The sequence below is a fragment of the Streptomyces sp. NPDC028910 genome, assembly GCF_055564955.1.
This window is the reverse complement of the sequence record NZ_JBVHVF010000003.1, coordinates 282,714-339,378: the sequence shown is the minus strand read 5'-3', so window position 1 is coordinate 339,378 and position 56,665 is coordinate 282,714. Positions and strand designations below refer to the sequence as shown.

The 56,665-nt window shown below is 72.1% G+C and carries 50 protein-coding genes and 1 tRNA gene (1 of these 51 running past the window's edge); 30 read left to right on the top strand and 21 right to left on the bottom strand.

The window, feature by feature from the left end; all coding sequences use genetic code 11:
- From ACZ4TV_RS06405 to ACZ4TV_RS06385, 5 genes are all read left to right on the top strand, one after another.
- Positions 1–48, top strand: the final stretch of a protein-coding gene (locus ACZ4TV_RS06405) for an amino acid adenylation domain-containing protein (RefSeq protein WP_468131275.1). Its footprint begins 3,801 nt before the window's first position; only the last 48 of its 3,849 coding nucleotides appear in the window; its start codon lies beyond the left edge, outside the window; its stop codon occupies positions 46–48.
- Positions 45–785 carry a 4'-phosphopantetheinyl transferase family protein gene (locus tag ACZ4TV_RS06400; protein ID WP_468131273.1) on the top strand — a complete coding sequence of 247 codons (741 nt, stop codon included), beginning with the start codon at positions 45–47 and terminating at the stop codon, positions 783–785. Before ACZ4TV_RS06405 ends, ACZ4TV_RS06400 begins: the two co-directional genes overlap by 4 nt.
- Before the next feature lie 67 nt (positions 786–852).
- Complete coding sequence (locus tag ACZ4TV_RS06395; RefSeq protein ID WP_468131271.1) at positions 853–1,236, top strand: VOC family protein; 384 nt, start codon at positions 853–855, stop codon at positions 1,234–1,236.
- An 83-nt stretch (positions 1,237–1,319) separates the two neighbouring features.
- On the top strand, positions 1,320–2,525 hold the full coding sequence (locus tag ACZ4TV_RS06390) for a DUF1266 domain-containing protein (RefSeq protein WP_468131269.1): 1,206 nt from the start codon (positions 1,320–1,322) through the stop codon (positions 2,523–2,525).
- 88 nt (positions 2,526–2,613) lie between these two features.
- On the top strand, positions 2,614–3,033 hold the full coding sequence (locus tag ACZ4TV_RS06385; RefSeq protein ID WP_468131267.1) for a PPOX class F420-dependent oxidoreductase: 420 nt from the start codon (positions 2,614–2,616) through the stop codon (positions 3,031–3,033).
- Between the two features lie 92 nt (positions 3,034–3,125).
- Here the strand turns inward: ACZ4TV_RS06385 and ACZ4TV_RS06380 are convergent, their stop codons facing one another.
- The 6 genes from ACZ4TV_RS06380 to pdhA (ACZ4TV_RS06355) form a co-directional block, all read right to left on the bottom strand.
- On the bottom strand, positions 3,126–5,888 hold the full coding sequence (locus ACZ4TV_RS06380) for a PKD domain-containing protein (RefSeq protein ID WP_468131265.1): 2,763 nt from the start codon (positions 5,886–5,888) through the stop codon (positions 3,126–3,128).
- A gap of 166 nt (positions 5,889–6,054) precedes the next feature.
- Positions 6,055–6,819, bottom strand: coding sequence for a hypothetical protein (locus tag ACZ4TV_RS06375; RefSeq protein WP_468131263.1), 765 nt, complete (start codon positions 6,817–6,819; stop codon positions 6,055–6,057).
- A gap of 63 nt (positions 6,820–6,882) precedes the next feature.
- Positions 6,883–7,821, bottom strand: a complete 939-nt coding sequence (locus ACZ4TV_RS06370) for a GNAT family N-acetyltransferase (protein ID WP_468131260.1) — start codon at positions 7,819–7,821, stop codon at positions 6,883–6,885.
- Positions 7,822–7,988: 167 nt separating this feature from the next.
- Positions 7,989–9,401 carry a dihydrolipoamide acetyltransferase family protein gene (locus ACZ4TV_RS06365; RefSeq protein ID WP_468131469.1) on the bottom strand — a complete coding sequence of 471 codons (1,413 nt, stop codon included), beginning with the start codon at positions 9,399–9,401 and terminating at the stop codon, positions 7,989–7,991.
- A 31-nt stretch (positions 9,402–9,432) separates the two neighbouring features.
- A complete protein-coding gene (locus ACZ4TV_RS06360; protein WP_468131258.1) occupies positions 9,433–10,413 on the bottom strand; it encodes an alpha-ketoacid dehydrogenase subunit beta in 981 nt (326 codons plus the stop codon).
- Positions 10,413–11,621, bottom strand: a complete 1,209-nt coding sequence (pdhA, locus tag ACZ4TV_RS06355; protein WP_468131256.1) for a pyruvate dehydrogenase (acetyl-transferring) E1 component subunit alpha — start codon at positions 11,619–11,621, stop codon at positions 10,413–10,415. The genes ACZ4TV_RS06360 and pdhA (ACZ4TV_RS06355) overlap by 1 nt, the downstream gene beginning before the upstream one ends.
- A gap of 326 nt (positions 11,622–11,947) precedes the next feature.
- Between pdhA (ACZ4TV_RS06355) and ACZ4TV_RS06350 the strand changes: the two genes are divergently transcribed.
- Positions 11,948–12,607 (top strand): response regulator, encoded by a 660-nt coding sequence (locus ACZ4TV_RS06350; RefSeq protein ID WP_468131254.1) that lies wholly within the window; start codon positions 11,948–11,950, stop codon positions 12,605–12,607.
- A gap of 69 nt (positions 12,608–12,676) precedes the next feature.
- Here ACZ4TV_RS06350 and ACZ4TV_RS06345 read toward each other — a convergent pair whose 3' ends face one another.
- Positions 12,677–14,266 carry a protein kinase domain-containing protein gene (locus ACZ4TV_RS06345; protein ID WP_468131252.1) on the bottom strand — a complete coding sequence of 530 codons (1,590 nt, stop codon included), beginning with the start codon at positions 14,264–14,266 and terminating at the stop codon, positions 12,677–12,679.
- A 230-nt stretch (positions 14,267–14,496) separates the two neighbouring features.
- On the opposite strand from ACZ4TV_RS06345, the gene ACZ4TV_RS06340 reads away from it, so the two are divergent.
- From ACZ4TV_RS06340 to ACZ4TV_RS06295, 10 genes are all read left to right on the top strand, one after another.
- Positions 14,497–16,146 (top strand): protein kinase domain-containing protein, encoded by a 1,650-nt coding sequence (locus ACZ4TV_RS06340; protein WP_468131250.1) that lies wholly within the window; start codon positions 14,497–14,499, stop codon positions 16,144–16,146.
- Between the two features lie 165 nt (positions 16,147–16,311).
- Positions 16,312–16,776 carry a hypothetical protein gene (locus ACZ4TV_RS06335; protein ID WP_468131248.1) on the top strand — a complete coding sequence of 155 codons (465 nt, stop codon included), beginning with the start codon at positions 16,312–16,314 and terminating at the stop codon, positions 16,774–16,776.
- Between the two features lie 85 nt (positions 16,777–16,861).
- Positions 16,862–17,560 (top strand): PadR family transcriptional regulator, encoded by a 699-nt coding sequence (locus ACZ4TV_RS06330; protein ID WP_468131246.1) that lies wholly within the window; start codon positions 16,862–16,864, stop codon positions 17,558–17,560.
- Between the two features lie 25 nt (positions 17,561–17,585).
- A complete protein-coding gene (locus tag ACZ4TV_RS06325; RefSeq protein ID WP_468131244.1) occupies positions 17,586–18,350 on the top strand; it encodes an ABC transporter ATP-binding protein in 765 nt (254 codons plus the stop codon).
- Positions 18,351–18,451: 101 nt separating this feature from the next.
- Positions 18,452–21,208, top strand: coding sequence for an ABC transporter permease (locus ACZ4TV_RS06320; protein ID WP_468131467.1), 2,757 nt, complete (start codon positions 18,452–18,454; stop codon positions 21,206–21,208).
- Positions 21,209–21,300: 92 nt separating this feature from the next.
- On the top strand, positions 21,301–21,840 hold the full coding sequence (locus ACZ4TV_RS06315; protein WP_468131242.1) for a bacterial proteasome activator family protein: 540 nt from the start codon (positions 21,301–21,303) through the stop codon (positions 21,838–21,840).
- A 301-nt stretch (positions 21,841–22,141) separates the two neighbouring features.
- A complete protein-coding gene (locus tag ACZ4TV_RS06310) occupies positions 22,142–23,035 on the top strand; it encodes an NTP transferase domain-containing protein (RefSeq protein ID WP_468131240.1) in 894 nt (297 codons plus the stop codon).
- The gene (locus tag ACZ4TV_RS06305; protein ID WP_468131238.1) at positions 23,032–24,342 is read left to right on the top strand and encodes a molybdopterin molybdotransferase MoeA; all 1,311 of its coding nucleotides are present in this window, start codon (positions 23,032–23,034) and stop codon (positions 24,340–24,342) included. Before ACZ4TV_RS06310 ends, ACZ4TV_RS06305 begins: the two co-directional genes overlap by 4 nt.
- Positions 24,330–25,430 (top strand): potassium channel family protein, encoded by a 1,101-nt coding sequence (locus ACZ4TV_RS06300; protein ID WP_468131236.1) that lies wholly within the window; start codon positions 24,330–24,332, stop codon positions 25,428–25,430. The genes ACZ4TV_RS06305 and ACZ4TV_RS06300 overlap by 13 nt, the downstream gene beginning before the upstream one ends.
- Before the next feature lie 26 nt (positions 25,431–25,456).
- Positions 25,457–26,434, top strand: coding sequence for an NAD(P)H-quinone oxidoreductase (locus ACZ4TV_RS06295; protein ID WP_468131233.1), 978 nt, complete (start codon positions 25,457–25,459; stop codon positions 26,432–26,434).
- Positions 26,435–26,554: 120 nt separating this feature from the next.
- Here the strand turns inward: ACZ4TV_RS06295 and ACZ4TV_RS06290 are convergent, their stop codons facing one another.
- From ACZ4TV_RS06290 to pdhA (ACZ4TV_RS06280), 3 genes are read right to left on the bottom strand one after another with little or no spacing between them, the layout of a single operon-like run.
- Positions 26,555–27,865: a dihydrolipoamide acetyltransferase family protein gene (locus ACZ4TV_RS06290; RefSeq protein WP_468131231.1), complete on the bottom strand. Its 1,311-nt coding sequence runs from the start codon at positions 27,863–27,865 to the stop codon at positions 26,555–26,557.
- Positions 27,865–28,833 (bottom strand): alpha-ketoacid dehydrogenase subunit beta, encoded by a 969-nt coding sequence (locus ACZ4TV_RS06285; RefSeq protein WP_468131466.1) that lies wholly within the window; start codon positions 28,831–28,833, stop codon positions 27,865–27,867. The genes ACZ4TV_RS06290 and ACZ4TV_RS06285 overlap by 1 nt, the downstream gene beginning before the upstream one ends.
- A gap of 47 nt (positions 28,834–28,880) precedes the next feature.
- Positions 28,881–30,017 carry a pyruvate dehydrogenase (acetyl-transferring) E1 component subunit alpha gene (pdhA, locus tag ACZ4TV_RS06280; protein WP_468131229.1) on the bottom strand — a complete coding sequence of 379 codons (1,137 nt, stop codon included), beginning with the start codon at positions 30,015–30,017 and terminating at the stop codon, positions 28,881–28,883.
- Between the two features lie 178 nt (positions 30,018–30,195).
- Between pdhA (ACZ4TV_RS06280) and ACZ4TV_RS06275 the strand changes: the two genes are divergently transcribed.
- Positions 30,196–30,765 (top strand): Lrp/AsnC family transcriptional regulator, encoded by a 570-nt coding sequence (locus ACZ4TV_RS06275; RefSeq protein WP_468131227.1) that lies wholly within the window; start codon positions 30,196–30,198, stop codon positions 30,763–30,765.
- A 55-nt stretch (positions 30,766–30,820) separates the two neighbouring features.
- Here ACZ4TV_RS06275 and ACZ4TV_RS06270 read toward each other — a convergent pair whose 3' ends face one another.
- Positions 30,821–31,408 (bottom strand): TetR/AcrR family transcriptional regulator, encoded by a 588-nt coding sequence (locus tag ACZ4TV_RS06270; protein WP_468131225.1) that lies wholly within the window; start codon positions 31,406–31,408, stop codon positions 30,821–30,823.
- The gene (locus ACZ4TV_RS06265) at positions 31,405–32,916 is read right to left on the bottom strand and encodes a 3-hydroxyacyl-CoA dehydrogenase (RefSeq protein ID WP_468131223.1); all 1,512 of its coding nucleotides are present in this window, start codon (positions 32,914–32,916) and stop codon (positions 31,405–31,407) included. Before ACZ4TV_RS06265 ends, ACZ4TV_RS06270 begins: the two co-directional genes overlap by 4 nt.
- Before the next feature lie 124 nt (positions 32,917–33,040).
- Between ACZ4TV_RS06265 and paaN the strand changes: the two genes are divergently transcribed.
- Positions 33,041–34,723, top strand: a complete 1,683-nt coding sequence (paaN, locus tag ACZ4TV_RS06260) for a phenylacetic acid degradation protein PaaN (protein WP_468131221.1) — start codon at positions 33,041–33,043, stop codon at positions 34,721–34,723.
- Positions 34,724–34,796: 73 nt separating this feature from the next.
- On the opposite strand, the gene ACZ4TV_RS06255 is transcribed toward paaN, so the two are convergent.
- The 3 genes from ACZ4TV_RS06255 to ACZ4TV_RS06245 all read right to left on the bottom strand — a co-directional run bounded on the left by ACZ4TV_RS06255 (position 34,797) and on the right by ACZ4TV_RS06245 (position 37,601).
- A complete protein-coding gene (locus ACZ4TV_RS06255) occupies positions 34,797–35,588 on the bottom strand; it encodes a TrmH family RNA methyltransferase (protein ID WP_468131219.1) in 792 nt (263 codons plus the stop codon).
- Between the two features lie 124 nt (positions 35,589–35,712).
- Entirely contained in the window at positions 35,713–36,915 is a 1,203-nt protein-coding gene (locus ACZ4TV_RS06250; protein ID WP_468131217.1) for an HTTM domain-containing protein, read from the bottom strand.
- Positions 36,903–37,601: a DUF5819 family protein gene (locus ACZ4TV_RS06245; protein WP_468131215.1), complete on the bottom strand. Its 699-nt coding sequence runs from the start codon at positions 37,599–37,601 to the stop codon at positions 36,903–36,905. The genes ACZ4TV_RS06250 and ACZ4TV_RS06245 overlap by 13 nt, the downstream gene beginning before the upstream one ends.
- Positions 37,602–37,737: 136 nt before the next feature.
- Between ACZ4TV_RS06245 and paaA the strand changes: the two genes are divergently transcribed.
- The 6 genes from paaA to ACZ4TV_RS06215 all read left to right on the top strand — a co-directional run bounded on the left by paaA (position 37,738) and on the right by ACZ4TV_RS06215 (position 42,629).
- Positions 37,738–38,787 (top strand): 1,2-phenylacetyl-CoA epoxidase subunit PaaA, encoded by a 1,050-nt coding sequence (paaA, locus tag ACZ4TV_RS06240; protein ID WP_468131213.1) that lies wholly within the window; start codon positions 37,738–37,740, stop codon positions 38,785–38,787.
- Positions 38,784–39,068: a 1,2-phenylacetyl-CoA epoxidase subunit PaaB gene (gene paaB / locus ACZ4TV_RS06235; RefSeq protein ID WP_030009045.1), complete on the top strand. Its 285-nt coding sequence runs from the start codon at positions 38,784–38,786 to the stop codon at positions 39,066–39,068. Before paaA ends, paaB begins: the two co-directional genes overlap by 4 nt.
- Positions 39,065–39,793, top strand: coding sequence for a 1,2-phenylacetyl-CoA epoxidase subunit PaaC (gene paaC, locus ACZ4TV_RS06230; RefSeq protein ID WP_468131211.1), 729 nt, complete (start codon positions 39,065–39,067; stop codon positions 39,791–39,793). Before paaB ends, paaC begins: the two co-directional genes overlap by 4 nt.
- On the top strand, positions 39,787–40,293 hold the full coding sequence (gene paaD / locus ACZ4TV_RS06225) for a 1,2-phenylacetyl-CoA epoxidase subunit PaaD (RefSeq protein WP_468131209.1): 507 nt from the start codon (positions 39,787–39,789) through the stop codon (positions 40,291–40,293). The genes paaC and paaD overlap by 7 nt, the downstream gene beginning before the upstream one ends.
- Positions 40,294–41,397: a 2Fe-2S iron-sulfur cluster-binding protein gene (locus tag ACZ4TV_RS06220; RefSeq protein ID WP_468131207.1), complete on the top strand. Its 1,104-nt coding sequence runs from the start codon at positions 40,294–40,296 to the stop codon at positions 41,395–41,397.
- 89 nt (positions 41,398–41,486) lie between these two features.
- Entirely contained in the window at positions 41,487–42,629 is a 1,143-nt protein-coding gene (locus ACZ4TV_RS06215; protein WP_468131464.1) for an acyl-CoA dehydrogenase family protein, read from the top strand.
- A 6-nt stretch (positions 42,630–42,635) separates the two neighbouring features.
- Here ACZ4TV_RS06215 and ACZ4TV_RS06210 read toward each other — a convergent pair whose 3' ends face one another.
- From ACZ4TV_RS06210 to ACZ4TV_RS06185, 6 genes are all read right to left on the bottom strand, one after another.
- Entirely contained in the window at positions 42,636–42,980 is a 345-nt protein-coding gene (locus ACZ4TV_RS06210; RefSeq protein WP_468131205.1) for a rhodanese-like domain-containing protein, read from the bottom strand.
- 140 nt (positions 42,981–43,120) lie between these two features.
- Positions 43,121–43,882 carry a hypothetical protein gene (locus tag ACZ4TV_RS06205; RefSeq protein ID WP_468131462.1) on the bottom strand — a complete coding sequence of 254 codons (762 nt, stop codon included), beginning with the start codon at positions 43,880–43,882 and terminating at the stop codon, positions 43,121–43,123.
- A 168-nt stretch (positions 43,883–44,050) separates the two neighbouring features.
- Positions 44,051–45,451: a DUF2252 domain-containing protein gene (locus ACZ4TV_RS06200; protein ID WP_468131203.1), complete on the bottom strand. Its 1,401-nt coding sequence runs from the start codon at positions 45,449–45,451 to the stop codon at positions 44,051–44,053.
- A 53-nt stretch (positions 45,452–45,504) separates the two neighbouring features.
- A complete protein-coding gene (locus tag ACZ4TV_RS06195) occupies positions 45,505–46,164 on the bottom strand; it encodes a response regulator (RefSeq protein ID WP_468131201.1) in 660 nt (219 codons plus the stop codon).
- A gap of 8 nt (positions 46,165–46,172) precedes the next feature.
- On the bottom strand, positions 46,173–47,864 hold the full coding sequence (locus ACZ4TV_RS06190) for a sensor histidine kinase (protein ID WP_468131199.1): 1,692 nt from the start codon (positions 47,862–47,864) through the stop codon (positions 46,173–46,175).
- A 249-nt stretch (positions 47,865–48,113) separates the two neighbouring features.
- A tRNA-Leu gene (locus ACZ4TV_RS06185) sits at positions 48,114–48,196 on the bottom strand.
- A 293-nt stretch (positions 48,197–48,489) separates the two neighbouring features.
- On the opposite strand from ACZ4TV_RS06185, the gene ACZ4TV_RS06180 reads away from it, so the two are divergent.
- The 6 genes from ACZ4TV_RS06180 (at position 48,490) to pknB (ending at position 56,590) form a co-directional block, all read left to right on the top strand.
- Positions 48,490–49,332, top strand: coding sequence for an FhaA domain-containing protein (locus tag ACZ4TV_RS06180; protein ID WP_468131197.1), 843 nt, complete (start codon positions 48,490–48,492; stop codon positions 49,330–49,332).
- Positions 49,333–49,342: 10 nt separating this feature from the next.
- Positions 49,343–49,840 carry an FHA domain-containing protein FhaB/FipA gene (locus ACZ4TV_RS06175; protein WP_327415068.1) on the top strand — a complete coding sequence of 166 codons (498 nt, stop codon included), beginning with the start codon at positions 49,343–49,345 and terminating at the stop codon, positions 49,838–49,840.
- Between the two features lie 93 nt (positions 49,841–49,933).
- Positions 49,934–51,448, top strand: a complete 1,515-nt coding sequence (locus ACZ4TV_RS06170; protein WP_468131194.1) for a PP2C family protein-serine/threonine phosphatase — start codon at positions 49,934–49,936, stop codon at positions 51,446–51,448.
- Positions 51,449–51,482: 34 nt separating this feature from the next.
- On the top strand, positions 51,483–52,907 hold the full coding sequence (locus ACZ4TV_RS06165; RefSeq protein ID WP_468131192.1) for an FtsW/RodA/SpoVE family cell cycle protein: 1,425 nt from the start codon (positions 51,483–51,485) through the stop codon (positions 52,905–52,907).
- Positions 52,904–54,367, top strand: coding sequence for a peptidoglycan D,D-transpeptidase FtsI family protein (locus ACZ4TV_RS06160; RefSeq protein ID WP_468131190.1), 1,464 nt, complete (start codon positions 52,904–52,906; stop codon positions 54,365–54,367). Before ACZ4TV_RS06165 ends, ACZ4TV_RS06160 begins: the two co-directional genes overlap by 4 nt.
- A 195-nt stretch (positions 54,368–54,562) precedes the next feature.
- Positions 54,563–56,590, top strand: coding sequence for a Stk1 family PASTA domain-containing Ser/Thr kinase (gene pknB / locus ACZ4TV_RS06155; protein WP_468131188.1), 2,028 nt, complete (start codon positions 54,563–54,565; stop codon positions 56,588–56,590).
- The last annotated feature ends 75 nt before the right edge of the window (positions 56,591–56,665 follow it).

Below are 56,665 nucleotides of genomic sequence, written 5' to 3'. Positions count from 1 at the left end.
GACCGCATCCGGCCCGTCATGGGCCACTGGAGTGAAGGACGCAAGTGAGCACCAGCATCCCGATCTCCACCGCCCATGACGGGCACCGGCTCGCTGCCCCCCGCGTCCCCGGACTGATCACCGTGATGGGCCGGGCACACCTCCCGGACGGCGCGGACGCACCCGCCGAGGACACCTGGCGGGCCGTGATGTCACGCGGCGAACTGCGGCGGGCCGACGCCTTCCGCTTCGACAGGGACCGCTGGCAGTTCCAGTACGCCCGGTGGATGCTGCGCACCGAGCTCTCCCGGCTCGTCCACGTCGCGCCGCAGGACTGGGAGTTCGTCCCCTCACGCAGCGGCAAGCCCGCGATCCATCCCCGGTTCGGGCTCGATGTCGAGTTCAGCCTTTCCCACTCGGGCGGTGTGTGCCTGATCGGCCTCGCCCACGGCCGGCCGGTCGGCGTCGACATCCAGATCTGCGACGCCTTGGACGAACCGGAGAGTGTCAGACGTCTCGTCACGAGGTGCCTCTCACCGGAGGAACGCGCCGACGTAGAGCAACTGGCCGGCCGGAAGCGGCGGGACGCCGTCGTGCAGCTGTGGACGCTGAAGGAGGCCTACGCCAAGGCAGTGGGGCTCGGCGTGCGCCTGCCGTTCGCCCAGGTCGCCTTCCGCCCGGACGGCCACGGAGGGATCGCGCTGCGGCGAACCGCCCAGGTCCCCGACCCCAGCCGGTGGGACTGCCACGCACCCCAGGCACCGACGGGCTTCCGCATCGGGGTCTGCGTGGCCCGTCGGGCCTGAGCTGTGTGCGCGTACGGTGAGCGCAGCTCGGTGGCGTCCGGAGTGGAAGTCAGGAAGGCTGGGGCGCATGGTTTCGGTATTGCAGAACGTGGCGATTGACTGTGCGGATGCCTACGAGCTGGCCCGGTTCTGGAGCAGTGTGACGGGCCGTCCGATGCATCCGGATGTCAGACCGGGTGACCGGGAGACTCAAGTGCTGCTGGCGGAAGGCCCAGTGCTGTACTTCAACCAGGTGCCCGAAGCCAAGACGATCAAAAATCGCATCCATCTGTGTCTGCGCCCTGAGACCTCGCGCGATCAGGAGGTGGACCGGCTGCTGGGCCTCGGTGCCACCTTTGTCGCTGATCACCGGGATCCTGATGGCTCGGGCTGGGCAATCCTCGCTGATCCCGAAGGCAACGAATTCTGCGTTCTGCGCGGCGACTCCGACCGAGCCGCCATGAATACCTGACGCTGACGCGCCGTCCTGACCGGGTCGTCGGGAAGACCGTATGGGCCGAGCTGGGCGTCGGGGCGCCCGTATAGGGTCCCCGTATGGGGATCTGGATCGCGCCGAGCGTCATCGAGAGAGAGCTGTACGAGGCCAAGACCGCCGGCGACTGGGCCGCGTACTTCGACGTACTCGCCCGCGCCCAGCTGTACGTGGCGCAGCCCCGCGTCCAGTCCGACGCGCACCCGGACTCGATCTACTTCCACGCCACCCCGGACCGCATGCTCGTCGTCCACACCGCCGGCATGCTGCCCGCGCCCACCCCCGAGACGGTCTTCGAGTCGCGGAGCCTGGGCTGGTTCGCCAAGGTCTGGGCCCCCGAGGACCCCGCCTTCCTCGCCGTGAATCCGGGCTCCCCCGCCGAGGCCTACCTCACCACCACCCCCGCCGACCTGGCCCGCTGGCGGGCGCACGCCGACGCGGCCCCCTCGTACGGCCTGCCCGAGGGCAAGGTCCACGCCCTCTTCGCCGGCGGCCCGCTGCACGGGCCCATCGCCCACGGACTCGCCGTCGGCTGCCATCTCGCCGTGACTAACGGGGAGTTCTGGAACGCCCTCGCCTACCACGGCAGCGGCTACCAGCACGAGCGCCGCCGCGTCGCGAAGAGCTGGAGCATCACCGACCGGCACGACTGGCTCTCCACCCTGGAGCAGCTGCTGAACGCCGGGATGGTCAGCCCCGTCTGGGAGTACGCGCTGCGCGTCCGCCGCGTCCTCGCCTCCGACTTCGCCGGACCCGTCGACGTGGAGCACTGGCGGCACGCGGCCGAGGCCAGCCTGCGCCGCAGCGCCGAACGATCTGCCGAGCCGCAGCTCACCCCCGAGGGCGTCACCGTCGCCCAGCCGCGCCCCACCGCCGAGGTGGAGGGCGAGATCGCCGGCGTCAAGCGCCTCATCGGCCGGATCGCCCGCTACGAGCAGCGCTTCCGGGCCGACGGGCTGCTTCCCGAGGACGGCTGGGTCCGCTCGGTGGAGGGCTGGGACATAGGCCGGGCCTCGCAGATGGCCCGCTGGGGCGTCGGCTGCCGCTACGGCACCCTCCACGAGGCCGAGAAGGCGGTGCTGCGCGCCGGGGAGGCCGCGCGCGGGACCTACCGCTCGTGGGAGGAGTTCTCCGCCGGGTACGTCCTCGGGCGGTGCCTGCACTTCGACGAGGAGGAGTTCGGCACCTGGTACACGAGCGCCCTCGCCGCTCACGTCGCGCTGACGACCGACCCGGCCAGCCCGTGGCGCAACATCCCCTGGAACTGACGTCCGGAACCGACCGACCTCCGGTAGTCGGCGATCGTGGCCGGAATCCGGCGGCAGCCCCGTCGGCACCCCGACTAGCCTCGCCGCCATGACTGTTGAGATGAACGAGACCGTGCGCGGGCTGCTCGACGCGCCGCACCCCGCGGTCCTGTCGACCATCAACCCCGACGGAAGTCCGCAGAGCTCGGTGATCTGGGTGACCCGCGACGGGAGCGACCTGCTGATCTCCACCGAGCAGGGCCGGCGCAAGGAGCGGAACATCGTCCGGGACGGGCGGGTCGGCCTCACCGTCTTCGACCTGGCCAATCCCTTCCTCTACGCCGAGATCCGCGGCACGGCCACCGTCACCGAGGACATCGGCCGGAAGGTGGCCGTCCGTATCGCCGAGGAGTACCTCGGCCCGGGCGCCGGCAAGGAGTACCAGGAGGCCCCGGCCGAGGACGTCCGCGTGGTCGTCCGCATCACCCCGACCAAGGTCCTCGGCAACGCCGCCCGGACGGACGGCTGAGGCAGGCGGCGGCGGACGTCCCCGAGCACGCCGGGAGCCCCGGCCTCCGCTCTGCGCGGCGGCCGGGGCTCCGTGGTGTCCTCGGGGTGTGATCAGCCCTGGGTGAAGTAGCCCAGGAGATCGGTGATCACGTGGGTCGAGCCGCCCCAGGGGCCGTTGAAGACGCTGATCCTGCCGTCCCCGACCGGGGTCGTCACGTGGTTCGGGACCGTGGTCCCCGGGAGCGTGTTCAGGCTGCTCGCGTCCGGACGGGCCGCCCCGAAGCCGTACGCGGTCAGGTAGCCGGCACCGGTGGACTCGGTCGCCGTCAGGTTCACCACCGCACCCACCGCGCCGGCCGGCACACCGGCCGCCGTCGTGGTGGCGCCCGCGGCGACCTTCCCCGTCAGCCGAGTGTCACCGAGACGCTTCGGCACCACCGGCGTGAAGAGGGCCTTGCCCTCCTTGCCGTAGTAGCCCACCGCGTCCACGACCAGGTGCGTGGAACCCCAGTGGTTGTAGAGCGTGATCGTCCCGTTCGGGCCGACCGGCACGATGACCTGGTTGGCCTTGGCCCTACCGGGCTCCGGGTTCAGGTTGGAGGCCACGGGCCGCTTCGCCGGGTCCGGGTAGGCGACCACGTACGAGTGGGTCGTCGTGTCCGTGCTGGTCAGGTTCAGCGCGACCGCCGAGGCGTCCGCCGGGACACCGGCGACGCCCGCGACCTTGACCGTACGCGTCTGGCCGCCGGCCAGCGCGCCGCCCGCCGTACGGGTGTCGGCGAGGCGGGTCGGGCTGATCGGGCTGAACTTCTGCCCGACGTTCGGCTGGTAGTAGCCGACGAAGTCCACGACCAGGTCGGCCTGGCCCGCGTTGAGCAGGAACCACGCCTGTCCGAGGGCGCTGACGGGGACGGTGACCGTGTTGGACACGGTGCCGCCCGCCCGGACGTTGAGGTTCGAGGTCGACGGACGTTCCTGGGCGTACGGCGTCACCGCGAGGAAGGCGTCCTGGGTGGCGTTGGTGACGGTCACGTTGAGGACCACCGAGGCCATGCTGCCGGACATGACGTGCTCCGGCACGTTGAGGCCGACCGGCAGGACCGCCGACGCGGGGACGCCCCCGCGCAGAGGGGCGCCGGTGGTGCGGGTGTCCAGCAGACGGAACGGCTCCGACGCCACGTACCCGGACGCCGCGTAGTCGACCCGGACGTTCCGGCTGACCTTGGACGTGGCGCCCTTCTGGTCATAGAGGGTGAACGTCACCTTGTAGTCGCCGGGCTGGCCGTAGGTGTGCTGGTAGGCCTGGTCCATGTGGTCGCTGTGGGCGGAGGTGCCGTCACCGAAGTCCACGTACACGTCCGTCACCGGCCACGGCGCCGCGGTGGCGGGCCGGGGGTCGACCGACATGGTCAGCGGCGCGATGCGTTCGATCGGATTGTCCGAGGTCGGCAGGAGCGGCGTGGCCGTGAAGCCCGCCGTCAGCGGGCCGGGGGCGGTCACCTTGGTCGTCTGCTCGGTGGAGACCTTCTGGCCGACACCGTTGACCGCCGTCACCTTGACCAGGTAGTCGCCCGGCTTGCTGTAGGCGTGCGCGGCGCTGCGCTCCTTGGTGACGACCGGAGCCGTCCCGTCACCGAAGTCGTAGTGGTAGGTCAGGGCGGCGGACCACTTGCTGACCGGGAAGGCCTTGGCCGTCACCGTGGTGCCGACCGGAGCCCAGACCGGTTCGAGCTGCATCGAGACGCTGCGCAGGTCGTCCTGGGTCTCGCGGGCACCGCGGTCGATGAAACCGCCGTCCTTGCCCGTGTTGGGCACGCGCGGGTCGTCCGCGGTCGGGAAGCCCCGGTTGTCCGTGGGCAACACGCCCGGCGCCGTCAGGTCACCGGAGTCGACGGCCAGGGAGCCGTCCTCCCCATGAATGGCGCCGGGGGCCGACGGGGTCACGATGTCGTGCGCGCCCTGCCCGGTCGCTGCCCGGAACGCCGCGGCGGTCTCGTAGGCGGCGCCTGCCCAGTTGTAGGCGTTCAGCGCGCTCTTGGGGCCGTCGACCAGGAGGTTGGAGTCGGCGCGCGTACCCGCGGCGGCGCTTTCCGAAACCACGATGCCGGTGTGCGCACTGCCGGACGGACAGGGGGTGAAGTCGAGCGGGTAGATCACGTTGTTGAACACCGCGGACCCGGTGGACGCGCCACTGAGCGAAAGGGCTGTCACGCAGTCGAAGAGGAAGGTGTTGTTGGTGACCACCGTGCCGGGTGCGTCCACCGCGGTGACCAGCGCCGCGCCGTAGCCGCGGATGAAGTTGCGGCCGAGGAGGGTGCCCCGGGCACCGCCTTCGATCCGGACGCCGTACACGTCGCTCCGGGTGAGGCGCACGTCGGTGCTCGCGTCGCCGATCACGACGTCGTCGTCGCGGCGCACGTTGATCCGGTCGAGTTCGACATCCTTGGAGCCGCCGACCCGGACGGGACCGCTCGTGACCAGCCCGCGGAGCGATACGTGGGAGGCACCACTGACGGTCAGGGAGCCCGCGCCCAGTGATACCTGCGCCGGAAGTCCGGCCTGATCGATGCCTTCGGCGACGAGGGCGATCGGCTTGCCGGGCTCACCGGAGCGGTCGACGGTGACGGTCTCGTCGTACACCTTGCCCGGCTTGATCCGCACGGTCTGGCCGGGCTGCACGCGCTTGGCCGCCGCTGAGATCGTGCAGAAGGGGGCGGCCTGCGTACCGGACGCGGAGTCGGAGCAGTTGGAGCCGTCTTGGTTGTTCACGTAGAGATTGGTCGGGGTCTCGGCGGCGGCCGCGGCTCCGGCCGGAACACCGAGAAAAGTGACGAGACCCGCGGTGAGCAGGACCATCGTGCGAGTGGGACGCACCAGAAGGGTTTCCTTCGTGAAGAGACGACGTGACGTCACGAAGGCTGCTGCGGCGCCGCACGACTGGTAGACGTTTCGTTCCCCCCAGCGTCAGTCGGGCGCACGCGACCCCCCGCGAACGATGTTCATCATCCATGGTCCGAAAGCCGATGTCACCCCCTGTTGACTACGGGAGCAGGGGCCGCACCGCCGCCCAGGCGTCGACCTCCCCCGCCACGGGACCGGCGTCCGGCAGGTGGGCGCGTACGGCCGTCAGCCAGGGGATCAGGCTCTTGATGCGGCGCAGGTGCCGGATGCGGTGGTACGGGAGGTCGCGCCAGCCGCGGGCCAGCGCCACGGCCTGCGCCGGGGACAGGTCGATCAGCGCCAGCAGCTCCCGGCACAGGGCCGCCGGGTCGCCGCCGCGGTCCGGGCCGAACTGGTGGATCAAGTAGCACTGTACGTAGGCCAGTTCGGGCGCCCGCACCAGCTCGGGCACCCCCTCGGCCGCCGCGCAGCGGTAGGTGGCGGCCAGCGCCACCCGCCCCCAGCGCAGGCGGACCTCGTCCGGCAGCCGTTCGTCCCGCATCCGCACCCCGGCCAGCACGCGCAGGGTCCGCGGCTGGGGTTCGTCCAGCAGCGGCGGGCCGGTCGCCAGCCAGGCCTCCAGGTCCTCCAGCGAGTGCCCGTCGGGCGGCACCGAGGTCAGCACCTGCCCCCGGGTCAGCAGCGCGACCATGGCGCCCGTGAGCCGTACCTTCGCGACGTGTCCGGCGTCGAAGAAGGCGACGGGCCGCCCGTACCGCTCTATGTGGCGCAGGCCCATCCTCGAATCCCCGACGGCATAGACCTGTCCGGTCCGCGCCACCCCGCCGACGCACCGGACCAGGCACACCCCGCCCGTGACGTCGGCCTCCTCGACGCGGTACACCTGCAACTCGGCGATGGACACCCCAACCCCCCTTCCCTGGCGGGGAGATTACCCACCGGGGTGGGGGTGCGGGGCCGGGGCCGCTCATTCCCCGGACGGCTCCTCCAGGACGAGGCGGATCTCGGTGACCTCGTAGCCGGCGCGCTCGAAGGCGGCGGCCATCGGCACGTTGACGGTGTCCGTGGTCGCGGTGATGCGCTCCGCGCCCTCGGCCGCGTGGAAACGGGTGATCTCGCCCAGGATCTCGTCGATCAGGCCCTGACCGCGCTGCTCCGGTACGACGCCCAGGTAGCCGACGTTGCGGTGGTACGGGGTCGCCGAGGGGATGGCCAGGCCCGCGAGCGTGCCGTCCGGGAGGTGGGCGAGGCGCCACCAGGAGCGCTCGCCCGGGCAGTCGAGGTAGAACGCGATGTCCTCGCGCGCCAGCGCCTCGGCGTCCATCGAGCGGAGCTCGGTCTGCGTGTGCAGGTCGAGGCTGCCGGCCGACAGCCGGACGAAGGCGTCCAGGAACTCCTCGTCGGTGCCGTCGCGGAAGACGAGCCGGCCGGTGGGCTCCGCCGTGCCCGCGGCCGGGGTCCACTCGTAGCGCAGGCGCTCGATCGCGCGCGTCAGACCGGTCTTGTACGCCGCCTCCTGGCGCCAGGCGACCGCCTCGGCCAGCTCCGGGTCGGCCCGCCACCCGCGGGGCAGGGAGATGTTGTAGCCCGGCAGCTTGCCGAAGGCGGCGTGGCCGGCCTCCAGCAGCCCGGCGGCCACCGCGGCCGGATCGGCGACACCGGCCCGTACCTGGAGGCAGTCGAGCGCGATGGGCTGCTCGCTGTCGGCGCGGCCCCACCACAGGGCGCGGGCCAGCATCTCCCCGTCCTCGTCCTCGGCGAACCAGATCCACTCGGGGCGGAACTGGTTCCCGGCGAGCTCCTCGCGGATCCTCTCGGCGGTCAGGGCGGGGACGGGACCGTCGGCCGGGTAGGCGACGGCGCGGTCCAGGTCAGCGGGCTCTGCGGTGGCAGCGCGAAAGAACATCCGGCGATGATCACACAAGGCCGACCCGCTGACCACGGCTTTCCTCCGATCAGCGCCGGCTCCGGTGTCACACAGCGCCCTGGAGGCACAGCGGTTGCGCCACGACCGATGGCCGGCCTCCTCGGGGAGACCGGCCATCGGGTGGGGCGTCGTGCGCGGCGCTGCCGCTACGACCAGGTGACGAGGCGGCGGGGGTGTTCCAGTACCGCCGCGATGTCGGCCAGGAAGCGGGAGCCGAGCTCGCCGTCGATGAGGCGGTGGTCGAACGACAGGGCCAGGGTCGTGACCTGGCGCGGCTTCACCTTGCCCTTGTGGACCCACGGCTGGAGCTTGATGGCACCGACCGCGAGGATCGCGGACTCGCCGGGGTTCAGGATGGGCGTACCGGTGTCGACGCCGAAGACGCCGACGTTGGTGATGGTGATGGTGCCGTTCTGCATGTCCGCCGGGGAGGTCTTGCCGTCGCGGGCCGTGGCGACCAGCGAGGACAGGGACTCCGAGAGCTCGGCGAGGGACTTGGCGTGCGCGTCCTTGATGTTCGGGACGATCAGCCCGCGCGGGGTGGCCGCCGCGATGCCCAGGTTGACGTAGTGCTTGAGCACGATCTCCTGGGCCGCCTCGTCCCAGGACGCGTTGACGTCCGGGTTGCGGCGGATGGCCACCAGGACGGCCTTCGCGATGAGGAGCAGCGGGTTGATGCGCAGCCCCGCGAGGTCCGGGTCGTCCTTGAGCTCCTGGACCAGCTTCATCGTGCGGGTCACGTCGAGCGTGATGAACTCGGTGACGTGCGGCGCGGTGAACGCCGAGCCGACCATGGCCTGGGCGGTGACCTTGCGGACGCCCTTGACCGGGATACGGGTCTCCCGCGCCGTGGCCGGCACCTCGGCCTCGGCGGCCGGAGCCTGCGCCGCCACCGGAGCCGGGGCCCCGGTCGGGGCCGCGGCGGGCGCGGCCTGCGGGGCGGTCGCCGCGGCGGCGGCCGCGTGGACGTCCTCCCGGGTCACGACCCCGCCGTCGCCGGTGGGTACCACCGAGGCCAGGTCGATGCCGAGGTCCTTGGCGAGCTTGCGCACCGGCGGCTTGGCCAGCGGCCGCTCGCCGGTCGGCTGGGCCGGGAGCGCGGGGAGCACCGGTGCGGCCGCGGCGGGTGCGGGGGCAGCGGGCGCGGGCGCCGCAGCCGCCGTGCCCGCCGTGCCGTTCTGCGCGGCCGTGCCCGCCGGGGCCTTGCGCGGGCGGCGCTTCGTGGAGGCCGTGGAGACTCCGTAGCCGACCAGGACCGGCTGGCGCGCCTCGGGGGCCGGCTCCTCGGCGGCGGCGGCCGGGGCCGCCTCCTGGACCGGGGCCTCGGCAGCGGCGCCGCCCTCGGTCCGCACCGAGATGATGACCTGGCCGACGTCGACCGTGGTGCCCTCCTCGAAGAGGAGCGCGTGCACGACACCGTCGAAGGGGATCGGCAGTTCCACGGCGGCCTTGGCCGTCTCCACCTCGCAGACGACCTGACCGTCGGTGACCGTGTCACCCGGCTGGACGTACCACTTGAGGATCTCGGCCTCGGTGAGGCCCTCGCCCACATCGGGCATCTTGAATTCGCGGATCGTCACAGGGCTCTCCTCAGTACGCCAGCGAGCGGTCGACGGCGTCGAGCACCCTGTCCAGGCCCGGCAGGTACTCGTCCTCCAGGCGGGCCGGCGGGTACGGGGCGTGGAAACCGCCCACGCGCAGGACCGGCGCCTCCAGGTGGTAGAAGCACCGCTCCGTGATGCGAGCGGCGATCTCCGAGCCCACACCGAGGAACACCGGCGCCTCGTGGACGACCACGAGCCGGCGGGTCTTCTCCACCGACGCCTGGATCCCGTCGAAGTCGACCGGGGACATCGAGCGAAGGTCGATGACCTCCACCGACTTGCCCTCCTCGGCGGCCGCGGCCGCCGCCTCCAGGCAGACCTTCACCATCGGACCGTAGGCGGCCAGGGTGATGTCCGAGCCCTCCCGCGTCACGCGGGCCTTGTGCAGCTCACCGGGGATGGCGTCGACATCGACCTCGCCCTTGTCCCAGTAGCGGCGCTTCGGCTCGAAGAAGATCACCGGGTCGTCGCTGAGGATCGCCTGCTGGAGCATCCAGTACGCGTCGCTCGCGTTCGACGGGGAGACCACCTTGAGGCCCGCGACGTGCGCGAAGAGCGCCTCCGGGGACTCGCTGTGGTGCTCGACCGCGCCGATGCCGCCCGCGTACGGGATGCGCACGACGACGGGCATCTTGATCTTGCCCAGGGCGCGGGCGTGCATCTTCGCGAGCTGCGTGACGATCTGGTCGTACGCGGGGAAGACGAAACCGTCGAACTGGATCTCCACGACCGGCCGGTACCCGCGCAGGGCCAGGCCGATGGCGGTACCGACGATGCCCGACTCGGCGAGCGGGGTGTCGATGACCCGCTCCTCGCCGAAGTCCTTCTGCAGGCCGTCGGTGATCCGGAAGACACCGCCCAGCTTGCCGACGTCCTCACCCATGATCAGGACCTTCGGGTCCTGCTCCAGGGCCTTGCGCAGCGACTCGTTGAGCGCCTTCGCGATCGACATCTTCTCGACAGCCATCAGTGACCCTCCTCGGCCGACTCGAAGGACGCGAGGTAGGCGGCGAACTGCGCGCGCTCCTCGTCGACGAGCGCGTGCCCGTCCGCGTAGACGTTCTCGAAGATCGCCATGGTGTCGGGGTCGGGCATGGCGCGCACGGCCTCGCGCACCCGCTTGCCCAGGGCCTCGCTCTCCGCCTCCAGCTCCGCGAAGAACGCCTCGTCGGCGCCCCCGGTGGCCAGCAGGTGGGCCTTCAGGCGCAGGATCGGGTCCTTCGCCTCCCAGGCCGCCGTCTCCTCGTCCCGCCGGTACTTCGTCGGGTCGTCGGAGGTGGTGTGCGCGCCCATCCGGTACGTGAACGCCTCGACCAGGGTCGGGCCCTCACCGCGGCGCGCCCGGTCCAGTGCCCAGCGGGTCACGGCCAGGCAGGCCAGGACGTCGTTGCCGTCGACGCGGACGCCCGGGAAGCCGAAGCCCTGCGCGCGCTGGTAGAGCGGCACGCGCATCTGGCGCTCGGTCGGCTCGGAGATCGCCCACTGGTTGTTCTGGCAGAAGAACACGACGGGCGAGTTGTAGACGGCCGAGAAGGTGAACGCCTCGGCCACGTCGCCCTGGCTGGACGCGCCGTCGCCGAAGTAGGCGATGACCGCGGAGTCGGCGCCGTCCTTGGCCACACCCATCGCGTAGCCGGTCGCGTGCAGCGTCTGCGAGCCGATGACGATCGTGTAGAGGTGGAAGTTGTTGGTGTTCGGGTCCCAGCCGCCGTGGTTCACACCGCGGAACATCCCGAGCAGGTTGGTCGGGTCGACCCCGCGGCACCAGGCCACACCGTGCTCGCGGTAGGTCGGGAAGACGTAGTCCTCGTCGTTCAGCGCCCGGCCGGAGCCGATCTGCGCCGCCTCCTGGCCGAGGAGCGAGGCCCACAGGCCCAGCTCTCCCTGACGCTGCAGGGCGGTCGCCTCACCGTCGAAACGGCGGGTCATGACCATGTCGCGGTACAGCCCGCGCAGGTCCTCGGTGGTGATGTCCGCGACGAAGGGGGCGAATTCCGCGTTGTCCGCGTTGTCCACCCGGTCTCCCTCGGGCGTCAGCAGCTGTACGAGCTGAGGTTCGGCGTCCTGCGTCTGCGCGGTGGCAGCGGCGGTCTTGCGGGCGCTCGCCGCGCCGGCCTCCCGCTTGGTGCCACTGCTGCGTCGCGGCTTGCGCGCGGCAGTGCTCTCCACGGTCACGTGTGCTCCTCCGTCGGTCCGGCACCCGGGTTCTCCGGGGTCCAGTGCGGCTCACCTGCATCCGTAACGAGCGCACGGGGTGGGTGCGCGTCGCTTTCGGGATTCAGGCGTGACAGGTGCCCCGGCGAGTGCCCTGCGCAATGCACGTTACCCAGTGCGCCGCATAACTGCGAAACCCCGTTTGACCTGCGTTTTTGCTTGGATTTCCAAGTAAATCCGCAGGAGCGGGAACAACCACTGGTCACAGCCTTGCAGGGGCCGGGAACAACGGCACGTTATCCCGGGTAACTCCGGCAGGGAAGGGGTGAGTGTGTGAAACTGACTTCGTGCGCGAAGACGGAAAAATCAAGGTATTCCTCCTGGACGACCACGAAGTGGTACGTCGGGGCGTTCACGAGCTCTTGTCGGTCGAAGAGGACATCGAGATCGTCGGCGAGGCCGGTACGGCCGCGGACGCCCTGGTCCGGATCCCCGCCACCCGCCCTGACGTGGCCGTCCTCGACGTCCGCCTGCCGGACGGCAGCGGCGTGGAGGTGTGCCGCGAGGTCCGTTCCCGGGACGAGGACGTCAAGTGCCTGATGCTGACCTCCTTCGCCGACGACGAGGCGCTGTTCGACGCGATCATGGCCGGCGCCTCGGGCTACGTCCTCAAGGCGATCCGCGGCAACGAGCTGCTCGGCGCCGTACGTGACGTCGCCGCCGGCAAGTCGCTGCTGGACCCGGTCGCCACCGCCCGCGTACTGGAGCGGCTGCGCGACGGCAAGACCGGCAGGGGCGACGACCGCCTCTCGAACCTCACCGACCAGGAGCGGAAGATCCTCGACCTGATCGGCGAGGGCCTGACCAACCGCGTCATCGGCGAGCGGCTGCACCTCGCCGAGAAGACGATCAAGAACTACGTCTCCAGCCTGCTCTCCAAGCTGGGCATGGAACGCCGCTCCCAGGCCGCCGCGTACGTGGCCCGCCTTCAGGCCGAAAAGCGCTAGGCCCGCCCTGTGGTCCACCTACGGAAAGGGCCCGGCGGAATGTGATTCCGCCGGGCCCTTTCCCGTACGTCAGTCCTCGTCCGCGGCATTGCCGCCCGGCGGCGCGGTCTTCGTCGGCGCGGGCGACTGCGTGCCGGTGGGCTTCGTCGCCGACGGCGACGCCGACTTCGTGGCCGAGGCCGAGGCGGACGCCGACTCCGACGCCGACTGCGACACCGACGGCGAGGGGCTGGAGCTCTGCGTCCGGCTGCGGGTCGCCGTGGGCGAGTTGTCGCTGAACGAGGGCGTGTTGTCCGTGGTGTGGTGCGACGGCGAGGCGTCCGGGGAGTGGGACGCGCTCGGCTTGCCGCTGACGGAGCTCCGGGTGGTGTCCGGCGCCTGCTTCTCGTTGCCCTTGCCGCCCACGGAGTTGACGGCGTAGGCCACGCCGCCCGCGATCGCGATGATCGCGAACACCGCGAACAGCCACATCTTCCAGCGGCTGCCGTTGCCGCCGTGGTCGTCGTAGCCGTCGTAGCCGCCGCCGCGGCCGCCCGGGCCGCCGTGGCCGCCGGGGAAGGCCGAGCCGTCGTCCGGGTTCAGCGGCGGCACCATCGGCTGATGGAACTGCGAGGTCGACGCGTGCGAGGGGTACTTCTGCTGCCCGCCGGGCCCGCTCACGGACATGGCCGTGGTGGCGCCGCCGCCGCGCCCGTGCGGCAGGGCCATGGTGACCGGGCCGGTGTTCCAGGTGCCGGTGTTCGGCCCCTGGTCCTGCAGCATCTGGAGCGCGTACTGGACCAGCCCGCGCATCTCCTCGGCGCTCTGGAACCGGTCGTCCGGGTCCTTGGCGAGAGAGCGCATGACCAGGCCGTCGAGCTCCTGCGGGATGTGGTGGCCCTCCGGCAGCTGCGAGGGCGGGACGGGGGCGTCCTGGACGTGCTGGTAGACCACCGACAGCGGGGTCTCGCCGGTGAACGGGGGGCGCAGCGCGAGCAGTTCGTACAGCAGGCAGCCGGTCGCGTACAGGTCGGAGCGGTGGTCGACGGCCTTGCCGAGGGCCTGTTCGGGCGACAGGTACTGCGGGGTGCCCATGACCATGCCGGTCTGGGTCATCGTCGACTGGACGCCGTGCAGGGCGCGGGCGATGCCGAAGTCCATCACCTTCACCGCGCCGGTCTCGGTGATGATGACGTTCGCGGGCTTGATGTCGCGGTGCACGATGCCGTGCTGGTGCGAGTACGCGAGCGCTTCGAGCACGCCCGAGGTGATGATGAGCGCCTGCTCGGGGCCCGGGGCCTCGGCGCTGATCAGCAGGTCGCGGATGGTGCGGCCCTCGACCAGCTCCATGACGATGTACGGGACGGTGTTCGGGCCGACCCGGTCCTCGCCCGAGTCGTACACGGCGACGACGGCGTGGTGGTTGAGCCCGGCGACCGACTGCGCCTCGCGGGTGAAACGGGCCTTGGACACCGGGTCCTCGGCCAGGTCGGCGCGCAGCAGCTTCACGGCGACGGTGCGGCCCAGACGTACGTCCTCGGCGGCGAACACCTCTGCCATGCCGCCGCGGCCCAGCCGGTGCGTCAACCGGTAACGGCCGTCTCCCACCAGGCCGCCGGCGCCCCAGTGCTCAGGACCATCGGTCATCCCGGCGCCGTTTCCCTCGGGTTCGGGTGCCATCAGTCCTCGCCGTCGTATCTCTCGGCCGCCGCTCAGCGGTAGTCCTCTTCTTTGGTGCTCCGATGAACGCTACAGCCTCGGAACCGGTCACCGTTCGGACAAGGCCGCCCTGTGCCCGTGTGGTCACGGAACGGGCACCTGGCTTGACGTGTGCTTGCCCTCGGGCAGACTGGGCGCCATATGCGCCCGGCCAGAGGCGTGGGGACACATCCCGAGGGGAAGCAACAGTCATGAGCCAGGACGGCACTCAGGGCCAGTACGCGGGCGGCTCTCTGGCCGGTGGCCGTTACCAGCTGAGGGACTTGCTGGGCGCGGGCGGCATGGCCTCCGTGTACCTGGCGTACGACTCGGCGCTCGACCGGCAGGTCGCCATCAAGACCCTGCACAGCGATCTGGGCCGCGAGCAGTCCTTCCGCGAGCGGTTCCGCCGCGAGGCCCAGGCTGTAGCGAAACTGTCGCACACGAACATCGTCTCGGTGTTCGACACCGGCGAGGGCGAAGTGACGTTCGCCGGCGGCGCGGGCGACGGCGCGGTGATGCCGTACATCGTCATGGAGTACGTGGAGGGCCAGCCGCTCGGCTCGGTGCTCGATGCGGACATCCGCCAGTACGGTGCCATGCCCGCCGACAAGGCGCTGAAGGTGACGGCCGATGTGCTGGCCGCCCTGGAGACCAGCCACGAGATGGGGCTCGTCCACCGCGACATCAAGCCCGGCAACGTCATGGTGAACAAGCGCGGCGTGGTCAAGGTGATGGACTTCGGCATCGCCCGCGCCATGCAGTCGGGGGTCACCTCGATGACGCAGACCGGCATGGTCGTCGGCACCCCGCAGTACCTCTCGCCCGAGCAGGCGCTGGGGCGCGGGGTCGACGCCCGCTCCGACCTCTACTCGGTCGGCATCATGCTGTTCCAGCTGCTGACCGGGCGGATCCCCTTCGACGCGGACTCGCCGCTGGCCATCGCGTACGCCCACGTGCAGGAGGAGCCGGTCGCTCCGTCCTCCATCAACCGCTCGCTGACCCCGGCGATGGACGCCCTGGTGGCGCGCGCCCTGAAGAAGAACCCGAACGAGCGTTTCCCCACGGCCGCGGCCATGACGGACGAGGTCGCGCGGGTGCTGGGCTCCGGGCAGACCGGAGCGCCGGTCATCGTGCAGGGCCACGGGCCCCTGAGCAGCGGCGCGGGCGTGGCCTCGGCCGTGTTCCCGCCGTTGGACTCCGGGTTCCAGGCGCCGCCGCAGTCGGTGCAGCAGCCGTACCAGGCGCCGCACACCCCGGCCCCGTACGCGCCGACGCCCGCCCCGCAGCCGCACGCACAGGGCGCCTATGCCTATCCGCACACGCCCCCGCCGCAGCAGCAGTACGCGCCGCAGACCCCGCCGCCGTACACGATCTCCCCGGCGAGCACGTCGAGCGCGTCCGCCGCGGCCGGCGACGGCAAGCGGAACACGCCGGTGGTCGTGGGCGCGATCGCGGTGGCACTGCTGGCCGTCGGCGGTCTGATCGCGGCCATCGCGATGAACGGCGACGACGAGAAGGGGGGCACCACGGCGGACCCCGGGACCTCCGCGTCAGCCTCCGCCAAGCCCGGCTTCAAGGGGCCCGACGTCACGCGCACGATCGACCCGAAGAAGTGCTCGGAGCCGGTGAGGCACTACAGCGAGGCCGGCAAGTACTTGGCGCCGGACCTCAAGTACAAGGACCTGCTCTCCGTGAAGGCGTGCATCCAGGCTTCGGGCGGCAAGTACACGATCGTGCCGAAGGACGAGGCCGTCTACGGCAAGGACACGGTGCTGGTCCAGTCGCCGGCCGCGGGCGAGAAGATCAACAAGGAGGGCACGGAGTACACGCTGACCGTGTCCACCGGCAATCCGGAGTGACGGACCGACGCACCGACGCACCGACGCACTGACGCAGCGACACACCGGCATCCCGGGCACCCGATGAGCGCCCGGGATGCCGCTTTTGTTCCACTATGTCAGTCTGAGCCCAGCCCTCTGACTCCCGGAGGGCCTCTCGGTCGCTCGGGACGGGAGGGGCTCCCCGTGATCCAAGGCATCCGCCCGCCGCGCTGGCTGGTCTGTGCCGCACTGGTCGCAGCCGCGCTCGGCCCCGCCGTTCCCGCGTACGGCAGGCCCCTCGCCCCGGCCCCCGGCGCCGCCACACCCGCCCCGGTGGACGACCTCTACGAGGAGCTGGCCGGCAGCGCCGCCGGAGTGGGGCGGGAGCGGCCCGGCAGACCGGCGGGCGAGCCCGCCAACCCGGAGCTGCTGGTGGCCGCCCGGCCGCTGCCGGTACGCCCGCGCGCCGAGCCCACGCCCCCGCCGCGGCCGCCGAGCGTCGCCCCGACCCCGCGAGAGGCGGTCAGCGCGCTCGGCACCGGGCCGAACGACCGGGCCGCCGACCGGGCCGCCGACCTGGCCGCGCACATACTGCCGCTGGGGACCGGCTTCGCCCTGATGGGGCTGGGTCTGGGCTACATGGGGATGCGCCTGCGCCGGGGCAGGTGAGGAGGGCGCCCGCGGGCGGTCCCCCTTCCGGCGTACGCCTCGCGATGGTTGCCGGGACCGAACATACTCGGTATACATACTCGGTATGTCGATCCGTCACGGCCTTCTCGCCCTGCTGGAACGGGGTCCTCGGTACGGCTCCCAGCTGCGCACCGAGTTCGAATCCCGCACCGGCTCCACCTGGCCGCTCAACGTCGGGCAGGTGTACACCACCCTCGCCCGCCTGGAACGCGACGGTCTCGTCGCCCCCGGCGGCGAAGACGCCGCCGGCCACACCCTCTACGCCATCACCGACGCCGGGCGCGCCGAACTGCGCCAGTGGTACGAGCGCCCCGTCGACCGCGCCCACCCTCCCCGTGACGAGCTGTCCATCAAGCTCGCCATGGCCGTGGGCGCGCCCGGCGTGGACATCCGCGCCGTCATCCAGGCCCAGCGGCACGCCACCATCAAGGCGATGCAGGACTACACCCGGCTCAAGGCCACGGCGCTCGCCGCGGTCGAGAGCGGCCGGTCCCGCGAACGCGACGACGTGGCCTGGCTGCTCGTCCTGGAACAGCTGATCTTCCAGACCGAGGCCGAGGCCCGCTGGCTCGACCACTGCGAAGCCCGGCTCGTACGGCTCTCCCTGCCGGCCGACCGGAGAGCCGCGCACCCCGAACCCACGCAGGCCGAACCCACGCAGGCCGAACCACCGCACGCCGGACCACCGGGGGCCGCCGCGGCCGAAGCCCCGGCCCCGACCACCACCGCCCGGCCCCGTACCGCCCGCACGCGGCGTGGCTGAACCACCGTTCCAGGGGGGACCCCTCATGCCCGACCAGCACCAGCACCAGCACCAGCACCAGCACCAGCAGCCCGTCCTGCAGTTGGACCAACTCGTACGCACCCACGGCAGCGGAGCCACCGAGGTGCACGCCCTGCGCGGGATCAACCTCTCCGTCTTCCCCGGCGAACTCGTCGCCGTCATGGGACCCTCCGGCTCCGGCAAGTCCACGCTGCTCACCCTCGCGGGCGGCCTCGACACCCCGAGCAGCGGCCGGGTGATCGTCGAGGGCACCGACATCACCGCGGCGAGCCGCAAGCAGCTGGCCGCGCTGCGCCGCCGCAGCATCGGGTACGTCTTCCAGGACTACAACCTGATCCCGGCCCTCACCGCCGCCGAGAACGTGGCCCTGCCCCGGGAGCTCGACGGGACCTCCGCCCGCAAGGCCCGTGTCTCCGCGCTCGCCGCACTGGAGGAAATGGGCCTGGGCGCGCTCGCCGACCGCTTCCCCGACGAGATGTCAGGCGGCCAGCAGCAGCGCGTGGCCATCGCCCGCGCCCTCGTGGGCGACCGCCGCCTGGTCCTCGCCGACGAGCCCACCGGCGCCCTCGACTCCGAGACCGGCGAGTCCGTCCTCGCCCTGCTGCGCTCCCGCTGCGACGCGGGCGCCGCCGGGATCCTCGTCACTCACGAGCCCCGGTTCGCCGCCTGGGCCGACCGCGTCGTCTTCCTGCGCGACGGCAGTGTGGTCGACGAGACCCTGCGCAGCCAGGCCGACTCCCTCCTCTCCGGGCAGGCGGCCGGCCAGTGACCTCCTCGCTCCAAGGCTGGTACCACTCCTGGGTCGCGGCCCTGCGCATCGCCCGCCGCGACGCCTGGCGCGCCAAGGGCCGCAGTTCCCTCGTCCTCGCGATGATCGCCCTGCCGATCGTCGGGGTGAGCGCCGCCGACCTCACGCTGCGCAGCGCCGAACTCTCCCCGGAGCAGTCCCTTTCCCGCGTGATGGGGACCGCCGACGCCCGGGTGAGCTCCTCTCACATGGGCATGCCCGTCTACCAGAAGCCCGACGGTACGAACTACGCGCCCGTCGGCGGCTTCAAGGACTACGACCCCTCGTCGAGGTCGCGGGAGAACCCGCCGGAGCTGGCGCAATCCGCCCTCCCGGCCGGGACCCAGATCCTCAAGGACTCCGCCGGCTACGGCAAGGTCCGCACCACGCACGGGCTGCTCGATACCCAGCTGCGCGAACTCGACGCGCACAGCCCTCTGGTGGCGGGCATGATCACGCTCGACCGCGGCCGGCTGCCCGAGCGCGCCGGCGAGGTCATGGCCACCACCGCGTTCCTGAAGAACTCCGGCCTCTACGTCGGCTCCTCGGTCACCCCGCGCGGCGCGACCTCCTCGTACAAGATCGTCGGCGCGTACGAGCTGCCGTCCGAACTGAAGCGGGACGAGATCCTCGCCCCGCCGGGGACCCTGATCGCCCCGCTCGACCAGGCACTTCAGGCCCACGGAGGCCGCGAGGTGCAGGCCGATGACGCCTACCTGGTCAAGGTCGGTGGTGATGGTTTCACGTGGAACATGGTCAAGACGGCCAACACCAAGTCCCTGATCGTCATCTCCCGCGCCGTCACCCTCGACCCGCCCGCCGACTCCGAGGTGCCGCTCTACCAGCAGGAGGCCAAGGAGCAGTTCTCCAGAGATGCGGGCAGTGCCATCGAAATGGCCATCCTGGCCACCGTCGTGGGCCTGGCCATGCTGGAGATCTGCCTGCTCGCCGGACCTGCCTTCGCGGTCGGCGCCCGGCGCTCGCGCCGCCAGCTCGGCCTGGTCGGCGCCAACGGCGGCGACCGGCGCCACATCCGCTCCATCGTGCTCTCCGGCGGCCTGGTCATCGGCGCCGTGGCCGCCGTCACCGGCACCGCCATCGGCGTGGTCCTCACCATCGCGCTCCGGCCGGTCCTGGAGGAGCAGCTCGGCAACCGCTTCGGCGGCTTCGACTTCCGCCCGCTGGAACTGGCCGGTATCGCCCTGCTCGCCGTGGTGACCGGGCTGCTGGCCGCCATCGTCCCCGCGGTCACCGCGTCGCGCCAGACCGTGCTGGCCTCACTCACCGGCCGCCGCGGGGTGCGCCGCGCCAACCGGGTCCTGCCGGTCATCGGCCTGTTCGCCATCGGAGCCGGTGTCGTGATCGCCCTGTACGGCACCGCGTCGGAGATGGGCTCGACCGTCGTGGCCGGCGGCAGCGCCCTCGCCGAGCTCGGCATCGTCGCCCTCACCCCGGTCCTGGTCGGCCTGTTCGGACGGCTCGGACGATGGCTGCCGCTGTCGCCACGGCTCGCGCTGCGCGACGCCGTGCGCAATCGGGGGCGTACGGCGCCCGCCGTGGCCGCCGTACTGGCCGCCGTCGCCGGCACCGTCGCGGTGGCCACGTACGAGCACAGCAGGGACCTGCAGATGCGCCACGAGTACGTGGCCCAGCTGCCGCACGGCACCGGCTTGTTGGAGGCGTCCGAGAACAGCGCCTACAAGGAGGTCCCCGCCCTGCGCGAGGCCCTCGCCAAGGAGGTCCCGCTGGCGCTGCGGGCCGACGTCGACCGGCTGGTCGTCGGCATGCCGAGCTGTGAGTCGTACTCCGCGGAACCCGGCTGCGGCCGGGCCGAGATCATCACGCCCAAGGACCAGCGCTGCCCGCTCTACGACAACCCCAAGGGCTCCGAGGCCTTCACCGAGGCGCAGGCGAGACAACTGCGCCGGGACTGGCGCTGCCAGGACCGTGAGCACGGCACGCAGCACCCCGTCGTCGTCGCCGACGAGAAGCTGCTGAGCGTGCTCGCGGTCACCGACCCGGGCTCGGTGTCCGCCCTGAAGGCGGGCCAGGCCGTCGCCTTCGACAAGCGCCAGGTCAAGGACGGCAAGCTCGTCCTGCGGATCGTCAAGGGCCCGGACGCGGCCGACGTCTTCACCGGTCGCGGCGAGGAGTCGCCCGGCGAGGACAAGTCCCTCCCGGTCCACCTGGCACCCGAGACCACCGAGAGCTGGGGCATCGAGCTGATCGTGCCGCCCGTGGCGGTCAAGACCATCGGGCTGACCACCGCGCCGTCCGGCTCCTACTTCACCCTCGACGGGACGGTCGGCACCGAACAACGGCAGAAGCTGGACGGGGAGATCGACCGGATGGGCGTGGAGGCCGCCCTGCGCATCGAGGCGGGCTACCAGGGCAACGACGACCTGGGCCTGCTCGCCCTGACCGTCTTCGCGGGACTGGTCACCATCGGCGCGGCCGGCATCGCCACGGGGCTCGCCCAGGCCGACGCCGAGGCCGATCTGAAGACCCTGGCGGCGGTGGGCGCGGCCCCGCGGGTGCGGCGGACGCTGAGCGGCTTCCAGTGCGGGGTGGTCGCCCTGATGGGCGTGGTCCTGGGCTCGGCGGCCGGGATACTGCCCGCGGTCGGACTGCGCCTGACACAGCGGCGGCAACTGGAGGAGGCGCGCCAGTCCGCCGTCGACATGGGGTTCCGGTCGGACGGCCTCGCGTCGTACGTGCCGATCGCCGTGCCCTGGGAGACCCTCGGCGGGCTGATCATCGTCGTCCCGCTGGGCGCGGCGCTGCTGGCGGCGCTCGTCACCCGTTCCAGCGGCGCGCTGGCCCGGCGCGCAGCGGGGTGACGCGGGGCTGATCCCGTGCCCCCGCACAGGGTGGATCACGCTCGTGCGGGGGCACACCGTCTGCTAACGAAGGTGTGCGAGAGAATGACGGCATGGAGATGCCGAGGAGTGAACGGTCGCAGGACAGTCCCCCGCACGTCCTGATCGTGGGACAGGACGGGACGGCGGTCGGCGACGCCGATGACGAGTCGCGCGAGGTCCCGGTGACGGAGATGGTCGAACAGCCCGCCAAGGTCATGCGGATCGGCAGCATGATCAAGCAACTCCTGGAAGAGGTACGTGCCGCGCCTCTCGACGAGGCGAGCCGGGTCCGGCTCAAGGACATCCATTCCGCCTCGGTGAAGGAGCTGGAGGACGGCCTGGCCCCCGAACTCGTCGAGGAACTGGAGCGCCTGTCCCTCCCGTTCACCGAGGAGGCCATCCCCTCCGAGGCCGAACTGCGCATCGCCCAGGCGCAGTTGGTGGGCTGGCTGGAGGGTCTCTTCCACGGCATCCAGACGGCCCTGTTCGCGCAGCAGATGGCGGCGCGGGCCCAGCTGGAACAGATGCGCCGCGCCCTTCCGCCGGGTGCGCACCACGAGGACGACGAGGACGGCGCCCACGGCGCGATCCGCTCGGGCCCCTACCTCTAGCCTCCGACAGCCCGCACCAAAGAGGCGGGTCCGGCTCACACCAGCCCGAGCCGAACCCGCCTCCACGAACCCAGCCCCGCCGGCACAAATCCAGCCCCGCCGCACCACCCAGCCCCGCCGGCGTTTGAGGCGCGGAGCCCCGCGCTTTTCAGCCCCGCCGCACAAATCCAGCCTCGCCGGCGTTTGAGGCGCGGGGTCCGGGGCGGAGCCCCGTTCTTTTCAGCCCCGCCGGCGATTGAGGCGCGGCCCCGAGGGAAATCCGGCTCCCCACACGGGACATGGTCGACGCATACTCTGGGGCATGAGCTACGACGCGATCGTGCTGGCCGGCGGCGCCGCGCAGCGACTCGGCGGGGCGGACAAGCCCGCGCTGAGCGTCGGCGGCCGCCCCCTCCTCGACCGCGTCCTCGACGCCTGTCCGGACGCCCGGACCACCGTCGTGGTCGGCGGCCGCCGCCCCACCGCGCGGCCCGTCCGCTGGACCCGCGAGGACCCGCCCGGCGGCGGCCCCCTGGCCGCGCTGGACGCCGGGCTGCGCCAGACCACCGCCGAGCTGGTCCTCGTACTCTCCGCGGACCTGCCGTTCCTGGACCGGGACACCGTACGGGCCCTGCTGGACGCGCCCGGCGCGGACCGAGGCACGGCGGACGGCGGCACGGCGGACGGGGCGATGCTGCGAGACCCCGACGGCCGGGACCAGCCGCTGGTCGCCGCCTACCGGGCCGAACCCCTGCGCCGCGAGATCGCCCTGCTCGCCACCGAACACGGCAACCTCACCGGGCTCCCGCTCCGCGCGCTCACCGCCGAACTGCACCTCGCCCGCGTCACGGCGGGACCCCTCGCCTCCTTCGACTGCGACACCTGGGACGATCTCGCCGTCGCCCGGGCCCGGATCAGGGAGCATGGAACCGTGCTGGACCAATGGATCACCGCCGTCAAGAGCGAGCTGGGCGTCGACCTCGCCGTCGACACCAAGACCCTGCTCGACCTCGCCCGGGACGCCGCCCACGGCGTCGCCCGGCCCGCCGCCCCGCTGACCACCTTCCTCGTCGGCTACGCGGCCGCCCACGCCGCCGCCACCGGCGCCGACCCCGCTCAGGCCGTCGCCGAAGCCTCCCGCAAGGCCGCCGACCTGGCGCTGCGCTGGGCCGCCGAGGCGCAGGCCGACGCCGCCGAAGAGAACGGCTCCGGATGACCCCCACGAACTCCGCCGATCAGGCCCTCGACGAGGCCCTGGCCCTGGTCAGCCGCAACCCCGCCGCCGAGGGCGGCGCGGGCGGCGGCGGGGGCGGCCACCGCGCCGCCGCCTGGCAGCGGGCCCGGGAGGCCGCCGTGCACGCCGGGGCCGGGGTGCGGGCCCGTACGCACGACGTCCCCCTCGCGCAGGCCCTCGGCGAGGTACTGGCCACCCCCCTGGACGCGCTGACCGACCTGCCGTCCTTCGACACCTCCGCCATGGACGGCTGGGCCGTCGCCGGCCCCGGCCCGTGGAGCGTGCGCACCGGCGGCAGCGTCCTGGCCGGCTCCGACCGGCCGGAGCCTCTCACGGACGGCGAGGCCGTACGGATCGCCACCGGCGCCCGGATCCCCGCCGACACCACCGCCGTGATCCGCAGCGAGCACTGCCGGGAGGCCGGCAGCCAGCTCTTCGCCGACCGGCCCGTCCTCACCGGCCAGGACATCCGCCCGCGGGGCCAGGAGTGCCGCTCGGGAGACCTGCTGCTGCCCGCCGGTTCCCTGGTCACCCCGGCCGTGCTCGGGCTCGCCGCGGCCGCCGGTTACGACGAGCTGTCCACCCGGCCCCGCCCCCGCGTGGAGATCCTGGTGCTCGGCGACGAGCTGCTCACCGAGGGCCGCCCGCACGACGGCCTGATCCGCGACGCCCTCAGCCCCATGCTCGGCCCGTGGCTCACGCGCCTCGGTGCCGAGGTCATCGGCACGCGAGGGCTCGGAGACGATCCGGCGGGCGCGGCGGCCCTGCTGGAAGCCGTCACCACGTCCACCGCCGATGTCCTGGTCACCACCGGCGGCACCGCCTCAGGACCCGTCGACCACGTCCACCCCGTGCTGCGCCAGGCCCGCGCCGACCTGCTGGTCGACGGGGTGGCGGTACGCCCCGGGCATCCGATGCTGCTGGCCCGCATCGGGTCCCGCACCGAAGGGCGGCATCTGGTCGGGCTGCCCGGGAACCCGCTGGCCGCCGTATCCGGGCTGCTGACCCTCGCCGAACCGCTGCTGCGCGCCCTCGCCGGCCGCCGTATGCGCCCCCGCTACACGGCGCCGGTCCACAGCGACGTACCGGGCCACCCGTACGACACCCGGCTCGTCCCGGTCCTGCTGAGCGACGACCACGCGGTGCCGCTGCGCTACCACGGCCCCGCGATGCTGCGCGGCGTGGCGGCCGCCGACGCGCTGGCCGTCGTACCGCCGAAGGGCGCGCGGTCCGGGCAGGACCTGGAAATCCTCGATCTGCCGTGGGCCTCGGGAGGATGTTTCACGTGAAACTTCACGGACAGGACTCCATGGCCCGCAGCGCCGACGAGAAACTCGTCTCCCGGCGCATCAAACTGCCCAAGCGCATCGTCGAGCAGCCGCTGAGGCAGGTCAGCCGGCGCCTGCTGATGGCCTTGTTCGTGCTCTTCCTGACGGTCCTGATCGTCTGGCTCGACCGCGAGGGCTATCACGACAACGCCGACGAGCGGGTCGATTTCCTCGACTGCGTCTACTACGCGACCGTGACCCTGTCGACGACCGGCTACGGCGACATCGTCCCGCACAGCGACACCGCGCGACTGGTCAACGTCCTGTTGATCACCCCGCTGCGCGTGCTGTTCCTGATCATCCTGGTCGGTACCACCCTGGAAGTCCTGACCGAGCGGACGAGGGAAGAGTGGCGGCTCAACCGCTGGAGGAAGAACTTGCGTGAACACACGGTCGTCGTCGGCTTCGGCACCAAGGGCCGCTCGGCCCTCCAGACGCTGCTGGCCACCGGCCTCTCCAAGGAGCAGGTCGTCATCGTCGACCCCAGCGCCAAGGTGATCGACACGGCCACCTCGGAGGGGTTCACGGGCGTGGTCGGCGATGCCACCCGCTCCGACGTGCTGCTCCGCGCCGAACTGCAGAAGGCCCGTCAGATCATCATCGCCACCCAGCGGGACGACACGGCGGTCCTGGTCACGCTGACGGCGCGGCAGCTCAACCGCGGCGCGAAGATCGTCGCGGCGGTGCGCGAGGAGGAGAACGCCCCGCTGCTGCGCCAGTCCGGCGCGGACGCGGTCATCACGAGCGCGAGCGCGGCCGGCCGGCTGCTGGGCCTGTCGGTGCTCAGCCCGAGCGCGGGCACCGTGATGGAGGACCTGATCCAGGCGGGCACTGGGCTCGACATCATCGAACGGCCCGTGCGGAAGGCGGAGGTCGGCAAGTCCGTACGGGAGATCGGCGATCTGGTCGTGAGCGTGCTGCGCGGGCACCGCCTGCTCCCGTACGACGACCCGCACGCGAGCCCGATCCAGCTGACGGACCGTCTCATCACCATCGTGCGGGCGGCGCCGACGGCTTCGCCGCACGTGATATTGGGTCCTGCCGAGTAGGCGCGAGTTGGCGTAGCCTCCGGGCCATGCATGCGATCACCATCGAACAGCCCGGCGGTCCCGAGGCCCTCGTCTGGACCGACGTACCCGATCCGGTGGCGGGTGAGGGCGAGGTCCTCGTCGAGGTCGTGGCGAGCGCCGTGAACCGCGCCGACGTACTCCAGCGGCGGGGGTTCTACGATCCGCCGCCCGGCGCCTCGCGCCATCCGGGACTGGAGTGTTCCGGGCGGATCGCCGCGATCGGGCCGGGGGTGTCCGGCTGGTCGGTGGGCGACGAGGTGTGCGCCCTGCTGGCCGGCGGCGGGTACGCGCAGCGGGTGGCCGTGCCCGCGGGCCAGCTGCTGCCGGTCCCGGCGGGCGTGGACCTGGTGACGGCGGCCGCGCTGCCCGAGGTCGTCACGACGGTGTGGTCCAACGTGTTCATGGTGGCCGGACTGCGCCCCGGCGAGACCCTGCTGGTGCACGGCGGATCCAGCGGGATCGGGACGATGGCGATCCAGCTGGGCAAGGCGGTGGGCGCGACGGTCGCCGTGACGGCCGGCGGCCCGGAGAAGCTGGCGCGCTGCGAGGAACTGGGCGCGGACATCCTGATCGACTACCGCGAGCAGGACTTCGTGGCGGAGCTGCGGGCGGCGACGGGCGGGGCCGGGGCGGACGTGATCCTGGACATCATGGGCGGGAAGTACCTCGCCCGGAACGTGGACGCCCTGGCCGTCAACGGCCGGCTCGCGGTGATCGGGCTCCAGGGCGGGGCGAAGGCCGAACTGAACCTCGGCGCGCTGATGGCGAAGCGGGCGGCGATCACCGCCACCACGCTGCGGGCCCGCCCGCTGGAGGAGAAGGCGGCCATCGTCGCGGCCGTACGGGAGCACGTGTGGCCCCTGGTGTCAGCGGGGCGGATCCGCCCGGTGGTCCACGCGTCGTTCCCCATGACACAGGTGGCCGAGGCCCACCGCGTGATGGAGGCGAGCAGCCACGTGGGCAAGCTGCTGCTCACGCTCTGAGCCACTGGGGCTCCGCCCCAGACCCCGCGCCTCAAACGCCGGCGGGCTGAATCTTCAGCCCGTCCGGCGTTTGAGGACCGGGTCCGGGCAGAGCCCGGTTTCGGGGATTACCCCGCGGAGCTACAGGCTGCGCAGCAGGACGGCCGGGGACTCCACGCAGTCCGCGACATAGCGGAGGAACCCGCCCGCCGTGCCCCCGTCGCACACCCGGTGGTCGAAGGTCAGCGACAGCTGGACGACCTGCCGGACGGCCAGCTCACCCCGGTGCACCCACGGCTTCGCCATGATCCGGCCGACGCCGAGCATCGCCGCCTCCGGGTGGTTGATGATCGGCGTGGAGCCGTCCACCCCGAACACCCCGTAGTTGTTCAGGGTGAAGGTACCGCCCGTCAGATCGGCCGGGGCCAGCTTCCCCGCCCGCGCCAGCTCGGTCAGGCGGGCGAACTCCGCCGACAGCGACTCCGGGTTGCGGCTATGCGCGTCCCGGACCACCGGGACCACCAGGCCCCGCTCGGTCTGCGCGGCGAAGCCCAGGTGCACGGACGGGTGCCGGACGATCTCCTTGGCCGCGAGGTCCACCGAGGAGTTGAGCTCCGGGTACTTGGCCAGCGCGGCCGTGCAGATCCGTGCCAGCAGCGCCAGCACCGAGATCTTGGGCCCGCCCACGGCGTTCATCGCGGCTCGGGCGGCCATCAGCTCGGTGGCGTCCGCGTCGACCCAGCAGGTGGCGTCCGGGATCTCCCGCCGGCTGCGCGACAGCTTCTCGGCGACCGCCCCGCGCACACCCTTGAGCGGGATCCGCTCGCCCTGCGCGGCCACGGGCACCGCCGCCGCGACGGGGGCCGGTTCGGGCGCCCGCAGCGCCGCCAGCGCCGCCTCGACGTCCGCCCGCAGGATCAGGCCCTCGGGTCCCGAACCGCGCAGCGCGCGCAGGTCGACCCCGTGGTCCTTGGCCAGCTTGCGCACCAGCGGCGAGATCACCGGCACCGGCCCCGCCGGAGCGGCCGCAGCCGCCGCGACGGGAGCAGGAGCCGGGGCAGGCGCCGGGGCAGGTGCCGACACCGCGGCGGTGACGGGTCGCACCCGCCGCCGACGCGCCGGGCGGGAGTGGTCCGTGCCGTAGCCCACCAGGACGTTGCCGGAGCCCGAGGACTCCGCCGCCGGGGCCTCGGCGGGGGCCGACCGCGCACCCACCGCCACGGTGATCAGCGGGGCCCCGACCGGCAGCTCCTCGCCCTCCTCGCCGAAGCGGGCGGTGACGACACCGCCGTACGGGCAGGGCACCTCCACCATGGCCTTGGCCGTCTCGACCTCGACGACCGGCTGGTCGATGGCGACGACGTCGCCCACCGCCACCAGCCACCGCACGATCTCGGCCTCGGTCAGGCCCTCACCGAGATCCGGCAGCTTGAATTCCATGACCTGCGGCATCAGTTCTCCCACTGCAGGCGGGCCACGGTGTCCAGGATCCGGTCCACACCGGGCAGGTGGTGCTTCTCCAGCATCGGCGGCGGATACGGGATGTCGAAGCCCGTCACCCGCAGCACCGGCGCCTCCAGGTGGTGGAAGCACCGCTCCGTGACCCGGGCGGCGATCTCCGCGCCCGGTCCGCCGAAGCCTCCGGCCTCGTGGACGACCACCGCGCGCCCGGTACGGCGTACGGACTGCACGACCGTGTCCTCGTCGAAGGGGACCAGCGAGCGCAGGTCCACGACCTCCAGCTCCCAGCCCTCCTCTCGCGCCGCCTCGGCCGCCTCCAGGCACACCGGCAGCGAAGGCCCATAGGTGATCAGCGTCGCGCTCGTGCCCGTCCGCCGCACCAGCGCCTTCCCGATGCCCGGCACGGCCGCCGGCGCCTCGGGCGACCAGTCGGCCTTCGACCAGTACAGCCGCTTCGGCTCCAGGAAGACCACCGGGTCGTCGCTCGCGATCGACGCGCGCAGCAGCCCGTACGCGTCCTCGACCGTCGCCGGGGTCACCACCGTCAGGCCGGGCGTCGCCACGTAGTACGCCTCGGAGGAGTCGCAGTGGTGCTCCACGCCGCCGATCCCGCCGCCGTACGGCACGCGGATGGTGATCGGCAGCGGCATCGCGCCGCGCGTGCGGTTGCGCATCTTCGCCACGTGCGAGATCAGCTGCTCGAAGGCCGGGTACGCGAAGGCGTCGAACTGCATCTCCACCACCGGCCGCAGCCCGTACATGGCCATGCCGACCGCCGCGCCCAGGATCCCGGCCTCCGCGAGCGGGGTGTCCGTACAGCGCTCCTCGCCGAACTCCTTCGCGAGCCCGTCCGTGATCCGGAAGACCCCGCCCAGCGTCCCGACGTCCTCGCCCATGACGTGGACCGTCGGGTCCTCGGCCATCGCGTCCCGCATCGCCCGGGTCAGGGCCTGCGCCATCGTCGAGGGCTTGACCCCCGACTTCGCGGACTTCGCCGCCACCGTCGTCACGCCTGGTCCTCGGCTTCCAGTTCGGCGCGCAGCATGGCCGCCTGCTCGCGCAGGCGGTCGGTCTGCTCCGCGTACACGTGCGCGAACAGGTCCATCGGGTCCACCACCGGATCGGCGTTCATCCCCTCGCGCAGGGCCGCCGCCATCACCTCGGCCTCGTCGCGCGCCGCCTGGATGCCCGCCTCGTCGAGGATCCCGCGTGCGGTCAGCTCGCGCTCCAGCAGGTCGATCGGGTCGTGCGCCTTCCAGGCCTCGACCTCGGCGTCACCGCGGTAGCGGGTCGCGTCGTCGGCGTTCGTGTGGGCCTCCATCCGGTAGGTGACGGCCTCGATCAGGGTCGGACCGCCGCCGGCCCGGGCCCGCCGGACGGCCTCGGTCAGCACCTCGTGCACCGCCGCGATGTCGTTGCCGTCGACCAGCCGGCCGGGCATCCCGTAGCCCACGGCCTTGTGGGCCAGCGTCGGGGCGGCGGTCTGCTTGGCGAGCGGGACGGAGATCGCGAAGCCGTTGTTCTGGACGAGGAAGACCACCGGGGCCTGCCAGACGGCGGCGAAGTTGAGCGCCTCGTGGAAGTCGCCCTCGCTGGTGCCGCCGTCGCCGACCATGGCGAGGGCGACGACGTCGTCCCCGCGCAGCCGGGCCGCGTGCGCCAGGCCCACCGCGTGCGGCAGCTGGGTGGCGAGCGGGGTGCACAGCGGGGCTATGCGGTGCTCACGCGGGTCGTATCCGGTGTGCCAGTCGCCGCGCAGCAGGGTCAGCGCCTGTACGGGGTCCAGTCCGCGCGCCACGGCCGCCAGGGTGTCGCGGTAGCTCGGGAAGAGCCAGTCCTGGTCCTCCAGGACCAGGGCGGCCGCGATCTCGCAGGCCTCCTGCCCGACGGTGGAGGGATAGACGGCGAGCCGGCCCTGTCGGGTCAGTGCGGTGGCCTGGGCGTTGTAGCGGCGGCCGCGCACCAGCTCGGCGTAGCAGCGGCGCATCAGCGCGGGGTCGAGCCGGTCGGCCGCCTCGGTGCCCAGGACCCGGTAGGGCTCGGCCTCCGGGAGCAGCGGGGCGGCGTCCGTACGGGGCCTCCAGGCGGGCGGCGGGGTGGAACGGTGGGACGCACCGGCACCGGGCAGCTCTTGGACCGTCATGGCGGCGTACACCTCCTCGTGGGAAGCGGGCAGGGGGTGCCCCGGGTGTGAGGCCCCTCACCTACCGATTGTTCGGTTGTCTGCGCAATTTGGCTACAGGCGGCTCCAGGCTGTGGACAAACTGGCGCCGGGGCCCTGGGATGGGTGCAGGACGTCCAGGAGAGGGAGGCATCGGGCAATGCCGGATGAACAAATGGCCGGAGCGGGTTCCACACCGGTTCCGCCGGGGGGCGCACCGGGCACCTCCGGAGTCCCGCCTGTGGCACCCCGTCCCCTGGACCCCATCGACCGGTCGATCATGCGGCTGCTCCAAGCGGACGGCCGCGCGTCGATACGCTCGGTGGCGGAGCAGGTGCACGTCTCGCGCGCCAACGCCTACGCCCGCATCAACCGGCTCATCGACGACGGGGTGATCCGCGGGTTCACCGCCCGCGTCAACCACGAACGCGCGGGGCAGGGCGCATCGGCCTACATCACCCTGAAGATCGTCCAGAATTCCTGGCGCACGGTCCGCGAGCAGCTGCGCGAGCTCCCGGGCGCCGCCCACATCGCCCTGGTCAGCGGGGACTTCGACGTCCTGCTCCTGGTGCACACCCCGGACAACCGGACCCTGCGCGAGCTGGTCCTGACCCGTCTGCAGGCGATCCCCGAGGTGCTCTCGACGCGCACCCTGCTGGTCTTCGAGGAAACGGATCTGCTGGACCAGGGGCCGGGCCCGGCAGGCGCCCCGGCGATCGCCGAGGAGTAGGCCGCACGGATCCGCACGGGGCTGTACGGGGCCGCACGGGGCCGCCGCCCGGACCTCAGCGGGCCGTGCGCAGGCCGTCGAGGGCCATGTGGACGACCGCGTCCGCGAGCTGGTCGGGGCCCGTGCCCGGGTGCGGGCGGTACCACTCGACCAGGGAGTTCACCATGCCGAAGAGGAGGCGGGTGGCCAGCCGGATGTCCACGTCCGCCCGGAGGTCGCCGTCCGCCGCGGCCGCCTTGAGCAGGTCGGCGACCTGGTGGTCGAACTCGCGGCGGCGCTCCAGCGCCCAGCGCTCGGTCCGGGTGTTGCCGCGGACCCGCAGCAGCAGCGTCACGTACGGCAGCTCGGAGACCAGCACCTCGACCGTGCGGCGCGTGACGTACTCGACCCGCTCGACCGCCCGGCCCCGTACGGCGCCCGGCTCCTCCAGGACCGCGAAGAGCCCGTCGAGGGCGCGGCTGACGGCCCGCCGCAGCAGTTCCTCCTTGCCCGCGACGTGGTGGTAGATCGAGGACTTCGAGATGCCCGCGGCCTTGGAGAGGTGCTCCATCGAGGTGCCGTCGTAGCCGCGCTCGTTGAAGACCTGGACGGCGACGGACAGCAGCGTCTCGGGGGTGTAGGTGTCGCGCTTGGCCGTGGTCACCGCGCCCCCTCCTCGTCGCCCGCGGCGTAGCCCAGCTTGAAGAGGGCCAGCGAGGGCGCGTACCGGCCGCCGGGGCAGCGCTCGTCGAGGTGGTGCAGCAGGTCGTAGGCCCAGTCCTGGCCGAGCCGCTCGTGCCATTCGGCGGGGCCCACCGGGTAGTTGACCCCGAGCCGCATCGCGGTGTCGATGTCCTCGGCGCGGGCCACGCCCCGGGCGACGGCGTCGGCCGTGAGGTCGATCAGCATCGCGACGGTCCGGGCGACGATCATGCCGGGGACGTCGCCGATGACCGAGACCCGCTTGCCCAGCTTCTGGAAGAGGCCGATCGCCTCGGCGAGGGTCCGCTCGCTGGTGTCCTCGCTGGCGGAGAGCGCGATCCGGGTGGCGCCGCGGTAGTCGAACGCGAGGTCGAAGTACACGACGTCCGCGAACTCGACCGAGGTCTTCCCGTCCGCGAGGACCAGCTGGCCCTCGCCGGGCAGCTGGATGTACGGGCCGCCCTGCTCGGTGGCCGTGACCGCGATCCCGGCCTCCTCCAGGAGGTCGGCCAGCTCCGCCGCGGGCCCGAGGTCGCCGACGACGGTGACCTTGGCCGGGGCCTCCTCGGGTCCGGCGGTGTGCGGCTGCGGGGCGACGGCCTGCGGGCCGTACGGGAACCAGCCGTGCCCCGACTTGCGGCCGAGACGGCCCGACTGGACCAGCCGGCGCTGCGCGAGGGACGGGGTGAACTTGGGGCTGTGGTGGAAGGACTCCCACACCGAGCGGGTCACGGCCTCGTTGACGTCCTGGCCGATCAGGTCGGTCAGCTGGAACGGGCCCATCTTGAAGCCGCCGCTCTCGCGCAGCACGGCGTCGATGGTGGCCGGGTCGGCGCCCTGCTCCTCGTAGACCGCGAAGGCCTCGGCGTAGAAGGGACGGGCGATCCGGTTGACGATGAAACCGGGGGTGTCGGCGCAGCGGACCGGGGTCTTCCCCCAGCCGAGGACCGTGCGGTACGCGCGCTCGGCGGCGGCCGGGTCGGTGGCGAAGCCGCTGACCACCTCGACGAGCGGGAGGAGCGGGGCCGGGTTGAAGAAGTGCAGGCCGAGGAAGCGGCCGGGGTGCGCGAGACCGGCGGCGAGCTCGGTCACGGAGAGCGAGGAGGTGTTGGTGGCCAGCAGCGCGTCCGGCGAAACCACCTCTTCGAGTGCCGCGAAGAGCGTCTGCTTGACGGTGACGTTCTCGACCACCGCCTCGATGACCAGGGCGGCCCCGGCGAGGTCCGCGAGGGCGCTCGCCGAATCGATTCGGCCGATCGCGTCCTCCGCCTCGGCGCGATCGAGGCGGCCCTTGGCGGCCATCCGCTCGACACGGTCCTGCACGAAGCCGGCGCCGTCCGCGGCGAGGCCCGCGTCGATGTCGTAGATCAGCACCCGGTGACCTGCGAGAAGGGCGACCTGGGCGATGCCCTGGCCCATGGTGCCGGCGCCGACGACCGCCACAGTGCGGGACCGCTCGATTGCTGTCATGTCCTGATCCTCCCGCACCGACTTATCCACAGGTCTGCCGGGCCCTCTTGTCCCGACCGATCGTTCGGTTACTCTAACTCCAGTCTGCTCTCCTTCGCCCGGCTCAACGAGGAGTTGGTCCCTGATGGCCGCCGAGCTCACCGTCCCCCAGCTGTCCGCCAAGCACCGGCTCACCCTGGACCAGGCCCTGTCGGCGATCCGCAGCCGCGCCTACTGGTCACCGCATCCCGAACACCCCAAGGCGTACGGCGAGACCGCCCCCGCCGACGGGCTCGCCGCCTTCGAGGCCCTGCGCGGCACCCGGCTGGACCTGGGGCAGCCCGGCACCGACGGCTGGGCGGGCGCCGAGGTGTCCCCGTACGGCCCGGAGCTGGGCGTCGAGTACCCGCATGTGGACCCTGAGGTGCTGCTGCCCGCGATGAAGGCCGGCATGGCCGCCTGGCGCGACGCGGGACCCGAGGCGCGTGCCGTGGTCTGCATCGAGATCCTGGCCCGCATCTCCGCCCGGACCCACGAGTTCGCGCACGCGGTCATGCACACCAGCGGCCAGGCCTTCATGATGGCGTTCCAGGCGGGCGGCCCCCACGCGCAGGACCGCGGTCTGGAAGCGGTGGCCTACGCCTACGAGGAGCAGACCCGGGTCCCGGGGCAGGCCGACTGGTCGAAGCCCCAGGGCAAGAAGGACCCGCTGGAGCTCGGCAAGACCTTCACGGCCGTCCCCCGCGGCATCGCCCTCGTGATCGGCTGCAACACCTTCCCCACGTGGAACGGCTACCCCGGCCTCTTCGCCTCGCTCGCCACCGGCAACGCGGTGCTGGTCAAGCCGCATCCGCGGGCCGTGCTGCCGCTCGCGCTGACCGTCCAGGTGGCGCGGGAGGTCCTCGCCGAGACGGGCTTCGACCCGAACCTGGTCGCGCTCGCGGTCGACCAGCCGGGCGAGGGCATCGCCAAGACCCTCGCGCTCCGTCCCGAGGTCAAGCTGATCGACTACACCGGTTCCACGGAGTTCGGGGACTGGCTGGAGGCCAACGCCCGCCAGGCGCAGGTCTACACGGAGAAGGCGGGGGTCAACACCGTCGTCCTGGACTCCACCGACAACTACAAGGGGATGCTGTCCAACCTGGCCTTCTCCCTCTCGCTCTACAGCGGCCAGATGTGCACCACCCCGCAGAACCTGCTGATCCCGCGCGACGGCATCGCGACGGACGCCGGCCACAAGACGTACGACGAGGTCGTCGCCGACCTCGCGGCCTCGGTCGGCGGCCTGCTGGGCGACGACGCCCGGGCCAACGCGCTGCTGGGCGCGCTGGTCAACCCGGACGTCAAGGCCCGCCTGGAGGCGGCGGCCGCACTGGGCGAGGTCGCGCTGGCCTCCCGGGAGGTCGTGAACCCCGAGTTCCCGGACGCGGTGGTCCGCACCCCCGTCCTGGTCAAGCTGGACGCGGCCAAGCCGGACCCGGACGCGCCCTACCTCTCGGAGTGCTTCGGCCCGGTCGCCTTCGCGGTGGCCGTGGACACCACCGCCGACGCCCTCGAGCTGCTGCGCCGCACGGTGCGGGAGAAGGGCGCCATGACGGTGGGCGCGTACACGACGTCGGCGGACACCGAGCGGGCAATCGAGGAGGTCTGCCTGGAGGAGTCCGCGCAGCTCTCCCTGAACCTGACCGGCGGGGTGTACGTCAACCAGACCGCGGCGTTCTCGGACTTCCACGGCTCGGGCGGCAACCCGGCGGCCAACGCGGCGCTGTGCGACGGTGCCTTCGTGGCGAACCGCTTCCGTGTGGTGGAGGTCCGCCGCCAGGCCTGACGCCGGTGCCGTGACGCCACCGGTGCCGTGACGCCGGTGCCCTGAGGACAGGGCCCGGGTGGGCGCCCCGCCGCTACCTCGTTTCGAAGGTGCGGGCGGAGGCGTCCACCTGGGCCGGCGGGCCGCCCCAGTGGAAGAGGGTCATGGCCACGCTGGTGGCGAGGTTGTAGCTGGAGACCTGCGGGCGCATCGGGAGGGCGACCAGGTGGTCGGCCCGGTCCCGCAGCTCCGGCGAGATCCCGTGGCGTTCCGAGCCGAAGGCGAGCAGGGCGTCGTCCGGGAGGGTGAGGGTGCGGATGTCCTCGCCCTCCGGGTCGAGGGCGTAGAGCGGCCCCGGCGGCAGCTCGTCCAGTGCGAGGCGTTCGACGGTGGTGGCGTAGTGCAGTCCGGCCCCGGCCCGGACCACGTTCGGGTGCCAGGGGTCGAGGTCGCCGCGGGTCACCACGCCGGTGGCGCCGAAACCGGCGGCGAGGCGGACGACCGCTCCGACGTTGCCGAGGTTGCGGGGGTTGTCGAGGACGACGACGGGCGCCGGCCTGGGCGTCCGCCGCAGCCCGGCGAGGCCCGCCGCCCGATCGGGGCGTACGGCGAGGGCCGCGACCCCGGTGGGATGCACGCGGGGCAGGAGTTCCTTGAGCGCGGCCCGCCGCACCAGCCGGACCACATCGGCCTCGACGTCCGGAGCCAGCTCGCCGGCGAGTTCCCGTACGGCGTCGGGCTCGTCGGCGACGGCGATCCGTACGTCGGCCCCGAAGCGCAGGGCGTGCTTCAGCGTGTGAAAGCCGTCCAGCAGGACGAGATCCCCCCGCCCGGCGGCCTCCCGCCACTGCCGCGCGATCTCTCCGGGGCTCTGATCCTCACTCATACCCCGACCCTACGGTCCACCGCGCGCACCGCCGCGCGCGCAGCCGGGCAGATCCAGCCTCGCCGGCGTTCGAGGCGCGGGGGTCCGGGGGCGGCGCCCCCGGCAACGGCGCCGCAGGGGACGCTCAGCGCGGCACGGGGCTGGGCTCCGCGTCCGCGGGAACGGGCTCGGCCTCCGAAGGGGCCGAGGGGCGGCCCGGCCCCGAACCGCCGCCACGGCCGAGGCGAAGCGCGGCGGCCCGCCCACCGAGCCACACCAGGAACGCCGTCGGCAGGAAGACCGCGTCGGCGGCGATCATCGCCAAAGAGAAGAACGGCAGGCCCAGCAGCACCGCGATCCCCGCGTGCTCCAGCATCATCACGGCCAGCAGCACGTTCTTGATCCGCCGGTTGAACAGCGTGAACGGGAACGCCACCTGCACCGCCACCGTCCCGTACGACAGCAGCATCACCAGCGTCCCGCTCCCCGCCACCAGCGCCGACAGCCCCGGCCACGGCGTGAAGTAGTCCAGCCCCAGGGGGTAGTACAGCGCCGTCCCGTCCTGCCACCGCGACCCCTGGATCTTGTACCAGCCGGCCGTCGCGTAGATCAGGCAGACCTCCGCCGTGATCACCAGCATCCCCGCGTTGTGCAGCAGGTTCGCCAGGACGTCCAGGACCGCCCGCCCCTCCCCCTCCGGCTCGTAGCGGTCGACCAGCCACCACAGCCCGCAGACCACCCACACCGCCGCGAACCCCGTCAGCCAGCCGAGGCCGAACCGCCCGGTCGCCGCCCCGTAGGCCAGCACCGCCCCCAGCACACCCCACAGCACCGGCCCGGCCGCCCCGGCCGTCGCCGAGCCGTGCGTACGGACCCGGCGCGCGTCCAGCGACCACACCCGCGCGCACCGGGTCAGCACCAGGTAGATCGCCATCAGGTGGATGACGTTGTCCCCGCCGTCGCCCATGAACACGCTGCGGTTCTGCAGCGACAGCACGCCGACCATGAACACCACGGACGTCGCCCGCGTCCGCCAGCCCAGCAGCAGCCCCGCGCTGGCCAGCACGGACACCGCGTAGACGCTCTCGAACCACAGCGTCGAGTCGGACCACATCAGCACCGTGAAGGCCTGGTTGGAGGCGGTCAGCCGCTCCGCCAGCTCCCAGCTCCACGGCCCGTCCGGCCCGTACAGCTCGGCGCGGTTCGGGAACTCGCGCAGCAGGAAGAAGAGCCAGGTCCCGGCGAAGCCGATGCGGACCACCGCGCTCTGGTACGGGCCCAGCGCCTGCCCGGTGACCTTCGCGGCCGCCCGCCCCACCGCCGCACGGGCGCGCCTCACACCGTCCACCACGGCAGCTCCCGGTAGTAGGTCTGGGTGTCGGTGGTCTCGGTGCTCCACTTCGGCGCGGGCACCGCCGTCGTCGCCGAGCGCAGCTGGATCCGCAGGAGGTGCCCGCCCCGGTGCTCCGGCGCGAGCCGGTTCACCGCGATCCGCCGCAGGTACGCCTCGGACAGCTCGCCGCGCTCGCCGTTCGGCATGTTGTCCTCGTCGTGGGAGCCGGTGAAGAAGTCCCAGGCCCGGCGCAGCTCGTTCTGCTCCGTGTGGCTCGGCAGCAGGCTGTGCCGGATGGCCGCGCCGTCCTGGGCGCTCAGGTCGCGCCAGTCGGTGGTGATCAGCTCGCCGCTCGCGGTCCGCACCTCGGCGCGCGCCTCCACGGCGATGTTCTGCTGGAGCGGGTTGGGGGCGAAGAGCTTCCAGTTCTGTTCGAATTCGGGGTAGATCCAGTCGTCGATCGTCCCCGCGTGCTGCTTGCTCACCGTGTTGGACGGGGCCACGTGCAGGAAGACGAGCGTCAGGTGCGCGCAGGCGGCCACGGCGACGGCCCCCAGGGCCAGGGCGGTCAGAACCCGGTACGGGGCGGACAGACCGGCGATCCCGGGCACCCGCGGAGAGGGCGCGGCGGCCCCGTCGACGGGCCTGCGCGGGGGTGGCGGAACGGCCCCCGCGGCGGGCTCGTGCTCGTTCGAATCCATCCCGCCCCGATCCTCCGGCGTCCACAGGGTTGACCACAGAGGTTGACACCCTACGGGCCGTCGTCTCACCATTGAAGCGGATGAACCGAACGATCGGTCGGTCGGGCGGGACGGCGGAATCTCACAGGGGGCCGGAATGGTGGCAGTGACCCCGGAAACGGGGCCGGATGCGGCCCTCGGGACAGACGGGACGGACGGGACGGGCATGACGGCTGACCTCGGCGCACAGCTCGCGGCGGCATTCGACGCGGCCGTGGCGGCGGACGAGCGCGTGGAGCCGCGCGACTGGATGCCCGAGCAGTACCGCGCCACTCTGGTCCGCCAGATGGCCCAGCACGCCCACTCCGAGATCATCGGCATGCAGCCCGAGGCCAACTGGATCACCCGCGCGCCCTCGCTGCGCCGCAAGGCGATCCTGATGGCGAAGGTCCAGGACGAGGCCGGACACGGCCTGTACCTCTACAGCGCGGCCGAGACGCTCGGCACCAGCCGCGACGAGCTCCTCGACAAGCTCCACTCGGGCAAGCAGAAGTACTCCTCGATCTTCAACTACCCCACGCTGACGTGGGCGGACGTCGGCGCCATCGGCTGGCTCGTGGACGGCGCGGCGATCACGAACCAGGTCCCGATCTGCCGCTGCTCCTACGGGCCCTACGCACGCGCCATGGTCCGGATCTGCAAGGAGGAGTCCTTCCACCAGCGCCAGGGGTACGAGCTGCTCCTCGCGCTCTCGCAGGGCACCGAGGCCCAGCACGCGATGGCCCAGGACGCGGTCGACCGGTGGTGGTGGCCGTCGCTGATGATGTTCGGCCCGCCGGACGACGAGTCGGCGCACTCGGCGCAGTCGATGGCCTGGCGGATCAAGCGCCACTCGAATGACGAGCTGCGCCAGCGGTTCGTGGACATCGCCGTCCCGCAGGCCGAGTCCCTCGGCCTGACCCTGCCCGACCCGGACCTCAAGTGGAACGAGGAGCGCGGGCACCACGACTTCGGCGCCATCGACTGGGCGGAGTTCTGGGACGTCCTCAAGGGCAACGGTCCCTGCAACGAGCAGCGGATCAGCCAGCGGCGCAGGGCCCACGAGGAAGGCGCCTGGGTGCGCGACGCGGCCGCGGCGTATGCGCAGAAGCAGGCGGCACAGCAAGCGGCGAAGCACGCCGAACAGAACGAGGAGGCACGGGTATGACGCAGAACTGGCCCCTGTGGGAGGTGTTCGTGCGCTCGCGGCGCGGCCTCTCGCACACGCACGCGGGAAGCCTGCACGCCCCCGATGCGGAGATGGCCCTGCGCAACGCCCGCGACCTCTACACCCGGCGCGGTGAGGGCATCTCGATCTGGGTGGTGCCCTCCACGGAGATCACCGCCTCCTCGCCGGACGAGCGGGACCCGTTCTTCGCCCCGTCCGCCGACAAGCCGTACCGGCACCCCACCTTCTACGACATCCCGGAGGGGGTGAGCCACCTGTGACCAGCACCGACACCACCACCACCGCGGCGGCTCTCGCGCTCGGCGACGACGCGCTGATCCTCTCCCACCGCCTCGGGGAATGGGCCGGGCACGCCCCCGTCCTGGAGGAGGAGGTCGCCCTGGCCAACATCGCCCTCGACCTGCTCGGCCAGGCCCGCGTCCTGCTGTCCATGGTCGGTGACGAGGACGAGCTGGCGTTCCTGCGCGAGGAGCGGTCCTTCCGCAATCTCCAGCTGGTCGAGCAGCCGAACGGCGACTTCGCCCACACCATCGTCCGCCAGCTCTTCTTCTCCTTCTACCAGCACGAGCTCTACGGGGAACTCGCGCGCGGGGAGGGCCCGTTCGCGCCGCTCGCGGCCAAGGCCGTGAAGGAGACCGCGTACCACCGCGACCACGCCGAGCAGTGGACGCTGCGGCTCGGCGACGGCACGCAGGAGAGCCGCAGCCGCATACGGGCCGCCCTGGACGCGCTGTGGAAGTACACCGGGGAGATGTTCCAGCCGGTGGAGGGCCTCGAAGGCCTGGACTGGGCCGCCCTGGAAGGGCGCTGGCTGGCCGCGCTGACCGGCGTACTGGAGCGGGCCGGTCTGGCTCTGCCCGAAGGGCCGCGCACCGGCGCCTGGGCCGCCGGAGCCGGCCGGCAGGGCCTGCACACCGAACCGTTCGGCCGGATGCTCGCCGAGATGCAGCACCTGCACCGCAGCCATCCGGGGGCGTCATGGTGACCACCGACTCCGGTAGGACCCGCCTGGAGGCGGAGCTGGCCGAGCTGGCGGGCTCCGTCCCGGATCCCGAGCTGCCCGTGCTCACCCTCGGCGAGCTGGGCGTGGTGCGCGGAGTGCGGATGCACGAGGACGGCCATGCCGAGGTCATCCTGACCCCCACCTACACCGGCTGCCCGGCCATCGAGGCCATGTCGGCGGACATCGAGCGGCTCCTGACCGGCCACGGCATACCCGAGGTGCGGGTGACCACAGTGCTGGCCCCCGCCTGGTCGACCGACGACATCAGCGCCGAAGGCCGCCGCAAGCTCGCGGAGTTCGGCATCGCCCCGCCCCGCCCGCACGCGGCCGGCGGGCCGGTCCCGCTGACCCTGTCGGTCCGCTGCCCGAACTGCGGATCGACCGACACCGAGCTGCTGAGCCGGTTCTCCTCCACCGCATGCAAGGCGCTGCGCCGCTGCACCGCCTGCCGCGAACCGTTCGACCACTTCAAGGAGCTGTAGATGGCCGCCCCCCGCCACGGCGCGTTCCACCCGCTGACGGTGGCGGCAGTCGACCGGCTCACCGACGACTCGGTGGCGCTGACCCTCCGGGTGCCCGAGGCGCTGCGCGAGGACTACCGGCACGCCCCCGGCCAGCACCTGACCCTGCGCCGCACCGCCCCCGAGGGCGGCACGGAGATCCGCCGCACCTATTCGATCTGCTCCCCCGCCCCGGCGCCGGGCGGCCCGGGCCCGGCGGAGCTGCGGGTCGGGGTGCGGCTGGTGGAGGGCGGGGAGTTCTCCACCTTCGCGCACAAGGAGATCGCCGCCGGCGACGTGCTGGACGTCATGGTCCCGGCCGGCCGCTTCGTGCTGGAGCCCGCCGCCGCCCCCGCCTCGGGGCACTACGCGGCGATCGTCGGCGGCAGCGGCATCACGCCCGTGCTGTCGATCGCCGCGAGCCTGCTGGCCACCCGGCCCGACGCCCGCTTCTGCCTCGTACGCAGCGACCGTACGGCGGCCTCGACGATGTTCCTGGAGGAGGTCGCCGACCTCAAGGACCGGTATCCGGCGCGGTTCCAGCTGGTGACGGTCCTGTCCCGGGAGGAGCAGGAGTCCGGGCTGCCGTCCGGTCGGCTGGACGAGGAGCGGCTGGCGGCCCTGCTGCCCGCGCTGCTGCCGGTGGCGGAGGTGACGGGCTGGTTCCTGTGCGGCCCCTACGGGCTGGTGCAGGGCGCGGAGCGGGCCCTGAGCACGCTCGGCGTCGTACGGTCCCGGGTGCACGAGGAGATCTTCCACGTCGAGGACACCACGGTCCCGGCCCGCCCGGCGGCGGCCACGGCGCCCGCGCACGGGCGGGTCACGGCGCGGCTCGACGGGCGCTCCGGCACCTGGCCGGTCCAGGACGGGGAATCCCTGCTGGACGCGGTCCTGCGCAACCGCGCGGACGCCCCGTACGCCTGCAAGGGCGGGGTCTGCGGTACCTGCCGCGCGTTCCTGGTGTCGGGCGAGGTCCGGATGGACCGGAACTTCGCGCTGGAGGCCGAGGAGACGGATGCCGGGTTCGTACTGGCCTGCCAGTCCCACCCGATGACGGAGGAAGTGGAGATCGACTTCGACCGCTGAGGGACCCCCGCTCGCGGCCGGGGCCTGTCCAATTCCCGGAAGCTGTTCTATCTTGACGCACCGTCAGATCGGACGTGGGAGGACAGGCAGTGGACTTCACCTTCACCGAGGAGCAGCAGGCCGCCGTCGAGGCGGCCAGGGCCGTCTTCGCGGATGTCGCACCCGACAGCGTGCCCAGTCCCGCGCTCACTCCGGGGGCCGTCGCCGAGGACTTCGACCGCCCCCTGTGGGCCAAGCTCGCCGGGTCCGACCTGCTGAGCCTGGTCCTCGCCGAGGAGCACGGCGGCGCCGGTCTGGACGCCATCGCCCTGTGCCTGGTGCTGCGCGAGGCCGCCAGGGTGCTGGCGCGGGTCCCGCTGCTGGAGCACTGCGCCACCGCCATGGCCGTCCAGGCCCACGGCAGCCCGGAACTGGCCGCCGCCCTGCTGCCCGGCGCGGGGCGCGGCACGCTCGTGCTCACCGCCGCCGCGCACGGCCGCTCCGGCCACGACCCGGCCGAACTCGCCGTCATCGCGCGCCGTGACGGCGCGGAGTGGATCCTGGAGGGCACGCAGACCGCCGTCCCCTGGGCGCAGAGCGCCGACTGGATCGCCGTACCGGCCCACACCGGCGAGGGCGAGGCCGTCCTCGCGCTCGTCCCGCGCACCGCCGCGGGCCTCGCGCTCGCCGAGCAGGTCTCCACCAGTGGGGAGCGGCTCGCCGAACTCGCCCTGGACGGCGTACGGGTGGAGCGGACCCACCTCATCGAGAACCCGGAAGCCTGGGAGCGGCTGCGCCAGCTCCTCGCCACCGGGACCTGCGCACTGGCACTCGGGCTCGGCGAGGCCGTCCTCACCATGACCAGCCAGTACACCAGCAAGCGCGAGCAGTTCGGCTTCCCGGTGGCCACGTTCCAGGCCGTCGCCGTCCAGGCCGCCGACCGCTACATCGACCTGCGCGCCATGGAGGTCACCCTGTGGCAGGCCGCCTGGCGCCTCGACGCCGCGACCGGCGGCGCCGGCGGTCCGCTGCCGAGCTCCGGTGATGTCGCGGTCGCCAAGATCTGGGCCTCCGAGGGCGTACGCCGGGTCGTGCAGAGCGCCCAGCACCTGCACGGCGGCTTCGGCGCCGACACCGACTACCCGCTGCACCGCTACCACGCCTGGGCCAAGCAGCTGGAACTCCAGCTCGGCCCGGCCGCCGCGCACGAGGAGGCCCTGGGCGACCTGCTGGCCGCCCACCCCCTCGCCTGAGCGGGGCTACAGCACGAAGGCCGGGGTCCCGGTGTCCGTCACCATCGGGCGCCCGGCGTTGTCCCAGGCCTGCATTCCGCCGTCGACGTTCACGGCGTCGATCTCCTGACGCACCAGGTACTGGGTGACCTGCGCGGACCGCCCGCCGACCCGGCACATCACGTACACCCGGCGGCCGTCCTCGACGGCCTGCGTCAGCTCGCCGAAGCGGGCCACGAAGTCGCTCATCGGGATGTGCAGCGCGCCCTCGACGTGACCGGCCGCCCATTCGTCGTCCTCACGGACGTCGAGGACAAAGCCTTCGGAGGGCACCGCGGCGGCGTCCACCGAGGGAAGCGGTCCGAAGTTCATACGTCGCCTTCTCTCATCGCAGATAGTCACTCCAAACCTAGCCGAACCCAGCCCCGCCGGCGTTTGAGGCGCGGGGTCTGGGGCGGAGCCCCAGGAAGCCGGGCGCAGCCCGGGCCCGCCAGCGCAGCGGCCCCGCACCGTCACTGCGCGGCGAGCGCAGCCGCGAGTTCCGCCTCACGCTCGGAAACCTGCGCCAGCAGCTGTTCCGCGATCTCCTCCAGCAGCCGGTCCGGATCCTCCGGCGCCATCCTCAGCATCGACCCGATCGCGCTCTCCTCCAGCTCCCGCGCCACGAGCGACAGCAGCTCCTTGCGGCGCGCCAGCCACTCCAGCCGGGCGTACAGCTCCTCGCTCTCGCCCGGCGCCGCCGCCTCGGGCGCCGGCCCGGCCGCCCACTCCTCGGCCAGCTCGCGCAGCAGCCGCTCGTCGCCCCGCCCGTACGCGGCGTTGACCCGCGCGATGAACGCGTCGCGCCGCTCCCGCTCACCCTCTTCCTGGGCGAGGTCGGGGTGGGCCTGGCGGACCAGCTCGCGGTAGAGGCGGCGCACTTCCTCCGAGGGGCGCACCCGCTCCGGCGGCCGCACGGGCCGGTCGGTGAGCATCGCGGCGGCGTCGTCGGAGATCCCGTCCGAGCCCAGCCAGTCGTGGAACAGCTCGTCCACCCCGGGCATCGGCATGACCAGCGAGCGCGCCTCCCTCGCCCGCCGGAGGTCCTCGGCATCGCCGGTGCGGGCCGCCTTCGCCTCGGCGATCAGCGCGTCCAGTTCGTCGAGCCTCGTATACATGGGCCCGAGCTTCTGGTGGTGCAGGCGGGAGAAGTTCTCCACCTCCACCCGGAAGGTCTCCACCGCGATCTCGAACTCGATCAGCGCCTGCTCGGCGGCCCGCACGGCCCGCTCCAGGCGCGCCTCGGGGCGCTCCTCACCTGTGACGGAGGAGTCGCCGGAATCACCGGGGACTGTCTGCTCGGGCTGCTCGGTCTGCTCGCTCACCCGGCCAGCCTACGGCCCGCCCGCGCGGGCGGCGTTTCACGTGAAACATCGCCCGCCGCGAAGCGGCCCGGACACTCCTCAGACCCCGGCCTCCGCCGCGATCCGCCCGGCCCGTACCGCCGCCACCAGATCCGCGTGGTCGGCCTCGGACCGGTCGGCGTAGGCCACCGCGAAGGCCGCCATCGCCTCGTCCAGCTCCTCGTTCTTCCCGCAGTACCCGGCCAGCAGCCGCGGGTCGACACTGTGCGCGTGCGCCCGGGCCAGCAGCGCCCCCGTCATCCGCCCGTAGTCGTCGAGCTGGTCGGCGGTCAGCGCCGCCGGATCCACGCTGCCCTTGCGGTTGCGGAACTGGCGCACCTGGAACGGGCGGCCCTCCACCGTGGTCCAGCCCAGCATGATGTCCGAGACCACCTGCATCCGCTTCTGCCCGGCCACCACCCGCAGGCCCTCGTGCTCCACCGGCGGCGATACGAAGCCCAGCCCCGGCAGGTGCGGCAGCAGCACGGAGGGCCGCGCCTCCTTCACCTGGAGCACCAGCGGCTCGCCCCGGTGGTCCAGCAGCAGCACCACGTACGAGCGGGTGCCGACGCTTCCGGTCCCGACCACGCGGAAGGCCACGTCGTGGATCGCGTACCGGGCCAGGAGCGGCAGCCGGTCGCCCTGCAACGTCTGGAGGTAGGGGCCGAGCGAGGCCGCCACGGCCGCCGCCTCCCCGTCCCCGACCCGGCGCAGCACGGGCAGCGCGTCGACGAAGCGGCGTCCGCCGTCCGGCCCGATCACCGTCGACTTGGCGGCGAACCGCGCGGAGGTGTTGTTGCGTGCCTTCTCCGAGACCCGCTCCAGCGTGCCCAGCAGATCGTGCGCGTCGGCGTGCGAGACCAGCTCCTCGTCCGCGATGGCGTTCCACGCGTCGAGCGCGGGCAGCTTGGCCAGCAGCCGCAGGGTCCGCCGGTAGGCGCCCACGGCGTCCAGCGCGGCCGCCCGGCAGGTGTCCTCGTCGGCGCCGACCACCCGGCCGGCCAGCACCAGCGAGGTCGCCAGCCGCTTCAGGTCCCATTCCCACGGGCCGAACACGGTCTCGTCGAAGTCGTTCAGGTCGATGACGAGCCGCCCGCGCGCGTCCCCGTACAGGCCGAAGTTCGCCGCGTGCGCGTCGCCGCAGATCTGCGCGCCGATCCCGGTCACCGGGCCACCGGACAGGTCGTGGGCCATCAGCCCCGCCGCCCCGCGCAGGAACGCGAAGGGGTTCGCGGCCATCCGGCCCACCCGTATGGGAGTCAGCTCGGCGACCCGCCCCGCGTTCGACTCCTCCACCGCCCGCACGGCGTCCGGCCGCCCGGCCGGCGCCACGAAGGCGGCGTGCGCCGCCCGCGGCACGCGCCCGCGCAGCGCCTTGCCCTCCTCCTTGGGCGAACCCGCAGCCACCCGCGGCGCGAACCCCGCCACGTCCGGAATCCGCTGCCCCGCTACCGCCGCCATCGGCGCCGCCCCCGCCCGTTCATTTGATCGCTTCCCGAACGGGCTGACCGTATCTACAGCCCGGCGTCCCTGGCCAGCAGTGCCGCCTGCACCCGGTTCTCGCAGCCCAGCTTCGCCAGGATCCGGCTGACGTACGTCTTCACGGTCGCCTCGCTCATGTGCAGCCGCCGGCCCGCGTCCGCGTTGGACAACCCCTCCCCGAGCAGCGCCAGCACTCCGCGCTCCCGCTCGCTCAGCTCCGCCACCTGGCGCCGGGCCTGCTCACCGCGCACGGCGGCCTTCCCCGACGCCAGCTGGTCCACCACGTGCCGGGTCGCCCCCGGCGAGAGGTACGCGTCCCCGGCCGCGGCCGCCCGCACCGCCCCGATCAGCTCGCCCGGCGCCGAGTCCTTCAGCAGGAACCCCGCGCCGCCCTGACCGAGCGCCCGCAGCACGTTCTCCTTCTCGCCGAAGGTGGTCAGGATCAGCGCCCGCACCTCGGGCACGGCCCGCCGCAGCTCCCCCAGCGCGGTGAGCCCGTCCATCACCGGCATCTGGATGTCCAGCAGCATCACGTCGGGCGCGTGCGAGCGGGCCAGCTCGACCGCCTCCCTGCCGTTCGCCGCCTCCGCGACGACCTCGATGTCCGGCGCCGAGGTCAGGATCATCCTGATCCCGGCCCGGATCAGTGGCTCATCGTCGGCGATGACCACTCGGATCACTTCGGCTGTCACCCGCGCTCCTACTGCTTGACCTCGTACGCCTGCTTGTCCACGAGCTTGCCGTCCTTGAAGCAGAACCGGTAGATCAAGTCCGTCCCCAGGGCGCTCGGCTGGTCCTCGGACAGCAGTGTCAGACAGTCCGAGCCCTCCGGCCTCGGCGGCCCCTTGCGCTCCGTCCCCGCGGTCAGGAAGCTGCCGCCGCTCGGCAGCCGGTCCCGCACGGTCTGCTCCGACTCGCCCACCCGCACGGCGTCGAACCCGTCCTGGTCGAGCAGCGCGTCACCCATCGAGCCCACCAGCAAGGCCATCCCCGCGCCGATCACGATCACCAGGAGCACCACCGCGGCGAAGGCGATACCGCAGCCCAGGGCGAAGCCGCCGGTCCGGCTGCGCCCCCGTACGGCCAGCTCCCGGTCGACCGCCGCCCAGTCCATCGGCGGCGCCCCGCGCAGCCCCTGGGCCAGCGCCTGCGCCTGCTGCCCGAAGTCGTCGGCCACGTCCTCCACGCCCGCCGGCTCCGCCCCGTACGGCAGCACGCCCGCCACCCGGAACCCGCCGCCCTCGGTCTCGCCCGCGTGCACCATCCCGCCTACCAGCCGTGCCCGCTCGCGCAGCCCCGTCAGCCCCTGGCCGCCCGACACGACCTCGGCGCCCACCGTACCGGCCGCCGGACCGTTGGCGATCTCCACCACCAGCGAGTCGTCCTCGTAACGCAGCTCGACCGTGATCGGGGCCCCGGGCGCGTGCTTGTAGGCGTTCGTCAGCGCCTCCTGGACGATCCGGTACGCCGCGTGGTCGCAGGCCGCGACCAGCGGCCGCGGCTGACCCGAGGTGGACAGCCGCACGTCGGTGCCCGCGCCCCGCGCCGCCTCCACGACCCCCGCGATCCCGGCCACCCCGCGCGCCGCGGGCTGCGCCGCCTCCTCCACCGGCACGGGCGCCTCGACGCCGTCCCGCAGGATGCCGACGACCTCCCGCAGCTCGTGCATCGCCGCCACCGAGGCCTGCCGCAGCACACCCACCGCCTCGCGCTGACGGTCGGTCAGCTTCGGGTCCACCTCCAGCGCCCCGGTGTGCACGGAGATCAGCGCCAGCTGGTGGCCGAGGCTGTCGTGCATGTCCTGGGCGATCCGCTGCCGCTCGCGCAGCCGGGCCTGCCCGGCCACCATGACGCGCTCGCGCATCAGCTGTCCGTTGCGCTCCTGGAGCGCGCGCAGCAACGTACGGCGCTGCGACCAGTAGCGGCTGGCGAGGCCCGGCATCACCGTGGTCGCCAGGAACATCAGCGTGGTGAAGACGACCACCAGCAGGGGCCGCATCTGCGACCACTCGTGCAGCACGCCGAGACCCACCGACGCGACGAAGGCCAGGGTGAAGGCGAAGCCGGCCCGGCCCACCCCGACGATCCGGCGTCCCGCCGACCAGCCCAGCAGGGCCGTGACCAGGACCGTGCCGGGCAGATACGCGCCCACCGCCGCCCCGGCCACGAGCGTCGTCGCCGGCAGCCTGCGGCGCAGCAGGGTCAGCACCACCACGGTCGCGGCGCTCGCCAGCATCCGCAGCCCGGAGCCGTTGTCGATCTCCTCGACGCCCAGACCGAGCAGGGCCACGATTCCGGCGAGCGCCAGATCACCCGCCAGCATCCGCCCGGTCCAGGGCTCCGGCCCCTTCAGCCAGTCCCAGCCCGCACGCGTCTTCGCCTTCGCATCCACCCGACCGACCCTAGACACCCCGGCGCACGGCCGTCCGCCCTCTTTCGTCGCGCCCCGCACGACGAAAGTCGCGGGGCCGGGGCGACATCGGCCACGTGTCCTGGATCACGCCGCCGGCAACCGAATGCCGGCGCGGGTAACCGAACGACGGGGAGGAGCGGACAACCGGAGGACGATGACGGGGGAAACGGTGACCAGAAACACGAAACGGCCGCCACCGCTTGCGCGATGACGACCGTTTCGTCGATGTGGGCGAGGGGGGATTTGAACCCCCACGTCCCGAAGGACACTGGCACCTGAAGCCAGCGCGTCTGCCGTTCCGCCACTCGCCCGAGCAGCGTCCCAGTGGTTCTTCCCTTTCGGGCCGTTCCCCTGGCGACGTCGAAACATTAGCACGGTGGGCGGGGTGGTTTCACATCGCTTTCCCCGCACCCCCGCACCCCGCCGTGGACCGCCCCTCCCGGACTCCGCCCCAGGTGCGGGACACTGTGTCTGGAGCGCCCCTACGATCGCTTGTGAGGACCAACACTCGTCCTCACAGGACCGATGGGGAACCACCCGAATCCGCCACGCGTGGATACGATCAGTAAGCAGTACAGGGCGACAACGACGGAGGAGGTGCCCCATGGGAGTTCTGAAGCGGTTCGAGCAGCGACTCGAAGGTCTGGTGAACGGCACCTTCGCCAAGGTGTTCAAGTCCGAGGTCCAGCCGGTGGAGATCGCCGGCGCCCTCCAGCGGGAGTGCGACAACAACGCCACCATCTGGAACCGCGAGCGGACCGTCGTTCCCAACGACTTCATCGTCGAGCTCAGCGCCGGCGACTACGACCGCCTGAGCCCCTACTCCGGGCAGCTCGGCGACGAGCTCGCGGGCCTCGTCCGCGACTACGCCAAGCAGCAGCGCTACAGCTTCATGGGCCCCATCAAGGTCCACCTGGAGAAGGCCGACGACCTCGACACCGGGCTCTACCGGGTCCGCAGCCGCACGCTCGCCTCCAGCACCTCCCAGCCGCAGGCAGCGCCGTCACCGCACGGCCAGGCCCCGCAGCAGCCGCAGGGCGGTTACGGCTACCCGCCGGTCGGCGCCCCGCCCATGCCCAGCGCCCCGCCCCCCGGCGGAGCCGGCGCTCGGCGGCCCGGCCCGGCCGGACCCCCCGGAGTCGCCCCCGTGGCCAACTCCGGCGGTCCCCGGCGCCACTGGATCGAGATCAACGGCACCCGCCACCAGATCTCGCGCCCCACGCTCGTACTCGGCCGAAGCACGGAAGCCGACGTGCGGATCGACGACCCCGGCGTATCGCGCCGGCACTGTGAGATCCGGACCGGAACGCCCTCGACGATCCAGGATCTCGGGTCCACCAACGGCATCGTGGTGGACGGGCAGCACACCACCCGCGCTACGCTCCGCGACGGCTCGCGGATCGTCGTGGGCAGCACCACCATCATTTACCGGCAAGCCGAAGGGTGAAGCGGGGGCAATGTCAGAGCTGACCCTGACGGTCATGCGGTTGGGTTTCCTAGCCGTTCTGTGGCTGTTCGTCATCGTGGCCGTCCAGGTCATCCGCAGCGATCTCTTCGGAACGAGAGTGACCCAGCGCGGCTCCCGCCGCGGCGGCGCCACCGGCGCCCCGCAGCAGGCGGGCCGCCAGGCCGCGCCTCCGCAGCAGCGCCAGCGCCGCGGTGCGCCCACCAAGCTCGTCGTCTCCGAGGGCACGCTCACGGGGACCACCGTGGCCCTCGCCGGCCAGACGATCACGCTGGGCCGCGCCCACGACTCCACCATCGTGCTGGACGACGACTACGCGTCCAGCCGCCATGCCAGGATCTATCCCGACCGTGACGGCCAGTGGATCGTCGAGGATCTCGGGTCCACCAACGGCACGTATCTCGACCGGACCCGGCTGACCACCCCGACGCCCATTCCGCCGGGCGCACCGATCCGCATCGGCAAGACCGTCATCGAGCTGCGGAAGTAGTACGAGAATGAGCGAGCGGAGCGAGCGCGCGGCGGCGATCCGTCCCACCGAGGACACGGACACGAGCGCGCTCCCGACCGGAGGGTGGGCAGTGTGGCTCGAGACCGGTTGTACCCGGAGGAAGCTTCGTCGACAGGGCAGGTGCGCATGAGTCTGTCCCTGCGGTTCGCCGCCGGATCACACAAGGGCATGATCCGCGAGGGGAACGAGGACTCCGGCTACGCCGGCCCCCGTCTCCTCGCGATCGCCGACGGCATGGGAGGCCAGGCCGCCGGCGAGGTCGCGAGCTCCGAGGTGATCTCCACCCTCGTGCAGCTCGACGACGACGTCCCGGGCTCCGACCTCCTCACCTCCCTCGCCACGGCCGTGCAGCGCGCCAACGACCAGCTGCGCGTCATGGTCGAGGAGGACCCCCAGCTCGAGGGCATGGGCACCACCCTGACCGCCCTGCTGTGGACCGGCCAGCGCCTCGGCCTCGTGCACGTCGGCGACTCCCGCGCCTATCTGCTCCGCGACGGCGTCCTCACCCAGATCACCCAGGACCACACCTGGGTGCAGCGCCTGGTCGACGAGGGCCGCATCACGGAGGAGGAAGCCACCACCCACCCGCAGCGCTCCCTCCTGATGCGCGCGCTCGGCAGCGGCGACATCGTCGAACCCGACCTCTCCATCCGTGAGGTCCGCCCCGGCGACCGCTACCTGATCTGCTCCGACGGGCTCTCGGGCGTCGTCTCCCACCAAACGCTGGAAGAGACCCTCGCCGACTACCACGGTCCGCGCGAGACCGTGCAGTCCCTGATCCAGCTCGCGCTGCGCGGCGGCGGACCCGACAACATCACCTGCATCGTCGCCGACGTCCTCGACACCGACAGCGGCGACACCCTCGCCGCCCAGGTCAGTGACACCCCGGTGGTCGTCGGCGCGGTCGCCGAGAACCAGCACCAGCTCTTCGACGGCGGCAACGCCATGCAGACCCCGGCCGGCCGTGCCTCGGGCCTCGGCCGCCAGGTCCCGCCCCCCGCCGGCGCCTTCGGCCCCCCCGGCAGCGGTGACGCCCCCGGCTACGGGTACGGCGACCAGGGCCGGGGCGGCGGCGGTTACGGCTCCTTCGGCGAAGCCGACGGCTACGACGCCGACTCCGGCTACGAGGACACGTACGACCACCCCCGCAGGCGCCGCAGCAAAGGGCGCAAGTGGACCACGCGTACGCTGACCCTGCTCCTCGTCGCCGGCGTCATCGGCGGCGGCCTCTACGCCGGCTGGCGCTGGACCCAGACCCAGTACTACATCGGCGTCAAGGGTGACCACGTCGCGCTCTTCAAGGGCATCAGCCAGAATCTGGGGCCGGTGGAGCTCTCCAAGGTGGAGACCGACCGACCCGACATCGAACTGAAGTACCTGCCGCCCTTCAAGCTCAAGCTGGTCCAGGCCACCATCGGCGAAAGCAGCCTGGACGCCGCGCGCAAGAAGATCGACGATCTCGGTGTCCAGGTGTCCGCCTGCAAGAAGGACGAAGAGCGCCGCAAGGCCGAGGCGGAGAACAGCCAGACACCCGCCCCCAGCCTGACTCCGGCGGAGCAGCAGCTGGTCGGACTGTGCGGGAAGTAGTAGACACACGCGGGCACAGGGGGCCTGCCACACCATGAGCGTTGTCACCAACACGACCACCATCGGCGCCATCGAGCTGCCGAGCCGGCGCAACACCGAGCTGATGCTGCTCGGTTTCGCCGTGGTCATTCCGATCTTCGCCTACGCCAACGTGGGCCTCGCGATCAACGGCACCCTGCCGCCCGGCATGCTGCTCTACGGCCTCGCCTTCGCCGTGCTCGCCGCGGTCGCGCACCTCGTCGTACGCCGGTACGCCAAGTACGCCGACCCGCTGCTGCTGCCGCTCGCCACCCTCCTCAACGGACTCGGCGTCGTGCTCATCTGGCGGCTCGACCAGTCCGAGCGGCTGCAGAACCTCGCCAAGGCGTCCTTCGGCGCCTTCTCCCCCTCCGCGCCCCGCCAGATGATGTACACGGCGCTCGCCATCGCGCTGTTCGCCGCCGTCCTGCTGATCCTGAAGGACCACCGCGTCCTGCAGCGGTTCACGTACATCTCCATGGCCGGCGCCCTGGTCCTGCTGATCCTGCCCGTCGTCCCGGGCCTCGGCGCCGACGTCTTCGGTGCCAAGATCTGGATCAGCGTGGGCGGCTTCTCCATCCAGCCCGGCGAGTTCGCGAAGATCGTCATCGCGATCTTCTTCGCCGGCTACCTCATGGTGAAGCGCGACGCGCTCGCGCTGGCCAGCCGCCGCTTCATGGGCCTCTACCTGCCGCGCGGCCGCGACCTCGGTCCGATCCTGATGATCTGGGCGATGAGCCTGCTCATCCTGGTCTTCGAGAACGACCTCGGCACCTCGCTGCTCTTCTTCGGCATGTTCGTGATCATGCTGTACGTGGCCACCGAGCGGACCAGCTGGATCGTCATCGGCCTGCTCATGTCGGTCGGCGGCGCCGTGGTCGTGGCCTCCTTCGCCAGCCACGTCCAGGCCCGCGTCAACGCCTGGCTCGACCCCTTCGGCTGCTACACCACCTCGGGCGCGTGCGAGCAGGTCGGACAGTCGATCATGAGCTTCGGCTCCGGCGGAGTCCTCGGCGCCGGATGGGGCCAGGGCAAGTCCGACCTCATCGGCTTCGCCGCCAACTCCGACTTCATCTTCTCCACCGTCGGCGAAGAGCTCGGCCTCGCCGGAGTGATGGCCTTCCTCCTGATCTACGGGCTCATCATCGAGCGGGGCGTGCGCACCGCCCTGGCCGCCCGCGACCCCTTCGGCAAGCTCTTCGCCATCGGCCTCTCGGGCGCCTTCGCGCTCCAGATCTTCGTGGTCGCCGGCGGAGTCATGGGCCTCATCCCCCTCACCGGCATGACGATGCCCTTCCTCGCCTCCGGCGGCTCCTCCGTCCTCGCGAACTGGATCCTCATCGCCATCCTCATCCGGATCAGCGACACCGCACGCCGACCTGCCCCGGCCCCCGCCCCGTCCCCCGACTCCGAGATGACCCAGGTGGTCCGCCCGTCATGAACAAGCCCCTGCGCCGCATCTCGCTGTTCTGCGGGCTGCTCATCCTCGCGCTGCTGATCCGGACGAACTGGCTCCAGTACGTCCAGGCCGAGGAACTCAGCACGCGCAAGGAGAACCGCCGGGTCCAGATCGCCCAGTACGCCACCGAACGCGGCAACATCATCGTCAAGGGCCAGCCGATCACCGGCTCCGCGGTCACCGACGGAAGCGACTACAAGTACAAGCGGACGTACCTCGACGGCCCCCTCTGGGCGCCGGTCACCGGGTACGCCTCCCAGGCCTTCGGCTCCACCCAGTTGGAATCCCTCGAAGACGGCATCCTCACCGGCAACGACGACCGGCTCTTCTTCGACCGCACCATCGGCATGTTCACCGGGGAGAAGAAGCAGGGCGGCAACGTCGTCACCACGCTCAACCCCGATGCCCAGAAGGCCGCTTTCAAGGCACTGGGCAACAACAAGGGCGCGGTCGCCGCCATCGACCCGCGCACCGGCGCCATCCTCGCCCTGGTCTCCACCCCCTCGTACGACCCCTCCCGCTTCGCCGGCAACTCCAAGGACGACGGGAAGGCCTGGGCCGAGCTCAAGGACAGCGAGGACAAGAACCTCGTCAACCGCGCCCTGCGCGAGACCTATCCGCCCGGCTCCACCTTCAAGGTGGTCACCGCCGCGGCCGCCTTGGAGCACGGCGTCGTGAAGGAGATCAACGACCCGACGGACACGCCGGAGCCGTACATCCTCCCCGGCACCAAGACCCCGATGAAGAACCACGCCAGCGGCTGCGAGAAGGCCAGTCTGCTCCTGGCGATGCGCGTCTCCTGCAACTCCGTCTTCGCGAACCTGGGCGACAAGGTCACCCGCGACAAGATGGTGGAGACGTCGGAGAAGTTCGGCTTCAACAACGACAAGATCGACATCCCGGTCCGCGCCTTCGCCAGCATCTACGACAAGAAGATGGGCAAGGACGGCAACGCCCTGAGTTCCATCGGGCAGTTCAACACCGCCGCCACCCCGCTCCAGATGGCGATGGTCACCGCCGCGATCGCCAACGACGGCAAGCTGATGAAGCCTTACATGGTCGACCAGCTCCAGGCCCCCAACCTGGACGTCATCGAGAAGCACGAGCCGCAGGAGATGAGCCGGCCGCTGAGCGCCGCCAACGCCCAGAAGGTCCAGCAGATGATGGTCGACGTCGTCGAGAACGGCACCGGCAAGAACGCCAGGATCAACGGCGTGACGGTCGGCGGCAAGACCGGTACGGCGCAGCACGGCGAGGGCAACAAGAAGCGCCCCTACGCCTGGTTCATCTCCTACGTCCAGAAGGCGGACGGCACCTCACCGGTCGCCGTCGCCGTCGTCATCGAGGACAGCGGAGCGGATCGCGAGGACATCAGCGGTGGCGGTCTCGCCGCCCCCGTCGCCACGGCCGTGATGGAAGCGGTGCTGAAGAGCCAGGGGTGAGCAAGGGACATCGGACCGGAGCGGAGTGACGCACATCACTGAATCCCGCACGGATCCGAGCGTACGGTACCGGTCCAGTATCAGCCTGTGGCCACGAACCGATCACGGACGATCGGCCGGTAGCCTTTGCGCGAACAGCACACCGCCGGACCACACACAGGTGCGGTCGGGACTGACGGAGAGGGCTGCAACGTTATGGAAGAGCCGCGTCGCCTCGGCGGCCGGTACGAGCTGAGCCACGTGCTCGGCCGTGGTGGCATGGCCGAGGTCTACCTCGGCCACGACACCCGGCTCGGCCGTACCGTCGCCGTCAAGACCCTGCGTGCCGATCTCGCCCGTGACCCGTCCTTCCAGGCCCGGTTCCGGCGCGAGGCCCAGTCGGCCGCGTCGCTGAACCACCCGGCGATCGTCGCCGTCTACGACACCGGCGAGGACTACGTCGACAACATCTCCATCCCGTACATCGTGATGGAGTACGTCGACGGTTCCACGCTGCGCGAACTGCTGCACTCGGGCCGCAAACTGCTGCCCGAGCGCACGCTGGAGATGTGCATCGGCATCCTCCAGGCCCTGGAGTACTCGCACCGCGCCGGCATCGTGCACCGCGACATCAAGCCCGCCAACGTGATGCTGACCCGGACCGGCCAGGTCAAGGTCATGGACTTCGGCATCGCCCGCGCCATGGGCGACTCCGGCATGACCATGACGCAGACGGCCGCCGTCATCGGCACCGCCCAGTACCTCTCCCCCGAGCAGGCCAAGGGCGAGCAGGTCGACGCGCGCTCCGACCTCTACTCCGCGGGCTGCCTGCTCTACGAGCTGCTCAGCGTCCGGCCCCCGTTCGTCGGCGACTCCCCCGTGGCCGTCGCCTACCAGCACGTACGGGAAGAACCGCAGCCGCCGTCGAACTTCGATCCCGAGATCACGCCCGAGATGGACGCCATCGTCCTCAAGGCCCTGGTCAAGGACCCCGACTACCGCTACCAGTCGGCCGACGAGATGCGGGCCGACATCGAGGCCTGCCTCGACGGCCAGCCCGTCGCCGCCACCGCCGCCATGGGCGCGGCCGGCTACGGCTACCCCGACCAGGGCCACGGCTACGGACAGCCGGGCTACGACCAGCCCACCACCGCCCTGCGCACCACGGACGCCGGCCAGACGTCGATGATGCCGCCGATGCCCCCGGGCGAGGGCGGATACGGCTACGGCGACCAGGGCCACGGTGGCTACGACCAGGGCCCGCACCGCCGCCAGAAGAAGAGCCGGGCGTCCACCGTCCTGCTCGTGGCGGCCGGCCTCCTCGTCCTGGTCGGCGCGATCCTCATCGGCCGCTCCCTCTTCGGCGAGGGCGCCGACAACCGGCCCGCGGTGCCCAAGCTCGTCGGCCAGACCTTGGAACAGGCGCAGAAGAGCGGTGACAACGTCGGCCTCAAGGTGGTCAAGGGTTCCGACGCGCCCTGTGAGGACCAGCCCAAGGGCAACGTCTGCAAGCAGGATCCGGTGGCCGACACCAAGGTCGCGGAGGGCTCCACGGTCACGGTGACGATCTCCGCGGGCGCCCCGAAGGTTCCGGTCATCAGCGTGGTCAACATGACGTACGAGCAGGCCGAGGCAGCGCTGAAGGAGAAGGGCTTCCAGGTCGACCGCAAGCCCCAGGAGTCCGACCGCGACCCCGGGACCGTCCTGGAGCAGAACCCCAAGGCGGGTGTCGAGGCGGAGAAGAACAGCGTCGTCACGCTGACCGTCGCCAAGGAGCTCTCCAAGGCCAACGTCCCGGACCTCAAGGGCAAGCCCAAGGATGCGGCGATCAAGCTCCTCACGGACGCCAGGCTGAGGCTCGGCAGCGTGACGGAGATCGACCTCCCCGGGGCCGTATCGGGCACGGTCGTCGAGCAGCAGTACGCGCCGGGGACGCCGCTCGAGGTGAACAAGACGGTGAACATCACCGTCGCCAAGGCCGCGACTCAGACGGTGGTGCCGAACCTGGGCGGCAGGACGGTCGCCCAGGCCAAGGCGGAGCTGGCCTCCAAGGGCCTGGTCTTCGGCGCGGTACTCTCGGGCCCGACGGACGACGACGCCCGCGTGCTGTCGTCGGATCCACAGGCCGGCAGGCAGGTCCCGACGGGAACGGTGGTCAATGTGATCACCATGGGCGGCGGCCAGCAGGACGGCGGCAACAACGGCGGCAACGGCTTCTTCGGAGGGCTCACCGGCGGTCGCTAGCACCCGGCAGCCGCCTCAGCGATTGTGACGCATCACATAGCTACAGTACGAAGCGTGCCCCTTTTCTTCGTGATT

What these genes read in the sequence shown, in the direction of transcription:
- ACZ4TV_RS06365 (WP_468131469.1), bottom strand. Translation starts at nt 9,401, where the DNA reads ATGCCCGATGTGGGCGAGGGCCTCACCGAGGCCGAGATCCTCAAGTGG.
- ACZ4TV_RS06395 (WP_468131271.1), top strand. Translation starts at nt 853, where the DNA reads ATGGTTTCGGTATTGCAGAACGTGGCGATTGACTGTGCGGATGCCTAC.
- pknB (WP_468131188.1), top strand. Translation starts at nt 54,563, where the DNA reads ATGGAAGAGCCGCGTCGCCTCGGCGGCCGGTACGAGCTGAGCCACGTG.
- ACZ4TV_RS06255 (WP_468131219.1), bottom strand. Translation starts at nt 35,588, where the DNA reads ATGAGTGAGGATCAGAGCCCCGGAGAGATCGCGCGGCAGTGGCGGGAG.
- ACZ4TV_RS06325 (WP_468131244.1), top strand. Translation starts at nt 17,586, where the DNA reads ATGCCCGACCAGCACCAGCACCAGCACCAGCACCAGCACCAGCAGCCC.
- ACZ4TV_RS06310 (WP_468131240.1), top strand. Translation starts at nt 22,142, where the DNA reads ATGAGCTACGACGCGATCGTGCTGGCCGGCGGCGCCGCGCAGCGACTC.
- ACZ4TV_RS06390 (WP_468131269.1), top strand. Translation starts at nt 1,320, where the DNA reads ATGGGGATCTGGATCGCGCCGAGCGTCATCGAGAGAGAGCTGTACGAG.
- ACZ4TV_RS06315 (WP_468131242.1), top strand. Translation starts at nt 21,301, where the DNA reads ATGGAGATGCCGAGGAGTGAACGGTCGCAGGACAGTCCCCCGCACGTC.
- ACZ4TV_RS06345 (WP_468131252.1), bottom strand. Translation starts at nt 14,266, where the DNA reads ATGGCACCCGAACCCGAGGGAAACGGCGCCGGGATGACCGATGGTCCT.
- ACZ4TV_RS06385 (WP_468131267.1), top strand. Translation starts at nt 2,614, where the DNA reads ATGACTGTTGAGATGAACGAGACCGTGCGCGGGCTGCTCGACGCGCCG.
- ACZ4TV_RS06200 (WP_468131203.1), bottom strand. Translation starts at nt 45,451, where the DNA reads ATGGCGGCGGTAGCGGGGCAGCGGATTCCGGACGTGGCGGGGTTCGCG.
- ACZ4TV_RS06370 (WP_468131260.1), bottom strand. Translation starts at nt 7,821, where the DNA reads ATGTTCTTTCGCGCTGCCACCGCAGAGCCCGCTGACCTGGACCGCGCC.
- ACZ4TV_RS06160 (WP_468131190.1), top strand. Translation starts at nt 52,904, where the DNA reads ATGAACAAGCCCCTGCGCCGCATCTCGCTGTTCTGCGGGCTGCTCATC.
- ACZ4TV_RS06165 (WP_468131192.1), top strand. Translation starts at nt 51,483, where the DNA reads ATGAGCGTTGTCACCAACACGACCACCATCGGCGCCATCGAGCTGCCG.
- ACZ4TV_RS06175 (WP_327415068.1), top strand. Translation starts at nt 49,343, where the DNA reads ATGTCAGAGCTGACCCTGACGGTCATGCGGTTGGGTTTCCTAGCCGTT.
- ACZ4TV_RS06220 (WP_468131207.1), top strand. Translation starts at nt 40,294, where the DNA reads ATGGCCGCCCCCCGCCACGGCGCGTTCCACCCGCTGACGGTGGCGGCA.
- ACZ4TV_RS06285 (WP_468131466.1), bottom strand. Translation starts at nt 28,833, where the DNA reads ATGGCGCAGGCCCTGACCCGGGCGATGCGGGACGCGATGGCCGAGGAC.
- ACZ4TV_RS06290 (WP_468131231.1), bottom strand. Translation starts at nt 27,865, where the DNA reads ATGCCGCAGGTCATGGAATTCAAGCTGCCGGATCTCGGTGAGGGCCTG.
- ACZ4TV_RS06305 (WP_468131238.1), top strand. Translation starts at nt 23,032, where the DNA reads ATGACCCCCACGAACTCCGCCGATCAGGCCCTCGACGAGGCCCTGGCC.
- ACZ4TV_RS06320 (WP_468131467.1), top strand. Translation starts at nt 18,452, where the DNA reads ATGATCGCCCTGCCGATCGTCGGGGTGAGCGCCGCCGACCTCACGCTG.
- ACZ4TV_RS06180 (WP_468131197.1), top strand. Translation starts at nt 48,490, where the DNA reads ATGGGAGTTCTGAAGCGGTTCGAGCAGCGACTCGAAGGTCTGGTGAAC.
- ACZ4TV_RS06295 (WP_468131233.1), top strand. Translation starts at nt 25,457, where the DNA reads ATGCATGCGATCACCATCGAACAGCCCGGCGGTCCCGAGGCCCTCGTC.
- ACZ4TV_RS06265 (WP_468131223.1), bottom strand. Translation starts at nt 32,916, where the DNA reads ATGACAGCAATCGAGCGGTCCCGCACTGTGGCGGTCGTCGGCGCCGGC.
- ACZ4TV_RS06275 (WP_468131227.1), top strand. Translation starts at nt 30,196, where the DNA reads ATGCCGGATGAACAAATGGCCGGAGCGGGTTCCACACCGGTTCCGCCG.
- pdhA (WP_468131229.1), bottom strand. Translation starts at nt 30,017, where the DNA reads ATGACGGTCCAAGAGCTGCCCGGTGCCGGTGCGTCCCACCGTTCCACC.
- ACZ4TV_RS06300 (WP_468131236.1), top strand. Translation starts at nt 24,330, where the DNA reads ATGTTTCACGTGAAACTTCACGGACAGGACTCCATGGCCCGCAGCGCC.
- ACZ4TV_RS06210 (WP_468131205.1), bottom strand. Translation starts at nt 42,980, where the DNA reads ATGAACTTCGGACCGCTTCCCTCGGTGGACGCCGCCGCGGTGCCCTCC.
- paaD (WP_468131209.1), top strand. Translation starts at nt 39,787, where the DNA reads ATGGTGACCACCGACTCCGGTAGGACCCGCCTGGAGGCGGAGCTGGCC.
- ACZ4TV_RS06330 (WP_468131246.1), top strand. Translation starts at nt 16,862, where the DNA reads ATGTCGATCCGTCACGGCCTTCTCGCCCTGCTGGAACGGGGTCCTCGG.
- paaA (WP_468131213.1), top strand. Translation starts at nt 37,738, where the DNA reads ATGGTGGCAGTGACCCCGGAAACGGGGCCGGATGCGGCCCTCGGGACA.
- ACZ4TV_RS06340 (WP_468131250.1), top strand. Translation starts at nt 14,497, where the DNA reads ATGAGCCAGGACGGCACTCAGGGCCAGTACGCGGGCGGCTCTCTGGCC.
- ACZ4TV_RS06245 (WP_468131215.1), bottom strand. Translation starts at nt 37,601, where the DNA reads ATGGATTCGAACGAGCACGAGCCCGCCGCGGGGGCCGTTCCGCCACCC.
- ACZ4TV_RS06360 (WP_468131258.1), bottom strand. Translation starts at nt 10,413, where the DNA reads ATGGCTGTCGAGAAGATGTCGATCGCGAAGGCGCTCAACGAGTCGCTG.
- paaB (WP_030009045.1), top strand. Translation starts at nt 38,784, where the DNA reads ATGACGCAGAACTGGCCCCTGTGGGAGGTGTTCGTGCGCTCGCGGCGC.
- paaN (WP_468131221.1), top strand. Translation starts at nt 33,041, where the DNA reads ATGGCCGCCGAGCTCACCGTCCCCCAGCTGTCCGCCAAGCACCGGCTC.